This window comes from Acinetobacter sp. YH01022, from assembly GCF_013420235.1.
Taxonomy (GTDB): Bacteria; Pseudomonadota; Gammaproteobacteria; order Pseudomonadales; family Moraxellaceae; genus Acinetobacter.
The window spans coordinates 57,672-115,342 of sequence record NZ_VOYP01000002.1 but is presented as its reverse complement, the minus strand read 5'-3'; the positions used below and the strand labels follow the sequence as shown (position 1 = coordinate 115,342).

At 44.8% G+C, this 57,671-nt stretch carries 45 protein-coding genes, 4 tRNA genes and 1 pseudogene (1 of these 50 only partly in view); 27 read left to right on the top strand and 23 right to left on the bottom strand.

All coding sequences use genetic code 11. The features are described 5' to 3' along the window. Positions 1-132 precede the first annotated feature (132 nt). From recD to FTT87_RS01300, 3 genes are all read right to left on the bottom strand, one after another. Complete coding sequence (recD, locus tag FTT87_RS01310) at positions 133-1,896, bottom strand: exodeoxyribonuclease V subunit alpha (RefSeq protein WP_180174181.1); 1,764 nt, start codon at positions 1,894-1,896, stop codon at positions 133-135. 63 nt (positions 1,897-1,959) lie between these two features. Then, positions 1,960-5,658, bottom strand: a complete 3,699-nt coding sequence (locus FTT87_RS01305; protein ID WP_180174180.1) for a UvrD-helicase domain-containing protein — start codon at positions 5,656-5,658, stop codon at positions 1,960-1,962. Positions 5,659-5,666: 8 nt separating this feature from the next. Beyond that, the gene (locus tag FTT87_RS01300) at positions 5,667-9,359 is read right to left on the bottom strand and encodes an exodeoxyribonuclease V subunit gamma (RefSeq protein ID WP_180174179.1); all 3,693 of its coding nucleotides are present in this window, start codon (positions 9,357-9,359) and stop codon (positions 5,667-5,669) included. A 184-nt stretch (positions 9,360-9,543) separates the two neighbouring features. Between FTT87_RS01300 and FTT87_RS01295 the strand changes: the two genes are divergently transcribed. Continuing rightward, complete coding sequence (locus tag FTT87_RS01295) at positions 9,544-10,050, top strand: hypothetical protein (protein ID WP_086195421.1); 507 nt, start codon at positions 9,544-9,546, stop codon at positions 10,048-10,050. Between the two features lie 46 nt (positions 10,051-10,096). Here the strand turns inward: FTT87_RS01295 and FTT87_RS01290 are convergent, their stop codons facing one another. Continuing rightward, a complete protein-coding gene (locus tag FTT87_RS01290; protein ID WP_180174178.1) occupies positions 10,097-11,515 on the bottom strand; it encodes a phosphate--AMP phosphotransferase in 1,419 nt (472 codons plus the stop codon). A 206-nt stretch (positions 11,516-11,721) separates the two neighbouring features. On the opposite strand from FTT87_RS01290, the gene FTT87_RS01285 reads away from it, so the two are divergent. The 16 genes from FTT87_RS01285 to FTT87_RS01210 all read left to right on the top strand — a co-directional run bounded on the left by FTT87_RS01285 (position 11,722) and on the right by FTT87_RS01210 (position 30,676). Then, entirely contained in the window at positions 11,722-12,426 is a 705-nt protein-coding gene (locus tag FTT87_RS01285; protein WP_180043268.1) for a hypothetical protein, read from the top strand. Positions 12,427-12,594: 168 nt separating this feature from the next. Further along, positions 12,595-13,539 (top strand): bifunctional demethylmenaquinone methyltransferase/2-methoxy-6-polyprenyl-1,4-benzoquinol methylase UbiE, encoded by a 945-nt coding sequence (gene ubiE / locus FTT87_RS01280; protein ID WP_180174177.1) that lies wholly within the window; start codon positions 12,595-12,597, stop codon positions 13,537-13,539. An 11-nt stretch (positions 13,540-13,550) separates the two neighbouring features. Further along, the gene (locus tag FTT87_RS01275) at positions 13,551-14,234 is read left to right on the top strand and encodes an SCP2 domain-containing protein (RefSeq protein WP_180043269.1); all 684 of its coding nucleotides are present in this window, start codon (positions 13,551-13,553) and stop codon (positions 14,232-14,234) included. Between the two features lie 12 nt (positions 14,235-14,246). Continuing rightward, entirely contained in the window at positions 14,247-15,866 is a 1,620-nt protein-coding gene (locus tag FTT87_RS01270; RefSeq protein WP_180043270.1) for an AarF/ABC1/UbiB kinase family protein, read from the top strand. Positions 15,867-16,069: 203 nt separating this feature from the next. Continuing rightward, positions 16,070-17,749 carry a hypothetical protein gene (locus tag FTT87_RS01265; protein ID WP_180174176.1) on the top strand — a complete coding sequence of 560 codons (1,680 nt, stop codon included), beginning with the start codon at positions 16,070-16,072 and terminating at the stop codon, positions 17,747-17,749. A gap of 53 nt (positions 17,750-17,802) precedes the next feature. Next, a complete protein-coding gene (locus tag FTT87_RS01260) occupies positions 17,803-18,891 on the top strand; it encodes an autotransporter outer membrane beta-barrel domain-containing protein (protein WP_180174175.1) in 1,089 nt (362 codons plus the stop codon). Positions 18,892-19,055: 164 nt separating this feature from the next. Beyond that, a complete protein-coding gene (locus FTT87_RS01255; protein WP_180174174.1) occupies positions 19,056-20,135 on the top strand; it encodes a patatin-like phospholipase family protein in 1,080 nt (359 codons plus the stop codon). Positions 20,136-20,365: 230 nt separating this feature from the next. Continuing rightward, the gene (hisIE, locus tag FTT87_RS01250; RefSeq protein WP_180043274.1) at positions 20,366-21,148 is read left to right on the top strand and encodes a bifunctional phosphoribosyl-AMP cyclohydrolase/phosphoribosyl-ATP diphosphatase HisIE; all 783 of its coding nucleotides are present in this window, start codon (positions 20,366-20,368) and stop codon (positions 21,146-21,148) included. Positions 21,149-21,163: 15 nt separating this feature from the next. Beyond that, on the top strand, positions 21,164-22,669 hold the full coding sequence (locus FTT87_RS01245; protein ID WP_180043275.1) for a UvrD-helicase domain-containing protein: 1,506 nt from the start codon (positions 21,164-21,166) through the stop codon (positions 22,667-22,669). 30 nt (positions 22,670-22,699) lie between these two features. Continuing rightward, the gene (locus FTT87_RS01240; protein ID WP_180174173.1) at positions 22,700-24,067 is read left to right on the top strand and encodes an AAA family ATPase; all 1,368 of its coding nucleotides are present in this window, start codon (positions 22,700-22,702) and stop codon (positions 24,065-24,067) included. 390 nt (positions 24,068-24,457) lie between these two features. Continuing rightward, the gene (locus FTT87_RS01235; protein ID WP_180174172.1) at positions 24,458-27,295 is read left to right on the top strand and encodes a monovalent cation/H+ antiporter subunit A; all 2,838 of its coding nucleotides are present in this window, start codon (positions 24,458-24,460) and stop codon (positions 27,293-27,295) included. 1 nt (position 27,296) lies between these two features. Further along, a complete protein-coding gene (locus FTT87_RS01230) occupies positions 27,297-27,662 on the top strand; it encodes a Na+/H+ antiporter subunit C (RefSeq protein WP_166169527.1) in 366 nt (121 codons plus the stop codon). Beyond that, a complete protein-coding gene (locus tag FTT87_RS01225) occupies positions 27,662-29,470 on the top strand; it encodes a monovalent cation/H+ antiporter subunit D (RefSeq protein ID WP_180174171.1) in 1,809 nt (602 codons plus the stop codon). Before FTT87_RS01230 ends, FTT87_RS01225 begins: the two co-directional genes overlap by 1 nt. Before the next feature lie 2 nt (positions 29,471-29,472). Further along, complete coding sequence (locus FTT87_RS01220) at positions 29,473-29,994, top strand: Na+/H+ antiporter subunit E (protein ID WP_086195216.1); 522 nt, start codon at positions 29,473-29,475, stop codon at positions 29,992-29,994. After that, positions 29,991-30,266, top strand: coding sequence for a monovalent cation/H+ antiporter subunit F (locus FTT87_RS01215; protein ID WP_086195215.1), 276 nt, complete (start codon positions 29,991-29,993; stop codon positions 30,264-30,266). Before FTT87_RS01220 ends, FTT87_RS01215 begins: the two co-directional genes overlap by 4 nt. An 11-nt stretch (positions 30,267-30,277) precedes the next feature. Further along, on the top strand, positions 30,278-30,676 hold the full coding sequence (locus FTT87_RS01210) for a Na+/H+ antiporter subunit G (RefSeq protein WP_180044584.1): 399 nt from the start codon (positions 30,278-30,280) through the stop codon (positions 30,674-30,676). Positions 30,677-30,797: 121 nt separating this feature from the next. Here FTT87_RS01210 and FTT87_RS01205 read toward each other — a convergent pair whose 3' ends face one another. The 10 genes from FTT87_RS01205 to tpiA all read right to left on the bottom strand — a co-directional run bounded on the left by FTT87_RS01205 (position 30,798) and on the right by tpiA (position 37,896). After that, positions 30,798-31,205 (bottom strand): ribosome-binding factor A, encoded by a 408-nt coding sequence (locus tag FTT87_RS01205; protein ID WP_086195213.1) that lies wholly within the window; start codon positions 31,203-31,205, stop codon positions 30,798-30,800. Next, positions 31,205-33,910, bottom strand: coding sequence for a translation initiation factor IF-2 (infB, locus tag FTT87_RS01200; protein WP_180174170.1), 2,706 nt, complete (start codon positions 33,908-33,910; stop codon positions 31,205-31,207). Before infB ends, FTT87_RS01205 begins: the two co-directional genes overlap by 1 nt. A 10-nt stretch (positions 33,911-33,920) precedes the next feature. Beyond that, positions 33,921-35,405, bottom strand: coding sequence for a transcription termination factor NusA (gene nusA, locus FTT87_RS01195; protein WP_086195211.1), 1,485 nt, complete (start codon positions 35,403-35,405; stop codon positions 33,921-33,923). A gap of 40 nt (positions 35,406-35,445) precedes the next feature. Beyond that, a complete protein-coding gene (rimP, locus tag FTT87_RS01190) occupies positions 35,446-35,970 on the bottom strand; it encodes a ribosome maturation factor RimP (RefSeq protein WP_086195210.1) in 525 nt (174 codons plus the stop codon). Between the two features lie 211 nt (positions 35,971-36,181). After that, positions 36,182-36,258 (bottom strand) — tRNA-Met (locus tag FTT87_RS01185). A 92-nt stretch (positions 36,259-36,350) separates the two neighbouring features. Then, a tRNA-Met gene (locus FTT87_RS01180) sits at positions 36,351-36,427 on the bottom strand. A gap of 73 nt (positions 36,428-36,500) precedes the next feature. Continuing rightward, a tRNA-Met gene (locus tag FTT87_RS01175) sits at positions 36,501-36,577 on the bottom strand. Positions 36,578-36,623: 46 nt separating this feature from the next. Next, positions 36,624-36,708: transfer RNA gene (locus FTT87_RS01170), tRNA-Leu, on the bottom strand. A 53-nt stretch (positions 36,709-36,761) separates the two neighbouring features. Further along, positions 36,762-37,091 carry a preprotein translocase subunit SecG gene (gene secG / locus FTT87_RS01165; RefSeq protein ID WP_166169539.1) on the bottom strand — a complete coding sequence of 110 codons (330 nt, stop codon included), beginning with the start codon at positions 37,089-37,091 and terminating at the stop codon, positions 36,762-36,764. Between the two features lie 13 nt (positions 37,092-37,104). Then, complete coding sequence (tpiA, locus tag FTT87_RS01160) at positions 37,105-37,896, bottom strand: triose-phosphate isomerase (protein WP_180174169.1); 792 nt, start codon at positions 37,894-37,896, stop codon at positions 37,105-37,107. A 280-nt stretch (positions 37,897-38,176) separates the two neighbouring features. Here tpiA and pilB point away from each other — a divergent pair, with 280 nt between their 5' ends. From pilB to coaE, 4 genes are read left to right on the top strand one after another with little or no spacing between them, the layout of a single operon-like run. Continuing rightward, the gene (pilB, locus tag FTT87_RS01155) at positions 38,177-39,889 is read left to right on the top strand and encodes a type IV-A pilus assembly ATPase PilB (RefSeq protein WP_180042609.1); all 1,713 of its coding nucleotides are present in this window, start codon (positions 38,177-38,179) and stop codon (positions 39,887-39,889) included. Between the two features lie 27 nt (positions 39,890-39,916). Next, on the top strand, positions 39,917-41,143 hold the full coding sequence (locus FTT87_RS01150) for a type II secretion system F family protein (protein WP_180042610.1): 1,227 nt from the start codon (positions 39,917-39,919) through the stop codon (positions 41,141-41,143). Next, positions 41,143-42,003: an A24 family peptidase gene (locus tag FTT87_RS01145; protein ID WP_180174168.1), complete on the top strand. Its 861-nt coding sequence runs from the start codon at positions 41,143-41,145 to the stop codon at positions 42,001-42,003. The genes FTT87_RS01150 and FTT87_RS01145 overlap by 1 nt, the downstream gene beginning before the upstream one ends. Positions 42,004-42,018: 15 nt before the next feature. Then, a complete protein-coding gene (coaE, locus tag FTT87_RS01140) occupies positions 42,019-42,609 on the top strand; it encodes a dephospho-CoA kinase (protein WP_180042612.1) in 591 nt (196 codons plus the stop codon). A gap of 19 nt (positions 42,610-42,628) precedes the next feature. Here the strand turns inward: coaE and FTT87_RS01135 are convergent, their stop codons facing one another. The 3 genes from FTT87_RS01135 to FTT87_RS01125 all read right to left on the bottom strand — a co-directional run bounded on the left by FTT87_RS01135 (position 42,629) and on the right by FTT87_RS01125 (position 44,791). Beyond that, on the bottom strand, positions 42,629-43,546 hold the full coding sequence (locus FTT87_RS01135; protein ID WP_180080207.1) for a DMT family transporter: 918 nt from the start codon (positions 43,544-43,546) through the stop codon (positions 42,629-42,631). Positions 43,547-43,576: 30 nt separating this feature from the next. After that, entirely contained in the window at positions 43,577-44,326 is a 750-nt protein-coding gene (gene rlmB / locus FTT87_RS01130; RefSeq protein ID WP_086195202.1) for a 23S rRNA (guanosine(2251)-2'-O)-methyltransferase RlmB, read from the bottom strand. Positions 44,327-44,467: 141 nt separating this feature from the next. Beyond that, positions 44,468-44,791, bottom strand: coding sequence for a pyrimidine/purine nucleoside phosphorylase (locus FTT87_RS01125; protein ID WP_086195201.1), 324 nt, complete (start codon positions 44,789-44,791; stop codon positions 44,468-44,470). 514 nt (positions 44,792-45,305) lie between these two features. On the opposite strand from FTT87_RS01125, the gene recN reads away from it, so the two are divergent. The 3 genes from recN to ruvX all read left to right on the top strand — a co-directional run bounded on the left by recN (position 45,306) and on the right by ruvX (position 48,071). Continuing rightward, complete coding sequence (gene recN / locus FTT87_RS01120; RefSeq protein ID WP_180042615.1) at positions 45,306-46,967, top strand: DNA repair protein RecN; 1,662 nt, start codon at positions 45,306-45,308, stop codon at positions 46,965-46,967. A gap of 113 nt (positions 46,968-47,080) precedes the next feature. Continuing rightward, entirely contained in the window at positions 47,081-47,635 is a 555-nt protein-coding gene (locus tag FTT87_RS01115; protein WP_086195199.1) for a YqgE/AlgH family protein, read from the top strand. Beyond that, positions 47,628-48,071, top strand: a complete 444-nt coding sequence (gene ruvX, locus FTT87_RS01110; protein ID WP_180042616.1) for a Holliday junction resolvase RuvX — start codon at positions 47,628-47,630, stop codon at positions 48,069-48,071. Before FTT87_RS01115 ends, ruvX begins: the two co-directional genes overlap by 8 nt. 79 nt (positions 48,072-48,150) lie before the next feature. On the opposite strand, the gene FTT87_RS01105 is transcribed toward ruvX, so the two are convergent. Genes FTT87_RS01105 through FTT87_RS01095 form a run of 3 tightly spaced genes read right to left on the bottom strand, consistent with a single transcriptional unit; the run spans position 48,151 to position 51,486 of the window. After that, the gene (locus FTT87_RS01105; protein WP_180174167.1) at positions 48,151-49,158 is read right to left on the bottom strand and encodes an HlyD family secretion protein; all 1,008 of its coding nucleotides are present in this window, start codon (positions 49,156-49,158) and stop codon (positions 48,151-48,153) included. Positions 49,159-49,190: 32 nt separating this feature from the next. Continuing rightward, positions 49,191-49,397 carry a DUF1656 domain-containing protein gene (locus FTT87_RS01100; protein WP_180174166.1) on the bottom strand — a complete coding sequence of 69 codons (207 nt, stop codon included), beginning with the start codon at positions 49,395-49,397 and terminating at the stop codon, positions 49,191-49,193. Next, positions 49,390-51,486, bottom strand: coding sequence for an FUSC family protein (locus FTT87_RS01095; RefSeq protein ID WP_180042619.1), 2,097 nt, complete (start codon positions 51,484-51,486; stop codon positions 49,390-49,392). Before FTT87_RS01095 ends, FTT87_RS01100 begins: the two co-directional genes overlap by 8 nt. A gap of 475 nt (positions 51,487-51,961) precedes the next feature. On the opposite strand from FTT87_RS01095, the gene FTT87_RS01090 reads away from it, so the two are divergent. Continuing rightward, on the top strand, positions 51,962-52,738 hold the full coding sequence (locus FTT87_RS01090; RefSeq protein ID WP_086195194.1) for an IclR family transcriptional regulator: 777 nt from the start codon (positions 51,962-51,964) through the stop codon (positions 52,736-52,738). Positions 52,739-52,921: 183 nt separating this feature from the next. Here the strand turns inward: FTT87_RS01090 and FTT87_RS01085 are convergent, their stop codons facing one another. Further along, positions 52,922-53,554, bottom strand: coding sequence for an alpha-ketoglutarate-dependent dioxygenase AlkB (locus FTT87_RS01085; protein WP_180042620.1), 633 nt, complete (start codon positions 53,552-53,554; stop codon positions 52,922-52,924). Between the two features lie 143 nt (positions 53,555-53,697). Here FTT87_RS01085 and FTT87_RS01080 point away from each other — a divergent pair. Continuing rightward, positions 53,698-53,949, top strand: a pseudogene (locus tag FTT87_RS01080) (ABC transporter); the annotation flags it as partial. 262 nt (positions 53,950-54,211) lie between these two features. Here FTT87_RS01080 and phoU read toward each other — a convergent pair. Continuing rightward, the gene (gene phoU / locus FTT87_RS01075) at positions 54,212-54,928 is read right to left on the bottom strand and encodes a phosphate signaling complex protein PhoU (protein ID WP_086195193.1); all 717 of its coding nucleotides are present in this window, start codon (positions 54,926-54,928) and stop codon (positions 54,212-54,214) included. A 94-nt stretch (positions 54,929-55,022) separates the two neighbouring features. Then, positions 55,023-56,375, bottom strand: coding sequence for a TolC family outer membrane protein (locus FTT87_RS01070; protein ID WP_180080871.1), 1,353 nt, complete (start codon positions 56,373-56,375; stop codon positions 55,023-55,025). 270 nt (positions 56,376-56,645) lie between these two features. Here FTT87_RS01070 and FTT87_RS01065 point away from each other — a divergent pair, with 270 nt between their 5' ends. Next, positions 56,646-57,671: the 5' portion of a hypothetical protein gene (locus FTT87_RS01065; RefSeq protein ID WP_180174209.1), read on the top strand. Its footprint extends 33 nt past the window's final position; 1,026 of the gene's 1,059 nt are visible here — the first part of the coding sequence; the start codon lies at positions 56,646-56,648; the stop codon falls past the right edge of the window.

The following is a 57,671-nucleotide window of genomic DNA, read 5'->3' as shown; positions in this document are numbered from 1 at the left end:
TTTTACCCAACTTTCCGTGTTGAGCTTTTTATGTGCAGCCATCATCTCAAAAACATTCCTAAAGCTCTATGCGCCAATTTCTCGAATTGATGTAAGCAATTTCGTACAAATCTTTAAATTATTTATTTACAATTAACAATTTAGTAAATTATTAATTTTATCTAATACCCCGCTTTTTCTTATGGTTTTAATGGTTAAGGCTTGTACAAAAGCCTCTTGATCAGCCAGCACACTCACTACTTTTTTGGCACGGGTAATTGCGGTATACAGCAATTCTTTACTGAGTAAATTTTTCGCAGCCTCATCCAATACCACTGCGGTATGGGTAAATTCCGAACCTTGTGATTTATGAATGGTCAGTACAAATGCCGTTTCAATACTTTTCGGTAAGCGGGTAGCGGGTACCCATTTTTCCAAACTCGGGAAATAGACTTCAAACTGTGACTGTCCATCACGGCTACGTTTAAAACAGATCCCAATATCCCCGTTCGACAAACCCAGTTGATAATCGTTATAGGTCATCATCACTGGTCGACCAACATACCAATCGCCTTGCCTGCTCATCTGTAACGATAAAACCTCCAGTAAGCGCTGTTCAATCTGCTGATTCAGCTGGTCTAAACCGAAGGCACCATGACGAATTGCCGCCAAAATCCGGTAATCATCAAAAGTCTTGATCACCGGTGCTACCCAAAGCTCAGGTTCATCGGCGGTTAAATAGCTTTTCAGCACTTCAATATAGGGGTGATAGCCCAACATCAGCTTGTCGTAATAAGTTGTCCGGTCAAATTGCCCGGTCAAATGAGCAGGAAAATACTCAAGTTGGATCTGATCCGCCATTTTTGCCTGCAATGACACTGCCTGGATTTCACCCGGATTAACCACTTGCTGTGCAAACTGGTCGAGTAAGGCTGCACTGGTTTGCACAGCTTGCTGGGTCTGAATGAATTGTGCCATTTGCCCAATCAATGCTCCTGCTTTAAAACGGCGACTGTTGACCAAATTGACCCGATTTTCAGCCAGAGCCGGGACTTGCTGTAAGTCGGCCAGTACGGCGCCCACGTCCACCGCAGCCAGCTGGTCAGCATCGCCCAATAAAATTAACCGTGCCTGATCAGGCACCGCAGACAACAACATATTGGCCAAACTGAGATCCAACATCGAGGCTTCATCAACCACAATCACGTCATAGGGCAAAGGCTGCTGGACATGAAAGCGTGGCTGATAACTACTTCCTAGCCCCAATAAACGGTGAATGGTGATGGGGTTGAGCTGCTTTAACTCATCCGTTACTAAGTCTTGCAGTTTTTCATCATTCAGCGAGTTTTGCAGCGCTTCTTTCATGCGCTGTGCAGCCTTACCGGTCGGCGCAGCCATGGCAATGCGGATATTCGGCATCGCCTGATTCAGCACGGCAATAATTCGCGCCAAGGTATAGGTTTTTCCGGTTCCCGGTCCGCCAGTAATGATATTCAGTGCCTGCTTCGCCACCATCTGCAAAGCCTGAATTTGATAGGGGTCAGTGAGTAAATCGGGATAAGCTGCAAGATCAACAGGGGGAATAGTTTGTTGTTTAAGACGTACCACTTGCTGGGCCAGAGACTGCTCCATCGCCCAGTAACGGTACAGATACAGATGCTGCTGATCAAAAACAAAAGGCGCGATATTTTGCTCGACATTTTCAGCCAAAACCACTAAATCATGCAGCATATCCGCTTGCTGCCGAGTTGCAGAAATACAACTGTCACCGTGTTGAACCGCTTGCAGAACCTGTTCAATAATATCACTGCTATCTTCGTCCTGCGGTACATAGCTAAACGGCTGCTGGCGAATAAACTGACTCCAAGTGCTGATCCATGCAGCGCTTTGATCATCTTTATATTGTTTATTTTCCACACAGTTATCCTCAAAGTTATCCACAGCTTAATCTATTGTTTAAAAGCCATTAATTTTCATAAATCAGGCTATTTTGCTGTTTTTATCTTCAGTAAAACTGCCTAAAATAGCATCAAGCCGTAGTATAAATTCGGCCTCCGGCTTCCAATGATAAAAGCCCTGTTGCGCCTGCCCATTCATGCCGCGCAAATACAGATAACTTGCGCCACCCAAATGTTTTTCAATGTCATAATCCTGCAGCTGTACCGTTAAATAGCGATGCAATGCAACCAGATACAAACCAGCCTGTAGCCAATAGCTGGCATGCGACATGCTCTGCTTAATTTCCATCTCAACATAATGCGATTGATCGGTGCCTAAAAAGTTACTTTTATAATCGGCGATGTGATAATGCTGGCCATCAAAATACACCAAATCGATGGAACCGGTGAGATAGCGTGCAGAATTGGCCGGGTTAAAATCTAGCATCTCAATACCATGTTCTGCATAGAGCTGATGAATACGCTGGATGGCCAAAACATGATCTGACAAGGACAGATAAAACGGAAATTCAGCCAGATATTCATGTTCATTCAGTTGATTGAGCTGAAAATCCTGATGTAAGGGTGTCGTTAACACCTCGGCTAGCCATTCACTCATCCAGCCAATCAGCTGTTCTTCATCGACCTGCTGAAACTCCTGCTCATATTTTAACGAAAGTTCTTGCCACAAAGCAGGATAATCATTTTTAAAACGGCGTCGGATTTCCAAAGACCAGTCTTGCTGATCTTTAAAATCAATATGTTCGAAAATTTCATGCAGGAATGTTCCTGCCACTGTGCCCATCGGAAAATTGCGTTTGATCCATGCCAACGGTTGGTTGGCAACAATCTCAATTACTTCAATCACATGGATTTCATCTGCGGCACTTGGCATTTGCTCGGTATTCACCGCCAGCGCATCCATAGCCTGTTTACGGCTTAAATGCTGGGCCAAGGCACTGAAACTGGTTTTGGAACGTGGATAAAAGCGCTGGCTAGGGAATTGCAAAGCCTGTAAAGGCAAAAGTTCCTGCTGCTTGGCTTGCAGCTTGACCGGTCTTTCAATCAGTAATGCTTCTTCAGCACTGGCGGGATGCTCAAAGTCTTGCCCGCGCCAGAAAGCCAAACCATGATTGGACTTGCCTTCCGGATCCTGTAACAAGGCATAAACCCGATGGCTGGCCCGGGTCAGGGCCACATACCAAAGCCGATGCTGCTCTGCGACAGCACGGGCATTGTGCTGATCAATTGCGTTTTGATCGAGCAAATGCTTGTCATTCACCGCAACCACACGCTGAATATCCACTTTCCCGGTCACCGGATGAACATGTTCTACCGTGGAAAAGTTTAGGGTTTTGTTCATTTCCCTAAAATCTTTATCTGCCCCAAGCAGGAACACAATTTTAAATTCCAGTCCTTTAGACTGGTGAATGGTCATCAGTTGCACCCCTGCCTCATTGGACAGTTTGCGTTCCAGTTCCCACTCACGTTCCGCTGGAGATTGCAGCTGTTTCAGATACCAGTGATAAAGCTTTTGCGCGCCCTGATACTGTTCACTGTGCTGACATAATAATTCGGTCAGATGACGCAGATTAACCACGCTACGTTCATTATCGCGGCTCTGGGTGGCCACCAGGTTTTTCCAGACCTGAAATAAATTCAGACAATATTGCCACGCGGTTAAAAAGCCTTTTTGCAGCCACATTTCCCGAATGCAATCAAAGTTGTAAATGAACTGGCTCAAACCATCGGCCTGGGCTGCAAGCTGTATCAATTGCTGCAAATTAAAGCCTAATAGACGGCTGAGTAAAGCCCGCTTGATTTTGCCTTCGTCATAAGGATGCATAATGGCTGCCAGTACCGCCCCAACATCTTTGGCAATAGCATGATCAAACACACTGCGTTTCGATGGACGATTGACCCGAATGCCCAGACGCTCCAATTCATACTGGGCTTTATCCAGACCATCATGGTTTTTCGATAAAATTGCGATGTCATTTTCAATCAGATATCTGGGACCAGTTTTTTCCGCCAGATAGAGTTTTTCTTCAATGCCCTGATTGAGTAAATCACGAATTTTCCAGGCGACCTGAATCGGCTCGTCCTTTTTATCATTCAGCAACAGCCAGCGCAGCGGTTGATGATTTTCACCCTCTGCATCGATGAGTGCCGGATGAGGACGCGAGCCGGCTTCAACTGGGCTATAAATCACCTCTTCACCAAAGTCCATCTGCCGCTGAAACAGGGCATCCACCGCCTGCACCAGCACTTTAACCGAACGGTGATTATGGCGCAGGCTGTATTGCCGTCCCTGTTTGGACAGCACATCGGCACGGGCTTTGTTATAGGTCAGCATGTCGCCGCCACGGAAACCATAAATCGCCTGTTTCGGGTCACCGACCATGATCATGCAACCTTGCATATAGCGCTTCTGGTCGCGCCAGATCCGCGCCAACATATTGTCCTGATCCTGATTGGTGTCCTGAAATTCATCTACTAAAATCAGGGGATAACGTGCCTGCACAAACTTGGCAAAGCGTAGTCCCTGCTCACCTTGCAAGGCTTCTGAAAGCGTGCGAATCTGCTGGGCAAAAGTGGTTTCGCTTTTTTGCTGCAGCACTTGCGGCAAGCGTTTTTTGACTTCTTTACTTAAATAAAACTTCAGATAGGCATCCAGCAAATCCAGATCCAGATTGAGCTTGGACAAAGCTTCGCAAAAACTTTTTAGCGCTTGCATCACTGAGTGCTGTTCAAACTGATGCAATACCTCTTCTGCACATTTATTCAGGACTTTTTTCGTTGCCAGATCGGTCAGATTTTTCAGGGTCGTTTCAAAATGCGGGGCAAATAAGGCATAGCTGCGCTGTTCAGCCAAAGCCTGAATAAAAGCCGGTAAATCCTCACACAGCGTACGCTGCATCATGCTATCAGTGCGCCATTTTTTGCCAATGACCGAATGATACTGACCATCTGCGGAATAATATTCACTCAATCCGGCAATCAGGCTTAAATCCAGCTGGATAAACTCATCCACCAACTGCTCAAACTGCTTTAAATCCAGCTCGGGCGCCTGCACTTCCTGAAACTGTGCCGAAGCAAAGTTCAGGCTATTTTCCACTACTGGCACATAAGCTTCCTGTGACTTCAGCTTTTGATTCAGTAGCAAATAGTCCACCACATTTTGTGGCTGCAACTGAATCCATTCACGCAGCACATCATGAATCAGTTGATAGGTATAACTTTTGGCATCATCGGTAATATCGGCCCGTTCAATTTTGCCACTTTCAAAGGAAAACTCGCGCAACAGCTTTTGGCTAAAGCTATCCAATGTACCGACAAACAGTTCATCCAGCTGGTCAATCACCAGTTTTAAACGCTCACGGGCAAAATCCACTCGCGTAGCATAGTCACTCAGCACCTTTTGAAATAAGGGGTCTGTTTCAGCGGCAATTTTGGCATGAATTTCAGTCTCGGTCAGGGTCTGACAGCGTTCAAAATAACGCAAGGTTTCCACCAGACGTGCCCGGATCCGGTTTTTCAGTTCTGCTGCAGCGGCACGGGTAAAGGTGGTGGCAATCACCTGATTGGGCAGATATGGCCCAAGAAAAATCCGCACCATCAGACTGGACAGGGTAAAGGTCTTGCCAGTACCGGCCGAAGCTTCAATCCAGTGCAGGCCCTGGAATTGCATATCCACAATCGGATTAAAAGACATTTGAGTTAATATTTGGGGAGAATTCATATTCTTTTTTATTCTTCAATAGCCTGTTGATGCATAAACACCGGTTGATAGAGCTGATAGGAAAATTGTGCGCAGGCATCTTCCAGCAATGCGGTTGCATCCTGTTCCTGTAAAATAAACTGCCAGTCACGGTGCATTTTGGTGGCTTCATTATCCGCCACAGAAAAGCCGCTGAACTTACCATCTTCATGCCAGTCTTTATAGATCACATCCATATCGTCAATGCACATCTGGTTCTGCTCATTGGCTTGCCAGTTATGCTGTTTATCTTTCTCAGCAATTTTAAGCAGCAAGGCCGCAGGCAACACCAGCGGCTGGCTTTGTCCATATTTCCATGCAGCCATCCAGTGATCCAGCCATTCACGGGCTTTATTGGATGTCACGCCATGACACAAGATGGTCCGGTCACTAAACACCACAATCCGCGCCAGTTTTTCGCCACCATCCCCCAGATTCAGATAACCTAGCCAGAGCAGATATTCCAGCCAGACTTTGGCACGGCGCTTGGCACGCGCGCTTGAGGCATCCAGACTGACCCATTTTTCTGCGCTATTTTTCGGCAAATGAATGTTCATATACACATGATCATTGACCTTCCACACCTGCTGCGTGGTCGGGGTCACTTCAGGGGCATATTTCAGCAAGCGGTCTTTTAAATGCTGCTGTTCAACCAGACTCATTTGCCAGCTGCTGTGTTGCAGTTTGCCTATTGGCAGCTGATCCATCAGCAATTCAGGCTGTGCCGTACCCTCCTGTTTTTGCAGGAACTGGCGCACGGCATAACGCCCCAAACCATCCAGCAACAAAGGTTCCTGTACCGCAGGCAGATCTTCAGGGCGCAGGTTTTCCACCCCCAAGGTTTTTAAATATAAACGTGCCGGAAACGTCACATCCTGAATCCATTGATGACTGTCCAGCACCAAGACATCCTGCTGCAGATCCTGATAAGGCGTATTCACCCAAGATGAACGCTGTCCGGTGGCATGCCGAATCTGTCCCGCTACACAGAACCACTGATCCTGATAACGTACCGGGCGGGCCGCTTCAAAGCCCAGTGGATCAAAAGGTAATAAGGGATGCACATGATACAGCGAGCGTAGTTGTTCAGGCACCTCTACACCGCTGATGATTACCGTTTCATCGGCTTCCGCATCAGGCCTTTTGTTCTGCACAATATAGGCCAGATGCTGTACCAGTTCCTGCACCACGGTGGATGGATCACGCACTTCACCATCATTAATGTCGAAGCCGTTATAAAACAGCCACAGATTGTCCTGCGCCAATAGCAAGTGATCTAAAAATGCCCCCTGATCATCTTCCAGACGGGAACGGTCGCCGAGCTGCGGTTTGAGCAAATCCATCAAATCAAAAGGTAAATGCTGGCTACGATTGGGAAACTTACCACTGTCCAGTCCCAACATCACAATCAGCTTATACGGCACAGGACGAATCTGCCCGATCTGGCTAAAAGTAATCTGCCCGGTCGGTTCAGCATGGTCCAGCTGCATTTCCAAGGTGTTATTAATTTCTGCCAACAGATAAGGCAGAGGCAGGCTTAAACTGCGCAAGGCATGATGATCGTGCTCATCGTAGAAACTGGCCAGTGTCAGCATTCGTTCCTGTTTTTTAATGATTTTATACACGGTCGATAATGACTCGACGCCAGTTTCTTCAAACTCGGCAAGATCCTGCATCAGGCGTTTTAGCCACTGCTCTACAGGGACATTTTGTCCTTGCTCATGCGCAATCATCCAGTCCCGGCGCGCGTCAAAATCCTGATAAATCTGGATCAGCTTGCCAATCAGCTCAAAATCGCTGGGCAGGACCTGGGCAAAACTGAGCGTGCCCTGAAACAGGCGATGCTCAGGAATGGCAATCCCCAAGGCCAAACGGTCGAGCGCAAATTTAAAACTAAAACGATAGTCTTCATCGCCTTCGCACAGGCTACGCTTTAAATGCTCGGCATCCAGTCCGCGTTTAAAACCGGCAGCAATCAGCAATTCCGTAATGCGTTCAATGGCATTGACGTCCAGACTGTAACGCTGCTGGGTCGCGCTTAAACTCAGCCAGTCGGCAAAATCTTCAATACTGAAACGCCCCTGAATCAGTTCAATCCGGCCCAGTACCGCTCGCCAAGCATTCAACGCATCCAGTTGTGCCACACCGGCAATTTGAATGGGCAGATATACACTGTCTTTGGACAGTTGATGACTGCTGCCGGCTTTATGCTGAATCAGGTCACGTTCGCTGGGTGGCGGTGCAAATACGCTGCGGATCAGCGGTTCAAGCTCGCTTAAGCTTGGGCTGAGCACCAAAATATCACTGGGTCTACGCGGTGCTTCTTTGGTGCCCTGTGCCAGCCAGTGAATCAGCTGTTCTTTTAACACTTCCAGCTGGCGCAAACTGGAATGGCAAACATGAATTTGTATCGAATCATCCTGTTCATCCAGTACATATTGATGCTGCTCTGGCTCCACCAGATACAAAATATCAGACTGGATTTTACCGAGTAAATTCGCTTTATATTCATCAATAAAGGCATCTGCCCAGACCCCATCTTCCCCCGAAGATAAATTCGATAACAGGGAGAAATGGTCACGCGCCTGCTTGCCAAAACGGGTCAACAAAGGATGACGCGACTCGCGCTGTTCTGCATTGAAATTTAAAGTAAATTCCTGGAAAAACTGTTCAATGTCGGCATCACTGGCTTTGGGGTTTTTCGCAATAAAGCGTTCTTTGACCCTGAGGTCGTAACGTGCTTTCCAGTTCGGATCGACACTGTCGGCCCAATATTCCTGTGAAGGGTTGTAATGCAGAATATAAATATCAAGGTACTGCCCCAGACGGCGTAAAAACTCCAGCTGCATGGGAGGCAAATCCAGCAGGGTAAAAATTACCAGTTGTTGTGGCAATTTTTTTAATGCTGCCTTGCGGGTCTCAGGATGATCCAGCGTTTCCCAGAACATAGCATCAATACTCTGCATCTGTTCAAAGTCCTGATGAAACACTTCCTGCCACAGCCAACGCTGCCAGGCTTCCAGTTCACGCGCCTGATTCAGGGTAAATTCAGAAATGTCGCTATTGGTTTTAAAGAACATGTCCTCAATCGGAAGTTCTTTATTTTGTCCCCAAGCCTGCAGCCAGTTAGTTGGACAGCTGCACATATTGGGAGGGCAATTTTTCTGGCAATGGCCGCGATATTCCATGTAATGGCTAAACAGGCGTGATACCTGCTCTGCCACCCAATACAGCATGCCCTGCTTTTTCAGCTGCTTTTCAATGCCCTGTTCCAAACGGTCGGCGCTGTCATAAATCCGCTGTACGATGGAATATAAAGGATGATCAAGCTGTAAAGAATTTTTTTCGCCCTGAATAAAGGCTTTTAATGCCTGAAACACGCGCCACTTGATAATAATTCGTGGAATATTGGCTTTACGCACCTGCTCTTTTTGATCGACCAGCACCCATTGATAGGCTGACCATTGGAAACCACGAATCCGGTGATGAAACTGGGTATTGGCACTGATGCCTTTTTGCTCTGCCAGCTTTTGGGTCAGCCAGGCTTCAACCGCATGCGACGGCACAATAAAGTGTTGAGTTTGCAGCACCTGAAAAGGTGTTGTGGCAGGCTTATTCACGGTCGTCAGCATGGCGTGCACCAGCACGTCTATACGCTGACTTTGAATCACATGAATGGCCATGACTGCATTACCCCAATATTTTTTAAAAAATGAAACGCCTACAAAAGCATAAAGATTATTTACTATACAACGGCGTCTGTCTATGTCAGTTTTAACTGCACATTAGCTTTAAAAAGGCTTTGAAATTCACACCTTAATGATGGTTGAATAGAACAAATAACACAAAATTTAAGGTATTTACATGATGAAAATAGATAAAATTCCAGACGCAATCGATCCTCAGTTAGACTTGGAAAGCATTCGGGCAGAATGCCTGGAACTTGTCAAAAAACGTGCTTACTGTTCTGCAGGTGCAGCCGTCATTCCGGTTCCATTTCTGGATGTGGTCATCGATGTCGGAATTTTGTCACAACTCATTCCGGAAGTGAATGCACGTTTTGGTTTGGCTCCGGAACAAATCAGTGTCTATGACCCTGAAACCAAAAAAGTACACTGGCATGAACTGCGTAAACGGGGGGTAGAATTTTCCGGCCTGGTGGTGGCACGTACCGCAGTGAAAAAATCCCTCAACAATGTGGTAGCAAAGGTCATCACCAAACAGGTGACTAAATTTATTCCGCTAGGTGGTCAACTTGTTGCTGCAAGTTTAGGCTACATTGTGATGAAGAAAGTCGCCGAAGCTCACGTAGAAGACTGTTACAAAATTGCCAAAGGGATTCAACAAAAACAGCAAGCCCAAGCGGCGAGTTAATCATCCCTCGCTCTATTAATAAAAAATTCCGCTTGCAGCTGAGAACCTAATTGGTTCTCAGCTGCTTTAAAATGGTTCTTAATATTTCTAAACGTGCGGTATTTTTGTCATCGTTGGCAATAATATGCCACGGTGCATAAGTGGTGCTGGTATGTTCGAACATATCCGCAGCTGCATCCAAATAAGCATCCCATTTTTCCCGATTGCGCCAATCCTCTGGAGTGATTTTAAAGCGTTTGTTTGGCGTCTCTTCACGGGCTTTAAAACGGGCGGCCTGCTCATCCTTGCTAATCGCCAGCCAGAATTTGATCACTACAGTTTGACTATTGGCCAGATCCCTTTCAAAGCGGTTAATTTCATCATACGCCCGCTGCCACGCATGCTCACTGACCAGTCCCTCCACGCGTTCCACCAGCACCCGTCCATACCAGGAACGGTCAAAAATCCGGATGTCTTCATCAGTCTGCAACTTGGTCCAGAAACGCCACAAATACGGATGACGCATCTCATATCGTTCAGGAGCCGAAATACTATGAATGTCATATTCCCGCGGATCAAGATTTTTCACCAGCCGTTTGATGGTACCGCCCTTGCCTGCCGCATCCATACCTTCAAATACAATAATGGCTTTACGGTCATCAAAACGTAGCGCCTCGGCCACTTTTACCGATAGTTCTTTCAGCTCTTTTTTATAGTCTTCTTTGGTCGTGGACTGATTTTCTGGATGCAGCAACAACTCTGGAACAGGCGCCTGTTCCCATTCGGTTTCTACTTCGCTCAAATGCTCCGGACAGTTTTTCATAGCCGCCAAAATGATCTGTGCAAATTGTTGATTACGTAATTTTTCATCCTCGCAATCAATGATGTTCCAATCCTTGGTAAAACGCTGGCTGAGCTTTTGCAAACTGTCGTACTGCTTTTTATTACGCCAGTCCAGACCATGTAATTTATGCCAGTGCACTTCATGGGGATCCAGATTATCCATTCGCTTCTGCAAAGATTTCCAGGACAGATCAAACCAGACCTTCACCACATCGACATGATTATTTTTTAAGTCCTGCTCAAAAGCCTGCATATTGGCAATATAGGTATCAAACTGCGATTCATCCAGAGGCTTGGATACATGCAGGGCGGTGGCCAGCAAATCACTATACCAGTTGCCAAATAACACCATGAGCTGGCCTTCGGCAGGAATAAAGCTTGCATACGGCTGCCAGTAAGTCTGTGTGTTATTGAACATGTTGGCGGCATCAGCCTTAACCAGTAAATAACGCGGATCGACCCATTCACGCAGCTGCTTCACCGCCTCGCCCTTTCCAGCCAGTTCAATGCCATTGACCAGCACCAGTACGCTTTTGGCATTACTCTGACCACGGGTATTTCTTAACTGATATTGTGCTTCAATCAAATTCAGGGAAAGTTCATCTTCATCCAGCAGCAGATTTTTTGTTTTTTTCAGTGTCATCTTTTCCCCTATCCTTTTTTCTAAATTTCAGTCTATTCAAGCATAATCCTAGACTAAATTTGACCACATAGTGTTTATGTTGCTCAGAATTGCTGCGATTCCCGGCAAACTGACTTAATTTAAACCATTTTTCTTGCTGTTTGTCATAGCGACTTTGCCCGTCTCGCTCTAATATTTAGCCATCTAAAAAATAATAGAGACACAGCATGTCTAAACTGGCTGCATTGGATGATCTTTTAGAATTGTATTATCAATTGAATTATCATCAAAATCCTGACATTTTTCGGCGCCTGCAAGATGTACAGGCCTGGCAAAAACAGCGCATGCAGGCCACCCATAGTAAACAGTTTGCTGAAAAGCAGAATGTATTGATGTCAGAGTATTTTCTCAATCGTCTCTATGGCGGTCCAGATTTTGACGCACTGGCTGAGCAGATTGCCCGCTTGATGAAATATGCACACAAGGCTGAAAAGCTGATTCCTGAAAATGCGGTGAAAACAGGCACATCAGGGGTATCTTTAGCCATTTTGGCGGTACAGCTGGATGAACAGGTGGCCATGCAGCTCCTTGAAGATTATCATCCGCACGAAGCTCTAAACGATGAGATGATGCGTTTGACTTATCTAAAACTCGATCAGGGGCAGCCTCGTTTAAAACAGCTGGATTTACTCGACCAGCTGGGTTTTAGCCTGGATAAATACATGCGCTCGTTTATGGTTCAGACTGCATTTAAAATGTGTAAGGGGGCAGCCAGCAAATATAATTTCAACATCATGTATGAATTTATGCAGGATGGCTTTTTGGCCATGAAACCGTTAAAGTCAGCTGAGAAATTCGTGAAGGATTTTACCGCGGTTGAACGTCAGATTATCCATAAGGTTCACGCAGGCGATCCTCACCCGTTTCAGTAAATTATGTTGTGATGGAAATAACAAATTGCGCAGTGAATAAAAACACAGAGCAGATTTTATGTATATTATTCATAACAATTGCATGCAGATTGCTGTACAACGTCCTAGAATCTGTCATCATGCAAGCACTGCAACATTAACCCTATTTTTATGTTAGGAGTGACTCTAATGTCTAACGAAAAGCAAACGCCTCCCTCTACCCCTGAGCCGGCACAAAATACAGACAAAGTGAGTCCTTTCTTAACTGAGCCTCTTCCACAAGGCACTGCACAAGGTCAGCAACAATCTTTACAACAACAGTTAACCGATACGCCAGTGAGCGGTTCAGTTCCTAAATACAATCTGCCTCGTGGTGCCAATACCGGTAATGTCGGTCCGACTACGCACTTCGGTTATCAGACCGTCAGCAGTGAAGATAAAGCCCAGAAAGTGGCTGAAGTTTTCCATTCGGTTGCCAGCAAATACGACATCATGAATGACTTGATGTCTTTCGGTATTCACCGTCTCTGGAAACGTTTTGCCATTAATATGTCGGGCGTACGTCGTGGTCAGCATGTGCTGGATATTGCCGGCGGTACAGGGGACCTGGCCAAAGTCTTTAGCCGTGAAGTCGGTCCTACCGGTCATGTAGTCTTGTCTGACATTAACGAATCGATGCTGAACGTCGGTCGTGACCGCCTGACTGATGCTGGCTGTACCAATGTAGACTTCGTTTTGGCCAATGCTGAAACACTGGAACCATTTGCAGACAACAGTTTTGACTTGCTCACCATCAGCTTCGGTTTACGTAACGTGACCGATAAAGATGCTGCGCTGGCTGCCATGTACCGCGTGCTTAAGCCAGGTGGCCGTTTGCTGGTACTTGAATTCTCTAAACCGGTGTTTGAGCCATTCTCTAAACTGTATGACCTGTATTCATTCACGGCTTTACCGATCATGGGTAAAATTATTGCCAACGATTCTGAAAGTTATAAATATTTAGCCGAATCCATCCGTATGCATCCGGACCAACGTACCTTAAAAGGGATGATGGAAAATGCCGGCTTCCAGAACTGTGATTACCACAACCTGACGGGTGGTATTGTGGCGGTTCACCGCGGCTTTAAACTTTAAGGTTTTATACTATGTGGTCGATTCTGGCACTGGGTGCAGTTGAACGGTTAATTCATCATGTGATTGATCTGGATGCCATTACCCGCATCCAGCTGAATCAGTTGCAAGGCAAGATGCTGCGGGTGGTGATTGATTCACCGCAACTGTCTGTCGATGTATTCTTTGACGAAAATAAAGTGCGCCTAGAACCGACCGTCACCGGTCAGGCAGAACGTCCGTCCATTTTTGAGCAACGCCCGTTTGACCCGCAACAAACATCTATGCCAGCCACCGCAACCTTACAGGTTAAAAATGTGGTTGAGCTAATCAAACTGCTGCTGGCAGATGATGTAGGCAATATTCCGCTGCAGGGTGACTATCACCTGTTGCAGGATATTCAACGCATTCTACAACAGGCTGAACCGGATTTGGCTGCACATTTAAGTCCGTGGATTGGCCCTGCCCTTGCTCATGAACTGGGTAAAATCCAGCTGGCACCAAAACATTTAAAACGTTCCTTAGAAAGTTATTTATTCTTTGCTGAAGATGCGTTAAAAGAAGATACAGGTTTATTTGCTGCACGTTGGCAAATGGACGATCTGCAACAAGATACCCGAATTTTCAATCAAAATTTAGACCGTGCTGAAGCCAAGATTCAACAGCTTCAGGCACAGATTGATGCCGATTCAGATACACCCGCTTCATCTCAAGACTAGGTAATTACATTTATGATTCCGCACGTTTCACGTTTACTCGGACTTTGGCGCATCGCCGCGCACTATAGACTCGACACGTTGTTTCCTGCGGAAGAATTACCGGAAAAAGCCCGTCATGCTTTAAGTTTCATTCGCATGCACCCTGCGGCATGGTCCAGTCGTGAGCGTAAAAATCCGCTTAAGCTGAAAGAAGCGCTAGAGGAAATGGGACCGCTGGCAATTAAATTGGGACAGCTGCTTTCTACCCGTCGCGACCTGATGCCACCTGAAGTTTTACAGCAACTGGTCTTATTGCAAGACCGGGTCAAACCCTTTGATAGCAATGTGGCTAAAACACGAATTCAGCAATCACTAAAAGCCGATGTAAATACCTTGTTTGCACGTTTTGATGAACAACCGCTTGCCGCAGCGTCCATTGCACAAGTCCATACGGCTGCCCTGCATGATGGCCGCGAAGTGGTGGTGAAAGTCACCCGTCCCGACATTCGCACTCAAATTCTGCAAGATTTTGAAATTCTGGACTGGCTGGGAGCAGCGCTGGAAAAACGTCTGGAAGCCGCACGTGCCCTGCATTTATCGGAAATTATTCAGGACTATCGTCAGATCATTTTAAATGAGCTGGATTTGACTCTAGAAGCTGACAACACCCGCCGTATGCGCCATTATTTTACTGGCTCAAGCATGATGTATGTGCCTGAAGTGTATATGGACAGCAAAGATGTGATGGTGGCTGAACGCATCACCGGTGTTCCGATTTCCGATACTGCGACCTTTGACCGCATGGGGATGAATCGTGCGGACCTGGCAGAAAAAGGTCTGACCATTTTCTTCACTCAGGTGTTCCGTGACAACTTTTTCCATGCCGACATGCATCCCGGTAATGTATTTGTCGAAACCATTAATCCCGCCAATCCACGCTTTATTGCGCTGGACTGCGCGATTATGGGTGAGCTCTCCAAGCATGACCAGATGACCGTAGCACGCATGTTACTTGCGGTCATGAACAGCAATTTTATGCAGCTGATTCAGATTGTGCACCAAGCTGGCTGGATTCCACCGGGTACCGATCAGGATGCTCTGGCCCGTGAAATGCGTCGCACCGTAGGTCCAATGGTATCAAAACCGATGAGCGAGTTGGACTTTGCCGGCATCCTGATTCAAGTGATGGATATCGCCCGTCGTTTCCATCTGGAAATTCCACCACAATTAATGTTGTTGCTCAAAACACTGGTGCATGTGGAAGGTTTGGGCACTGACCTCTATCCAGATCTTGATATCTGGAAACTGGCTAAACCTATCCTGACCGACTGGATTAAAGCCAATATGAATCCAGTGAAAAACATGAAGGAAATTGGTCAGCAAATTCCAGACCTTCTGCTGGGTGCACAAGATTTACCAAGCCTGATGATTGACAGCCTGAATGGTTTAAAAAACCAGTCTGCCTGGCATTCCAAACAATTGCATGAACTGCAAAGCATGCGTCTGCAAATGGAACATCAGCAAAAACGTAGCTGGATGTTTGGCAGTATCATGGCGATATTGCTGTCGATTGCGATTATTGCGCCGTGGTATGTATCTATTATTCTGATCATACTTGCGAGCTTGCTGGCTGTCTGGCGAATTGCGAAATAAGATTCCAATTCAAAAATAATATCAGCCCACTTATATGAGGGCTGAGTTTTTATTAATTTATCAATAAATTATTCAAGTATTATTTCATAATGATTTGTTGCATTTAGTTCAATTTAGGTGTTTTTTTCACTTATTTTTTAACCATTTTTTTGTTATAAAGTAAAGCATGACTCATAACTAAAACTTAGGCTTTAGGGAATACTATGTTTAATCGAACTTTTAAACTAACAACATTAGCAATTGCAACTTCATTATTGGCGGCTTGTGGCGGTGGGGGAAGTAGTTCGTCTACACCTGCTGCACCCACTATTAACGGTCTGGCTGTAGATGGGCCACTAGCAGGTGCTACAGTCACTTTCACTGAATGTAATAATGCTACCACAACAACAAAAAGTGACGGTACATTCACCTTCCCTCAGGGCTGTACATCAAGTCCTGTAACTGTCACTGGTGGTATCGATACAGCAACAGATTTACCGTTTACTGGAGAAATTAAAGCGCCAAAACGTACATCAAATGAGCAAAATACCATTGTAGTTTCACCAATTACTACACTCATTCAAGCCAGTATCGCAGCGGGTGCTACTACACCTGAAGAAGCAACGCAACAAATTGCAACGGCTTTGGGCTTAGCAGATAAAGATTTACTGTCAATTGATCCAATGAAAGATCAGGAAGTCTATGCCAAAACTGTTGCAGTGCAACAAATGGTTGAACAAATTCAAGCCGTTGTAACATCTCTAGGCGGTAGCACCACTCAAGCGGACTTAAATACTGTAGCATTTTCTGCATTACAAGCTGCATTGTCTACAGCTCCGGCTTCAGAAAATACATTGACTAGTACCGCGACCATCACAGCTGCAATTTCTGCAACCGTAGAAGCAGTAAAAGAAGATTTACCAGCCGAGACCGCGGCAAACTTGGCAAATGTAAAAACCAACCTTTCAGCGTTAAGTGCTGAAGTCATTTCAAGCAATGTTCAATCTGTAGAAACTGCGATTCAAAATGTACCTGCTGCAACATTCAGTGCAGGTACTGACAGTATTAAAACAGCGACACAAACTGCTGTGGTTGAAGCAAAATCATCTGTTGCTGCTGAAAAAACGGTTACAGCTTTAGTGGATGTGCTAATTCAAACACCTGCGCAAGTTGCAAGTTCACTTCAGGCAATCAGTGCAGCTGTTGCTGAAGATAATAGCTCTGGAGTGACTACAGCACTTACACAGCTTGAACAAGCTGCTAATATAACGCTCCCTGCTGAAATTAAAGAAACTGTTGAAAAAGCCAATCAGTTCTATGCAGACTATTTAGAATTGAATGGTTTTAGTGTACAGAGTCAGGACAAAACGATTACAGAACTAAATGCTTCACTCACTACCCCTATTCAAGTAACAAGTTTAAATAACCTTTTGGTGGGTATCACTTCTCAAGGTACATATGCAACAACAGCTAGCCCAGTTATTGCTACAGCAGCTTTACGCATCAGTACTAATACACAAGCTGTGACCATTTCTGCGAATCAATTAAATCTTAAATTTAACGCCGGTACATTAACTGAAGCTATCATTCCAGCAGGGTCTCAAATTAGTGTTGATTCAACAATCAGTTCTTTAAAGGGTACTTTTCCAATTGGTACTTCACAAAGTGTTCTGAGCAACAATAAAGTTGCATTAAATACAACAACTTTAGGCTCACTCGTTCCAGTTTTAGCATCTCAACTCAATAGCTTTAGCTTAAAAGGTGACACGGTTACCGTGACTGCAGTCATTAAAGTAGCGCCGGTTATTGCCATTAACAATGGCAGTCTTGCTGTTGCATCTAAATATACTTTAGGTACAACTGATGGATCAGGCGTATCGGCTAAATTTAAGGTAACGCAATAATTGAAACTAAAGAGCTGCTGCAAAGCAGCTCTTTTTTATCATCTGGAAAAAACATGAAAAAAACATCCACCATTCTGGGATTATTTTTAGGTGGTACCGCTGTTGCCTACGCTGCCCCGAATGATCCGTACCTACATGCAAAAAACTTTAATGCTCCTGCTTCTACACTGCAAATAGATCTTGCCGTGGACGCAGTCAATGACAGCATTGATATCTTTAATATGCGTGAAAGCGAAGGGGTCAACGATAGCTCAGCTGGAGATTACCAAGGTTTTCATTTGTCTGGTCAGTATGAACTGAATCCCCAGTGGTCCATTGAAGCGAGCTACTGGCAGCGTGAAATTGAATACCGCCAGGATAGCAACGAAATTGACAGTGCCTTGCTGGCTGTGCGCTACACGCCGGCACTACAGCTCAAAAAGCGTGATGCATTAAGTTTCCGTGCCAGTGTATGGGGTAATACTGCAGACACCCTATCCAAATCCAGTCCAACCTTGGTGAATCAGCAAACCTTCAATCAGGTTCAGGTACACAGCCCAGAAGACCTTCAGCTACAGCTCGATGCCATTTTCTCGCGCAAACTGGATCCGATGAACCAGCTCAATGCTTTTGCCAGTGTAGGTTATAGCAAAGTCAAAGTCAGCAGTGTTGACCTTCAGGCAGAGCTAGCAGGCTGCTTAATGGACATCTCAGTCAATAACAGTAATCAATATGCCGCAAAATTGGCAGCACCCTGCCCTATAGCTACCGAACTTAGCCTACAAGGCAATGCCAACGAGTTTGGTTTTGATATCGAGAAAGACCTGAATTACGATAGCTATTATACGGGCCTAGGCGGCTCATGGAACTGGCGCTATAAACAGTTTGAAAGCCAAATTGCCTATCAATATCAGCGTTTATGGCGCGATAAAATTGATGACCGCGTGAGCAATTTTGGCAACGCAGCGATTAAAGACAATCATACCCTTGGCATAAAATTCAGCTACGATTTTACGCCACAGATCACTGCTTTCTTACAGGGTGAAATCTATCAGAACAACTTTGTTGGCAATATTCCTTTTCTCTATAATGGAGTCACGGCATCACGTTTAGACAAACGTTATGGACTGGCTTCTTTAGGGCTCAATATCCGTATGTTCTAGGCTTAAAGCCCTTAAAAAAAACCGTTTATCAATCCGCAGCTTTACAGGAGATGCGGATTTTTTTATTTTACTGACTGATCAGTCATTCACTGAATAATCTCGCCATTGTTGCTTCTGTATGGAAGATTAAAATAATTGCACACCTGTAGATTGAATAATAGATCATGACGCAAATCTTGCAAAAACGCCCTGTTTCATTAAATATCCGTGCTGGCAAATTGGCACGTCAACTGATTGAAAAAGAAGGCTTACAGGCAAATTTTGTCGATATTGTTCCCGGTGCTGCAGGTGGTCCCAAAGGCTTAGGCATTCAAGGCCTCGATCAAGCCATTTTTGGCGATTTCCTTGCGCAGGCACCACAGCGCAGAACCCTGATTGGCTCATCCATTGGCAGCTGGCGTTTTGCCAGTATTGCGGCCTGGGGCGCAAAAGAAGGGACTGAGCGCCTTGCAGAGCTTTATACCCACCTGTATTTCCATAAAAAAATGACCCGTCAGGAAGTCGGTAATATTTGCCGCGACATGCTGCTCAATCTGGTGCAAGGCAAAGAACAGCAACTGGTTGAGCATCCCGACTATCACCTGACCGTCATCTCGGTCAAAGCCCAGCACATTTTCCAGAGTGACAGATCCCTGCCGTTAATGGCATCGGTGGTCGGCATTATTGGCAGCAATGCCTTGGCACGCAAGCACAACCGTCTGTTTATGCAGCGGGTGATCAGCCAACCGGAAATGGGGAAACAATTTAAAATCGATGATGATTTTACCACGCATTATCAGCCTTTAAATCTCAGTAATGTCACCTCTTGGTTAATGGCTTCAGCTTCTATTCCCGGAGTGATGGCTGCAATCCGTGATATTCCCGATGCCCCGAAAGGCAGTTACCGTGATGGCGGTTTAATTGATTATCACCTTGATCTGCCGTTTCAGAGTCAGGGCATTGTGCTGTATCCGCATTTTAGCGACAGCATTACTCCGGGCTGGTTTGACAAAATGTTGAAAAATCGCAAGGCTAATCCGGAAAATCAGGCACGCACTTTATTGCTTTCCCCCTCAATCGAATATTTACAGTCCTTACCGCTCGGCCGCTTGCCAGATCGTAAAGATTTCACTCTAAAAGGGCTGGACCAGAAACAGCGGATTCAAATGTGGAATCAGTCGATAGCTGAAAGCCAGCGCATGGGGGATGAGTTTTTGGAAATGGTGGAAAAACAGAACTTTCCGCAGCTGATGCAGGATTTATAAAAGCAAGTAGAGGAAAAACTATAGGTGCTTGATTAAGTGAACCGGTTTATTTTCCTATGCTTGGAATATTATAAAATCTTGGGTGAATAAAGCACCTGAACCTCTTGAATCAGAAATCAAAAGGTTCATGCGTATATTTTTTTCTCAAACAGTCGCTAATCACGTACACTATACAGCTGCGATTTTGATTCGCTGTTTTCCATTTTGAACATATTTTTGGTGAAATTCTCATGAACAACGCGCAATGGCTCGATGAAGTAAAATTTAACGAACAAGGTCTGATCCCTGCCATTGCCCAGCATCATCAAAGCGGACGTGTCCTGATGGTGGCCTGGATGAACCGTGAGGCTTTGGCTTTAACTGCAGAAAAAAATCAGGCGGTATATTTCTCCCGTTCACGCAACAAGTTATGGCACAAGGGTGAAGAATCCGGTCATTTTCAGACTGTGCATGAAATCCGTCTGGACTGTGATGCCGACGTGATTGTGTTGCAGATTGAACAGCACGGCGGTATTGCCTGTCATACTGGTCGTGAATCATGTTTCTACCGCAAATTGACCGCAAATGGCTGGGAAATTGTCGATGCACAGTTGAAAGATCCGAGTCAGATTTATGCTGAAAAATCAACCAATCCACATACTCTGGCCATGAATGCCTCGACTGCCCAGTCTGAACAAGTCGAAGTTCTGGACTATTTGGGCCAGATGATGGCAGAGCGCAAAAAAGCCGACCCGGATTCATCTTATGTCGCCAAGCTGTATCACAAAGGCTTGAATAAAATTCTGGAAAAAGTCGGTGAAGAAAGCGTTGAAACCATCATCGCAGCCAAAGATTTTAAATCTGAAGCCAATACAGACAATAAAAACGACCTGATTTACGAAGTTGCCGATTTATGGTTCCACACCATTGTGATGCTGGGTTATTTCGACCTCGACCCACAACTGGTATTAAACGAGCTGGCTCGTCGCCAAGGCCTGTCTGGCCTGGTGGAAAAAGCCAATCGTCAGCATTAATTCAGTCTTTTTACCGTGTCAGTATCTAAAAAGCCCAATCCCACCTACGAGCAAGCGCTTGCTATAGATAATGCGCGTCTGGGCAATTCCTTCAAAGTGATTGCCTATGCTGGCACAGGTAAAACCACCACCCTGCAAATGATCAGCGATGCCATGCCAGAACGGCGTGGCATGTATCTGGCATTTAACAAAGCCATTGCAGCAGAAGCACAAAGTAAATTTCATCGCAATGTCGACTGTCGAACCTTTCACTCGCTGGCTTTTCGCAGTGTGCCACGCGGTGTCACCGACAAACTTCGCTTGCCGCGTTTAAGTCCGAGCTTTATTGCCAAGGAATACCGGCTACAACCGATTACCCTGCGCCGAATGATGGGCGGACGTTATGAAAAATATGTCATGATGCCGTCGCGTCTCGCCAGTCTGGTGGCCAATGCCGTCAGCTATTTCTGCTCGACCAGTTCGCAATATCCGGCACCGCGACATCTGCAGGCACCGAGCTGGTTGCATCCGGACGATATTGAAGAGTTGCAGAAGCATCTTTATCCGGCCATTGAACGGCGCTGGCTAGAGTCGATTGATCCCGATCATCAAGCCGGTATAGGGCATGATATTTATCTGAAACTTTGGGCCTTGTCTGAACCGAATATTCCTGCAGACTATGTATTGTTTGATGAAGCACAAGATGCCGACCCACTGATGTTGGGTATTTTGCTGCGTCAAAGAAATACCCAGGTGATTTATGTCGGCGATGCCCATCAACAAATTTATGCTTGGCGCGGTGCTGTTAATGCCATGCAACAATTGCCACTGCCTGAATCACGCCTGACCACCTCGTTCCGTTTTGGTGAAGAGATTGCCTTAAATGCCAACGCCATTTTAGGTGCATTAAATGAAACCGTACCCTTGCTCGGCAATCCGTTACTGAATTCTAAAGTGGTGAATAAACCGCACACCAAACAGCGTGATGCTATTTTGTGCCGCACCAATGCCCGCGCGATGGAATTGCTACTTTCCGGACTGGTGCATGGCGACAAAGTCAGCTTGCAGGCCGATCATGTCAGACTAAACCGTTTTGTCGATGCTGCCAGCATGCTAAAACAGGGCCGTCGGGTCACCGATGTACCGGAACTGGCTTGGTTTAATTCCTGGCACGACGTGCATGAATACTGTGAAACCAATGATGGCAGTGACATTAAACCGCTGGTCAAACTGGTGGATGATCACGGAACCGATCCACTAAAAAGAGCCTTGGCCAAAATCACCCCGATTGAACAGGCTGACTACATTATTTCGACCGCACACAAAGCCAAAGGCCTGGAATGGGACCGTGTGCATATCGAAGATGACTATCAGTTTAAGGTTAATGAAAAAGACCATAAAATTAGTGACGAAGAGTTACGATTACTTTACGTGGCCTGTACACGTGCTAAAGTAAGTTTAAATATTCACCACATTTACGATCTGGTACAACAGCTGAAAAAGCAAATGCCGGTCTCGCTGCGTAAAGCTGTGGGAGAATAAGTTTCGCTTTAGCTGCAAGGCAGGTGTTTTATGAAAATTGACTCCATTCAACTCAAACACGCACTTCATTTTGCCGATCTCAAGCTGAAATTTAGTGACAAACCCATCACTCTGATTCTGGGCGATCAAAGCTCCGGTAAAACCGGCATTTTAAAATTCACCTATCAGGCACTCACCTGGTTTGCAGCCCGTTATAAAGACTCGCGTGCTGCCGGTGTGGTCATGCAGGATCAGGACATCATGTTTACCCGCCTGCAATCCAAAATTGATATTCGGGTTCAGATTCCTCCAGATATTGGGACTTTAAATGCCTCTAGCGAAGCTGGAGACAAGACCCTGACGACGTGTGACTGGCAGATTTATAAAACTTTAAATAGTCATGGCATTGGCACCAGCAAAGCCGAAACCCAGCAATTAGACAATCTGGTGGAACTCTATCATAACGCGCTGAAGCACGATCAGCAGCAAGGCTTACCGCTCATTGCCTATTACCCAGCAGAACGCTTTGTCCATGAAATGAATATTCAGAGCAAAAATAATCCGGTGGTGTTTCAGACTTCACATGCCTATGAAATTTCCAGCATTCCCTATACCACCTTTAGCCGTTTCTTTGAATGGTTTCGTGAAATCAGCGATATTGAAAATGCCCAAATTGCGCAGCTGTTTCAGCAGCTCATTACCAATTCGTCCATCCAGAAAAATAAAGACAAAGATTTTTTACAACAATTGGTCCATGCCCAAAAGCAAATGAACTCGCCGAGTCTGGACGCTTTAAAACAGGCTTTGAGCACTGTTCTTCCCAATTTTGAAGATATTTATGTGCAGTATCAGCCTAAATTGCAACTGCTGGTGAGTTATGCGGGAAAAACCATGCTCTATCAGCAACTTTCCAACAGTGTTAAAAACTGGATCGCCTTGGTGGGAGATATTGTACGGCGTTTGTGCCTGCTCAATCCCAAAAGTTTATATCCCTGTCTGGAAGGCGACGGTATTTTGCTGATTGATGCCATTGACCACCAGCTGGATCAAAATACCTCGCAAGTGATTTTGCAGCGCCTGCATCAGGCGTTTCCGCGCCTGCAAATTGTTGCTACCGGCAACCGCATGGAATTACTGGAACATGCAGTGGAATATCAATGTTTAAAACTGGAACATAAGCAGCTGTTTGATATGCAGCTACAGCCGTTACAGGAAAAGTTTGACACGATTTATGAAAATCTGGTGTTTAATGAGGAAGTGATTGAAGCCGATGCCTTAACTGAGCCTGAATCAGAAAACATGACCCCACAAAGCCTGCTAGAGCAGATCCAGCAACATTTAACGCCAGAACAACAAGCAGAATTATTGCACTTAATGCAACAGCAGGATGATACATCGTCCTCTCATCCTATCTCCTGACACAACAATTTGAATGGTATTCGAAAATACTCAGTATCTCTTTAAAAAATCCTGTTTAGTATTGCATCTAGCTAAACACGCTACGCCCCTCAAGCATGGAGGGGCGTATAATAAGTCAGGCAAGTATTTATGAAATGTTAACAAACCCGATTGTGCGCGCAAAAATAATTGATGTTGTTTTACTCATGCAATAAGATCATGTATATTTAAAGTTTAATAGTAAAATCCGATTCTACTATGACTTTTTTACAGGTTGCGCAACACAGCTTGTTTTTCATTTTTTAACTCAAACCGGCTTTCAAGATTGAGAAGTTTGGATTGTTCTTTGCATTCCTGTAATCCTTGGAAGATAAGATTCACGCTTAGGTATTTATAGCCTAACTCACGACTTTGGATATGAGTGTGCTACCGATTATTATCTTGTTACCGTTAGTACTGGGCACAACCCTTGTCTCGTGGCTGAAATTTTCACGCGGGCTAACGGCTTTAGCCGCCTTAGGGGTCAGCCTGAGTAGTCTGACCCTGTTACTGCTGCAAGCCAAAGATGTGTTTAATGGCGGAACAATGACACAAAGCTGGGCCTGGTTACCCCAGTTAGGCATTGACTTAAGCTTTCGTCTGGATGCCTTAGGCCTGTTGTTTTGCTTGCTGATTAGCGGGATCGGAACGCTGATTTATATTTATGCCTATTATTATTTAAATCCTAGAAATTCTCTAAGCAAACTCTATCTTCTGCTGATGCTGTTCATGGCCTCCATGCTCGGGATCTCTCTTTCTAACAATTTAATTTTACTGCTTATTTTTTGGGAACTGACCAGTATTTCCTCCTTCCTGCTGGTGGGTTACTGGAGCAATTACGAAGCTGCACAACGTGGTTCACGTATGGCTCTGACCATTACCGGTATGGGTGGTCTGGCCATGCTGGGTGGTTTCATTCTGCTCGGTCAAATCACCGGAACCTATCAGATTGACCAGATTTTGACGATGAAGAATCAAATTCAAAGTCACTCGCTATTTGTTCCAAGCTTGCTGCTGATTTTACTGGGTGCCTTTACTAAAAGTGCCCAGTTCCCGTTTCACTTCTGGCTGCCGAATGCCATGGCAGCTCCGACGCCGGTTTCAGCCTATTTGCACTCTGCCACCATGGTCAAAGCCGGAATTTTCCTGCTGGCACGTTTTACGCCAATTTTTGTCGGTGCAGCGCTGTATCACAATATTGTGACTTTCGTGGGCTTGTTCACCTTATGTATGGCTGCCTTCTTTGCCATTTTCAAGGAAGACTTAAAAGGCTTATTGGCTTACTCCACCATCAGTCATTTAGGCTTGATTGTGTGCTTACTGGGATTAGGTTCACCACTGGCAATTGCTGCTGCCATTTTCCATATTATTAATCACGCCACCTTTAAAGCGGCTTTGTTCATGATTGCCGGGATCATTGACCATGAAACCGGAACCCGTGATTTGCGTAAGCTTAGTGGGATCTGGCAACTCCTGCCCTTTACTGCCACCCTGACCATGATCACCGCCGCCTCTATGGCCGGTGTGCCGCTGACCAATGGCTTCCTGTCGAAGGAAATGTTCTTTACTGAACTATTGGCCAGCCTTTCAGGTCCTGTGCTTATTGTTTCTGCCATTCTGGCAACCCTAGCCGGAATTTTTGCAGTCGCTTATTCGGTACGTTTAGTGCATGGGGTATTTTTCGATGGTCCGATTGGCGCAGGGGTCCCGAACCGGCAAGCACATGAGCCGCCCTTGGGTATGCGCGTACCCGCCATACTGCTGGCGGTTTTATGTATTCTGGTCGGCCTGATACCTGCACTGCTGGTGGAAAATATTGTCAACGTAACTGCACGTGCCAGCACTCAAGTGTCTGACTTTGCCGGTAGCCATTTGGCCATCTGGCATGGTTTTAACCTGCCTTTAGTGATGAGTATTGTTGCACTTTTGGGCGGAATCATTTTCTATTTTGCTTTGGCCAAAGGCGGTCGCATTCGGGAAATTGATCTCGATCCTGTGCTTGGAAAATTTCAGGGCAGAGTGCTATTTGATTTATTTTTAAAACATCTGTTACTGAGTTCACGCAAGTTCACACGGCAAACTGAAAATGGTTCACTGCAAAGCTATCTGATGTGGATTGTAGTGTTTAGTGGTGCTTTGCTGACTATGCCCTTTATCAATCAAGGCCTGACCACTGGTACACGTGAACTCGTCCATGCGCCAGCAATTGCCATTGTGTTGTGGCTGCTCTTATTCTCAGCCTGCTGGATGATGCTGTGGTTTCACCATGAACGAATTAAGGCCGTGCTGATTAGTGGTGCGGTCGGACTTGTCGTGACCCTAGTGTTTGTGACCTTGTCTGCACCTGATCTGGCCCTCACCCAAATCACGGTCGATGTGGTCACGACGGTATTGCTACTGATGAGCCTGTCCTTACTGCCACAGCTCACTCCTTATGAGTCCAGCGTTTCACGGCGCTGGCGCGATGCCCTGATTGCTATTGGGGGTGGTCTGGGGATTGGCTGGATTAGCTGGCTAATGCTGACCCGTGACCACAACTCGATTTCATGGTTCTTTCTGCAGCAGTCACTGCCACTCGGTGGCGGTTCCAATGTGGTCAACGTAATTCTGGTCGACTTCCGTGGTTTCGATACCTTTGGGGAGATTACCGTACTGGGTATTGCTGCAATTGGCGCACTGTGTTTAATGGATGGCATGCGTGCGCACGGCACCACCATTACCCAGGGCCTGACCTACCGCTTTAATCCCTCTCCGCTGATGTTCCGTATTACTGCATCCTGGGTATTGCCTCTGGCTCTGGTGGTGAGCCTGTATATCTTCCTGCGTGGCCATAACCTGCCCGGTGGTGGTTTTATTGCCGGTCTGATTACCGCTTTGGCCCTGGTGATCCAGTACATTGCCTTAGGACAAGACCAAGCTGAACAGATGCTCAGAGCCAAATCCGGCCGCCTATATGAAATTTGGATTGGTTCAGGTCTAAGCATTGCAGGACTGACCGGACTCGCTGCCTGGTTCTGGGGACGTCCCTTCCTGACCAGTGCCCATGTGCATATCGCTCCGCCCCTGTTAGGTGATATACATTTGGCATCCGCTGCATTATTTGATGTCGGGGTTTATGTCACCGTCGTGGGTGCCACCATGTTGATGATTTCCGTCCTGGGTGACTCACGCCACTCCAGCATGTCTGGTCCAGTATTGAAGGGGGAATAAAATGATTAGTCTAGAGTTTTTACTTGCCTCTGCCATTGGTTTACTGGTTGCCACGGGAATTTACCTGATCTTGCGTGCACGTACTTTTCCCGTGGTTTTAGGACTGGCCATGATTGGCTATGCGGTCAATCTGTTCCTGTTTGCCATGGGACGAATTCAGATCAATGCCCCGGCTATACTGACTGAAACCAGCAAAGTGACCGATCCTTTACCTCAAGCGCTAGTCTTGACAGCCATTGTGATCGGTTTTGCCACCACGGCCTTTATTGTCCAGCTGGCTTTACGCAGCCGTTATGAAAGCGGTACCGACCATGTCGACTCAAAAGAAGAAATTACCCCGATTGACCCGCGTGAGGATGAGCCTTAATGAATGCCTTCATCCAGTTCTGGACTGAACACACCCCAATATTTAGCATTTTAATTCCGGCATTTACCGGTTTCTTACTGGTTCTTTTGGGTAATCCCGGCAAAGGTTCATTAGCACACGACTGGCGACAACCTTGGCGTCGTGGCATCAGCTACGTCTCTTCAATCCTGGGCTTAGGCACTGCCATCGTGTATTTAATCTTCGCCAGCAGCGGGCAAATTAGCACCTACAGCCTCAGTGAATGGGCTGCACCCTTCGGTATTGTGCTGGTTCTGGATCAGCTTTCCGCACTGATGCTGGTGCTGACCTACGCTCTGGCTACACCCATCTTATGGTTTGCCAGTCATGCATGGGATACTCAAGGGCGTTATTTCCATGCCATGTTCCATTTTTTGCTCATGGGCTTGTGCGGTGCATTCCTGACCGGCGATTTATTTAATTTATTCGTATTCTTTGAAATCCTGTTGATGGCCTCTTATGTCCTGCTGCTACACGGACAAGGCAAGGCCCGTTTTCAACTCGGCGTTCACTACGTCACCATCAACCTGCTGGCCTCTGCGCTGTTCCTAATTGGCTTAGGCATGATCTACGGCAGCGTCGGTAGTTTAAACATGACCGATGTTGCACGTTTAATCCCGCTGTTAGAACGAGACCAGCATATCTTGGCAGCTGCAGGTGGCTTATTGTTATTTGTGGTTTTTGGCATCAAGGCTGCCATGTTGCCAGTCGGGTTTTGGCTACCAAAAACCTATGCCGTAGCCACCACTCCAGTCGCTGCCATTTTCACCATTATGACTAAAGTCGGCATTTATGCCATTCTTCGAGTCAATGGCACGATTTTTGATGATGATTTCAGTCAGGATATTCTGGCCAACTGGTTACTTCCGATCGGTTTGGTCACCTCGATTTATGGCGTGATTGGTGCCATTGGCGCGGAACGTTTACGCCGTTTTGTCGGCTTTATGATTTTATCTTCGATTGGCACGCTGCTGATTGCCATTTCATTATTTAATACATTGGCCTGGGCTGCAGGACTGTATTATCTGGTGCATAGCACCCTTATTGGCGCTGCGTTTTATCTGCTCTGTGGCTGGATTACCTCACAGCGCGGTACATTCAAAGATCATTTCAACATCGCTCCGAAAATGAAACAGCACAAAGCAGTGTCCCTTACCTTCTTTTTCATTGCCTTGATGATGGCGGGTTTACCGCCTTTTAGCGGCTTTTTAGGCAAGGTTTTTATCTTGCAGGCGACTTCACATTCCCCTTATCAGGGGGTGATTATTGCGGTGGTGCTGCTGGTGAGTTTACTCAGCATTATTGCCTTTACCCGGGTGGGATTCATTCTGTTCTGGCGTGCCAGCAAACCTGAAGATCAAGCGGAAACCGAAGCATTTAAAGCATATCAAGCCATACCCAATCATGCCCCGATACGCAATGACAAAACCATTTATCTGCTGTTGTCAGGCTTGGTACTCTATATGGTTTGCGCAAATCCGATTCAGCAATACATGTTTAAAACGGCTGAACAGATCCAGAATAATGCTGTGTATGAAGATACAATTTTATACAAAGATGACCTAAATCAGGTGATTAGCGTACAGCCCTATAATCCTGAAAATTTACCTGAAACCAAATATGGCGGTGAAACCGTCGATCCGAATGCGCATCTGATTCCGTATATCATCTCGAAAAAGACTTTAGAAGGTGAGCACATTTCAGAATATAAACAACGCCAGATCAGGCAGCAGCAAGACCAGCAAACTGCTGATCCGGATGATGCCAAACTCAAGCCTATGGAGCCTTAAACATGCAAAAAACATCGTTTTTGGACCGCTGGCTGCCGCATCCCTTCGTCTCCGTGATTGTGGCCTTAAGCTGGATCATGCTGGCGCATAGTCTGGATCTGGCAACCTTGCTGATGGCCTTATTGCTGGGCATTGCTATTCCATATCTAGTCAAACCGTTTATTGGCAACACCCCAAATATTCACTGGATTCTGGCTATCAAATTATTCTTTGTGGTGTTATGGGACATTATTGTTTGTAATATTAAAGTAGCCAAACAGGTGCTTGGTCCCACCCATAAACTGCATCCGAAATGGTTTCGTGTGCCTCTGGAAACCCAGCATGAACAGGTCAATGTATTGCTGGCCCTGATTATTACCACTACGCCGGGTACCGTAACTGCAGGGATCGATCACGATCGTGGTGATATTCTGGTTCACGCCCTGAGTACCGATAATGCCGAGATCGATATTATCGAAATTAAAAATCGTTATGAAAAAGCACTGATCGAAATTTTTGATGTGGAATTAGGAGAAGATTCATGAGTATTTTGCCTTATGCACTTGGTCTGTGTATGGTCGCAATCACCATTTCCATGTTTCTTTGTCTAATCCGTATGGTGATTGGCCCTTCCATCGTGGACCGGCTTTTAGCACTGGATACCCTGTTTCTGAATGCGACCTGTCTGGTGGTCATTCTGGGTATCTACTGGGCAAGCACCTCCTTATTTGAAGGAGCTTTATTGGTTGCCATGCTTGGATTTGTGTCCACCGCAGCCTTGGCACGCTACTTTACCACTGGCCATGTGGTCGATTAGGAGCAACAGCAATGCAACTTCTCATGGAAATCCTGGTCTCAATTTTTTTGTTGATTGGTTCATTCTTCATGCTGGTGGGCGGCATTGGGATGGTTCGTCTGCCCGATTTATTTATGCGCCTGCATGCGCCGACCAAATCCAGTACCCTGGGTCTGGGCAGTTTCCTCATTGCTGCCATGATCTTTTCAGCCTTTCAGGGACGCTTTGGTTTTGCCGAACTGTTATTGACTTTGCTGGCATTCATTACTGCGCCTGTGTCTGCAAATCTTATGGCACAGGCAGCACTACATTTACGTTTACGCTCAACCAGTGGTGAAGTACCTGAAGCACTTGAACGCCCCTTGCCCTGGCAACGTACCCGGCGTCGCAATCCCAAAACAGAAAATGATTCACATAATGATGTCAGCTGAAACCGTTCTTGTTATTCTAAACTTAACTTAAAATTTTATACCGTTTTACACAGATTTATTCTTCTGAGCAGAATTTTCCGCCACAAAAAAGCCACCCGAAGGTGGCTTTTCTTTTTAGCGATTATTCATCATCTTTTTTTGCATCATCAGCTGGAGGTAAATCCTTCACTGCTTCTGCAATCAGACCAAACATATAGTTGCCATATGCGTTGGTTTTGTCGTAATGGAAACGCAAGCGAGGCGTTATACGTGTCTTGATACGACGACTGAGTTCGTGGCGCAGGAAACCAGATGCCTTATTCAAGACATCTAACGTTTCCTTGTTTGCCGCTTCACTTTGCTCATCGCCCAGCTCACGCCCCATCACGGTCACATAAACTTCGGCATATCCTAAATCTGGGCTAACTTTCACCGCAGAGATGGTCACCAGACCACCCAGGCGTGGATCTTTCAGCTCTTGACGAATCAGTTCAGACAACTCGCGCTGAACTGAATCTGCCATACGCTTCAGACGTTGACTACCCGCCATTAAAGACTCCGTTTAATCAATTGAACATCATACACTTCGATCTTGTCTTGTGCTTTGATGTCTTTATAGCCTTTCACTGCAAGACCACATTCCATACCGGCACGAACTTCTTCCACCACTTCTTTATAGCGACGAAGAGATTCAAGCTCACCCTGGAACACCACCACGTCATCACGAAGAATACGGATTGGTTTATTACGGTGCAATACACCTTCAAGTACCATACAACCTGCAGCCGCACCGAATTTGCTTGAGTGGAACACTTCACGCACTTCAGCCACACCCAGAATTGTTTCACGGTGTTCAGGAGCAAGTTTACCGCTCATTGCTGCTTTCACGTCATCAATCAATTGATAGATGATGCTGTAGTAACGAATGTCGATACCGTCTTCATCGGCTTTTTGACGCGCAGTATTGTCGGCACGAACGTTAAAGCCAAGCAATACCGCTTCAGAAGATTCAGCCAGCGTTACGTCAGACTCAGTGATTGCACCGACACCTGAACCAATAATACGTACTTTCACTTCATCAGTTGCCAGTTCGGCAAGTGCCACGTGTAATGCTTCCAAAGTACCGCGCACATCAGTTTTGAGTACCACATTCACAATAGGCACATCTTTCTTGCCCATCGATGCCATGATGTTCTCAAGACGCATTGCAGATTGACGTTCAAGACGTTTTTGACGTTCACGATCCATACGCGCATCGGCAACTTCACGTGCTTTTTTCTCGTCATTCACAACAAGAACTTCATCACCTGCCATTGGTGCTTCCGGAAGACCCAAGATCTCTACAGGAATTGACGGACCTGCAGATTTGATACGTTGACCATTTTCATCCACCATCGCACGAACGCGACCGTAAGATGAACCTGCAAGGACAAGATCACCTACATTCAATGTACCGTTTTGAACCAAGATAGACGTTACCGCACCACGGCTGTTGTCTACACGTGCTTCAATGACCACACCTTGAGCAGCACCTTCTTCAGATGCTTTTAATTCAAGCAATTCTGCTTGAATTAAAATCAGGTCTAGAAGTTCATCAATACCTTGACCTGAGTGTGCTGAAACCATGGCAACCGGTACATCACCGCCCCATTGTTCAGGTACGATCTGTTTCGTGGTCAATTCGTTCAATACACGGTCAGGATCGGCCGACTCTTTATCCATCTTGTTAATTGCAACAATGATTGGCGTACCAGCAGCACGTGCATGGTCAATCGCTTCCGCAGTTTGTGGCATTACACCATCATCCGCTGCAACAACCAGCACCACGATATCAGTCGCTTTCGCACCACGTGAACGCATTGCGGTAAACGCTGCGTGTCCCGGGGTATCCAAGAAAGTGATAATGCCTTTATCCGTTTTCACGTGATAAGCACCAATATGCTGGGTAATACCACCCGCTTCGCCTGCAGCCACTTTGGTACGACGGATACGGTCAAGCAGCGATGTTTTACCATGGTCAACGTGACCCATGATGGTTACGACAGGAGCACGAGTGGTTTGAGCACCACGCGCTTCTTCAGCCGCTTCAAGCAAGTTGTCTTCAGCCTGAGTATCAGAAACTAGAACTGGGTTATGACCCATTTCTTCAACAACCAGCGCTGCAATCTCTTGATCAATCGCCTGATTCTGAGTCACTAACTCACCCATTTTCATGAGTGCCTTGATAACTTCACGCACCTTCACTGCCATTTTCGCAGCTAAGTCAGCTACGATGATGGTTGAGCCGATTTCAACATCATAAATTTGTTTTTTAACTGGTTTTTCAAAGCCATGCTTGTTCGCCTGACTTGATTTTAAACCGCGTTTATGCGAGTTATCACGGAAAGATTGCTCTTCGCCACGACGACCACCTTTTTTCGGTGCACGCGCATTGGTGGTATTGCCACCACGTTTAATTTCACGGTCTTCTTTCGCAAAAGAATCTTCATAGGCCTGACCAACCAGACCGGCAGCCAGTGGAGAATCATCAATCACACGAACTGTTGCCGTGGCATCTTCAGAAGAATACTTGGAAGCCATTTGGCGCATTTGTTCAAGCGTGCGTTGTTGTGCTTCTTCAGCCGATTTACGACGTGCCGCTTCTTCAACTGCTTTTAACTGTGCAGCTTGTGCTTCACGTGCTTTCTTCTGTTCTGGTGTTTCAGTCACTTTAACCGGCTGTTTTACAATCGGCTTGTTGTTTGACTTGCGTTTTACTACAACCGCTGCTTTTGGTACTTCTTGCTTCGCAGTTTCTTGCTTCGCTGCTGCACGCATTGCTTCTAAAGCCTGTTTTGCTTTAGATTCAGGTTGTTGCTTAGGTTCTTCAGCTTTCGCTGCTGGCTTTTGCTCAGCTTCACGCGAATTCTGTTCGGCTTGTGCTTTCGCTAAAGCTTCAGCTTTAATCTGTTCCGGATCTGGCTTAACAAATGTATGCTTCTTACGAACTTCTACATTAATTGTTTTCGCCTTACCTGATGTACTGGCCACTTTAGCAGTACTGGTTGTTTTACGTTTCAACGTGATTTTTCCTGCATTCCCATCGTCCTGACCATGAACTTTCTTCAAATGGTTAACGAGGGTATTTTGTTGTTCAGTGGAAATAATATCTTCAGCTTTACGTTGGGGTAAACCTGCGTCACGAACCTGCTCTAGGAGCTTCTCAACGGGGCGATCCACGCTGAGAGCCAACTCTTTAATCGACTTGTCCGTCATATATTTCCTCCTAGTTAAACCATGATTCGCGCGCTTTCATAATAAGTTGACCCGCTTTTTCCGTACCTAAACCTTCAATATCTTCAATATCGTCAGTGGCTTGGTCAGCTAAATCATCTACAGTCACCACACCGCGAGCCGCAAGGGCATATGCGATTTCCTGTGTCATCCCTTGCATTGCCACAAGTTCAGCACTTGGTTCTTGAATGTTTTCTTGTTGTTTTAATGCATCAGCCAAGGTAATTTCCTTCGCACGGCTTTGCAATAATTCAACTGTTTCAGCATCCAGTTCGATTTCATCAAATGTTTCAGCTGGAACATAAGCAATTTCTTCCAAAGAAGTAAAGCCCATTTCAACCAAAGCCATTGCCAAGTCTTCTTCAATATCCAGACGGGTGACAAACATGTCGAGATATTGTTGAGCTTCATTTTGTTGACGTGCGTAGAATTCCTCTTCGAGCATCATATCCAATTTGTAGCCAGTCAATTCAGAGGCTAAACGGACATTTTGACCTTGTGAACCAATAGCACGTGCCAACTGATCGCTCGCCGCAAAAATGATATCAGCACTGTGAACATCTTCATCAATCACAATACTGGATACATCTGCAGGTTCTAGCGCACTAGCAATGTACTGTGCCGGATCATCAGACCACACCACCACATCAATACGTTCACCATTGAGTTCTGACTGTACAGCCTGGATACGTGTACCACGCATACCAATACATGCACCTACAGGATCAATACGGTGATCGTTGGTTTTCACAGCAATTTTAGCACGAACACCCGGCTGGCGTGCAGCTGCTTTAATTTCGATGATTTCTTCAGAAATTTCAGGAATTTCTTTTTTCATCAATGCAATCAGCATTTCAGGACGTGCACGTGACAATAACAGTTGTGCACCGCGACCTTCACGGTTCACGCTATATAAAATCGCGTTTACACGTTGCTTCGGACGAAGAATTTCTTTAGGAATCATCTCTTCACGGGCAAGATAAGCTTCCGCATTGTCACCCAAGTCAATAATAAAGCCATCTTTGGTTTGCTTTTTCACTTCACCGTAGATGAGTTCACCGACTTTAGATTCATAGGCATCAGCAACCAGAGCACGTTCAGCTTCACGAATTTTTTGCACAATCACCTGTTTGGCAATTTGCGCAGCAATTCGGCCGAAGTCGATCGATTCCACTTCGAGTTCACGAATGTCACCAATAGACCATTTGGCAGGATCCACATCCGAAATCGCATCCTGACATGCCGGCATTTCGTGATCTTCATCAGCCACCACTTCCCATTGACGGAAAGTACGGTAATCGCCTGTTTTACGATCGATTTCCACACGTAAACGTGCTTCTTCCGAGTTTGTGCCTTCATAAAATTTCTTTTTAGTCGCAGCAACAAGCGCTTGTTCTAGCGCTTCAAAGATCGCTTCACGAGGTACACCTTTTTCGTTACTAACCGTTTCTACTACGGTAAGAATTTCACGTGCCATAAGTCACCTATTCGTTCAGATTCTTATTTATTTGGATAAATTAATCTTGGTAAATCAAATTTGCTTTGTCGATATTATGACTATCAATTTCAAGGATTTGTTGCTTTTCAACTTCCACTTGAATAAGTTCATTTTCAAGATCAACAGCAATCAGTTTGGCTTGAAATTTACGACGGTTATCTACAGCACTGATCAGACGCAGCGCAACGGTTTGTCCGATATAACCAGCCATCTGTTCAAGCTGGAAAAATGGACGGTCCCAACCCGGAGAAGAAACTTCAAGTGAATACTCACCAGAAATTGGATCATGTACATCAAGCATAGCACCCACTTGCTGTGTTACGCGAACACAGTCTTGTACGCCTATACCTCGACCCTGTTCAAGCTCGCCATCTTCATTCATGACAGGTTGTTCGTTATTTTCATCTGCTTTATCGATATAGATACGCAATAAAGAACGTTTACCCTGAGGAAGAAATTCAATTCCCCAAAGATCGACATTGCATGCTTGCACTGCAGGAGCGATTAGGTCTTGGAGTGCTTGAGTTTTATTTGATAGCTTCATTTACTCTCGTCATTATGGTGCGATTCAATGGTCGCGGTGACCGGTTCAGACTAACTCAACTATATTAGTAGTGAAACATGACGATTTGACCAATAAATGTCGGACACTACACGATAGCCAATAAAAAAGGGCGTAATCGCCCCTATTTACACAGAAAAACCAAAGTCCACTGTGCAAAAAGGCCCACCTTTTTGTGAGCCTTTTAGAAACTTGGTAGCGGGAGCTGGATTTGAACCAACGACCTTCGGGTTATGAGCCCGACGAGCTACCAGACTGCTCCATCCCGCATCAACGTGCAAAAATTATATACAATCTGCTGATCATTTTCAATTAAAAACTGTTCAGTGATTGCTTGATTAAGTTGCACCCTAATCAAATAGTGGTAGCGGGAGCTGGATTTGAACCAACGACCTTCGGGTTATGAGCCCGACGAGCTACCAGACTGCTCCATCCCGCAACAACATTGCAAAAAATTAATCTCACCTTAAATTATCAAAGTGCTTATTTTAGTTTACATCTAAAATAAAGATTGGTAGCGGGAGCTGGATTTGAACCAACGACCTTCGGGTTATGAGCCCGACGAGCTACCAGACTGCTCCATCCCGCATCAACAGATTTGCTGCTTACACCAACTTATGTTCTGGATTATAAGTTGGTGCGGAAGGGGGGACTTGAACCCCCACGCCCGAAGGCACTACCACCTCAAGGTAGCGTGTCTACCAATTCCACCACCACCGCAGCTGTGACGCATTCTAGTCGGATCAGACCCAAAAAGAAAGAACTAAATATATTTATTCGCTAGTTTTTGGTGCAACTGGTGAAGTTTCAGGCGATTGGCTTTGTGCAGGAGCAGTCGTTTGTACCGATTTTAAGCTATAGGCATCAGTGGTTTGCTTTTTAGCAAACACCGCTAAACTTAGGCTGGTGACAAAAAACAAGGCTGTTAAAATTGCCGTTAAACGTGTTAAAAAATTAGCCGAACCTGAAGCACCAAAGACGGTTGCTGCTCCACCACCACCAAATGATGCACCCGCATCGGCACCCTTACCATGTTGTACCAGAATCAATACAATCATTAAAATGGCTAAGATAATATGTACTACCAGCACAAATGCATGCATGCTGAACTCCTAATTATTTTGTATTTGCAAAAGCCTGGGCAATTTTATAAAAAGACTCTGCATTTAAAGATGCACCACCAACCAGCGCACCATTAATGTCTGGACAGGCTGCCAACTCTACTGCATTTTCCGGCTTAACACTACCACCATATAAAATTGCCATGCCTGTACCCAAAGGTGTAATTTGGGTTAAACCTGCACGGATTTTGGCATGCATTGCCTGTGCGTCTTCAGGTGAAGCTGTTTTACCCGTACCAATTGCCCAAATGGGTTCATAAGCCACCACTATATTTTTCCACTGTTCAGCCTGAACAACTGTGGCAATATCACAGATTTGTTGCAACACCACCTGCTCGGCCTGACCATTTTCACGCTGATTTAGGCTTTCACCTACGCAATAAATAATGGTTAATCCTGCATTTAAAGCATTTTTAACTTTTTCATTCAAAATCTGGGCAGTTTCACCAAAAATCTCACGACGTTCTGAATGACCAATCAGTACAAAACCGATTTGCTGATCTTTCAGCAGTTCGGCACTTACTTCACCGGTATATGCCCCTGTACCTGCAATACGGGAAACATCCTGTGCAACGGAATAAACAGGGCGCGCTGAACTTGCCAATTCTGCCTGAACACCACTCAAAGCCAGCATGGTCGGTGCAATACCCAAATGACAATCTTGTTCTTTAATGTCATTGTTTTGCAATAATTTTTTTAAATCTTGCAGCAACGCTTTTGCATCTGCCTGCATTGGGTTCATTTTCCAATTGCCGACAACCCAAGGAGTAATAGCCGAACCCGACATACAGTAACCTATTAAAAACAATTCATTAAACCGCGCACATTCTACACGGAATTCAAGATTTTTCAGAAAATTTTCACATGGCTTTTTTATGCGATTCTTATTTTTTTGCAATCCCCTTTTTTACGCTCAAGAAAAACTTCACCCTGTAATACGACTGGTTCAAAGTTTTATCTGATATTAAGTAGATGACAACATTTTAAGATATGGTATTTTTATATAACAAAAGTATAATTCAATGATACCAATTATAAACAAATTGATTAAGCAGGCATATTAGAGCATGGCAGCATTACAAGGTTCACCAAGATTTACGGGTTTTATTCGATGTTTAGTCGAAGATGGCTTAGTTTCTGCTGAAAATATGCAGAGTGCAATATTGAATGCAAAAAAAGCCAATCAAGATATTGTGCCTTTTTTAATTGATCAATTGAAAATTTCCTCCTTGGCTATTGCAGAAAAAATTTCTCAAGAATTTGGAGAACCTCTTTTTGATTTGAGTGCCTATGACTCTGCTCAAATTATCCGAGAAGGGCTGGATGAAAAAATCATTAGCAAACATTGTATTCTGCCCATTTTTAAACGCGGGAATTTACTCTACGTCGCAACCAGTAATCCCACCAATATAGAAGCCATGGATGCGATCCGCTTCAGCAGTAAGATGAATATCGAAGCGATTATTGTAGAGCACCAGAAATTACACCAGCTGATTGAACAAAACTTTACCCAGGCGGACAGTTTTGAGTTTTCTGATGAAGATATCGATCTAAATCTAGAGCAAGATGATTTAAGTCAAAAAGAAGATGAAGATGATGGTCCTCAAGGGGATGAAGCTCCCATCGTTAAGTACATCAATAAACTGTTAATTGATGCCATTCGTATGGGTGCTTCGGATTTACATTTCGAACCGTATGAAAAGTCATATCGGGTGCGTTATCGTATTGATGGCGTGCTCCGTCAAATTGCCAATCCGCCGTTACAGCTGTCCACACGTTTAGCCTCGCGCTTAAAAGTCATGTCACAAATGGATATTTCTGAAAAGCGTTTACCTCAAGATGGACGGATCAAGCTCAAACTTTCAAAAAGCAAAGCTATTGACTTTCGTGTCAACTCTTTACCGACACTGTTTGGGGAAAAACTGGTCCTGCGTATTCTGGATCCATCCAGTGCCATGCTGGGTATTGATGCATTGGGCTATGAACCAGAGCAAAAAGAACTGTTTATGCAAGCACTGGAAAAACCTCAAGGCATGCTACTGATTACAGGTCCAACCGGTTCCGGTAAAACCGTATCGCTCTATACGGGTTTGAATATTCTGAATCGTGAAGATACCAATATTTCCACAGCTGAAGACCCGGTAGAAATTAACCTGGAAGGGATTAATCAGGTCAATGTTAACGCTAAAGTCGGTTTAACCTTCTCTGCTGCACTTAAATCATTTTTACGTCAAGATCCAGATATTGTCATGGTTGGTGAGATCCGGGATCTGGAAACAGCTGAAATTGCCGTAAAAGCGGCCCAGACTGGTCATATGGTGATGTCGACCCTGCACACCAACAGTGCACCAGAAACCTTAACCCGTTTACGCAATATGGGTGTTCCTTCCTTTAACATTGCAACTTCTGTCAACCTAGTGATTGCACAACGTTTAGCACGTCGTCTATGTCCTCAGTGTAAAATTCCGGCAGAGATTCCTGGACCCAGCCTGCTGGAAATGGGTTTTACTGAGGAAGATTTGAAACATCCAGACTTTCAGGTATATCAACCGGTAGGCTGTTCCGAGTGCCGTGAAGGTTATAAAGGTCGTGTCGGTATTTATGAGGTCATGAAAGTGACCCCTGAAATTTCGAAAATTATTATGGAAGATGGTAATGCACTTGAAATTGCAGCAGCATCTGAAAAATCGGGGTTTAATAATTTACGCCGTTCAGGATTAATTAAGGTTATGCAGGGGGTGACTTCGCTTCAGGAAGTCAATCGTGTAACCAGTGAATAAATGAAAATTTAAAATAAGGATAAACGCATGGCTGTCAAAAAAGCACAGATGATGCCCATCTTCAGTTATGAAGGTGTTGATCGTAAAGGGGAAAAACTTAAAGGGGAACTTCCTGCGCGGAATATGGCACTTGCTAAAGTGACTTTACGCAAGCAGGGCATCACGATTAAACATATTCGGGAAAAACGTAAAAACATTCTCGAAGGTTTAATGAAAAAGAAAGTGTCCACCCTGGATATCACTATTTTTACCCGCCAGCTGGCCACCATGATGAAAGCTGGGGTTCCTTTGGTTCAAAGCTTTGAGATTGTAGCAGAGGGTCTGGAAAATCCATCCATGCGTGAAGTAGTACTTGGTATTAAAGGTGAGGTTGAAGGCGGCAATACTTTTGCTGGTGCCTTGCGTAAGTACCCACAATATTTTGACAACCTGTTCTGTTCTTTAGTGGAATCTGGTGAACAGTCTGGTGCCCTGGAAACCATGCTGGATCGTGTCGCGATCTATAAAGAGAAGAGCGAACTGTTAAAGCAAAAAATTAAAAAAGCCATGAAATATCCGGCAGCTGTCATTGTAGTTGCCGTGATCGTGACCATTATTTTGATGGTTAAAGTGGTACCTGTGTTCCAGGACCTCTTTAGTTCATTTGGTGCCGATTTACCTGCCTTTACCAAAATGGTGGTAAATATGTCGGAATGGATGCAAAAGTACTGGTTTATTCTGATTATTGCCATTGGTGCGATGATTGCCGGATTTCTTGAAGCAAAAAAACGCAGTAAAAAATTCCGTGATTTTCTTGATAAAGCAGCCCTCAAAGCCCCTATTTTTGGCGACCTGGTCTATAAAGCCATTATTGCCCGTTATAGTCGTACTCTAGCCACCACCTTTGCGGCCGGTGTTCCCTTGATTGATGCATTGGAATCCACTGCAGGCGCAACTAACAATTGTGTTTATGAAGCAGCGGTGATGAAAATCCGTGATGATGTAGCCACAGGCCAACAGCTACAATTTGCTATGCGTGTCACCAACAAATTTCCGTCTATGGCTGTACAGATGGTGGCGATTGGTGAAGAGTCTGGGGCACTGGATGCCATGCTGGATAAAGTCGCAACGCATTTCGAAAATGAAGTCGACAATGCGGTCGATGGTTTAACCTCGATGATGGAACCCCTCATTATGGCCGTGCTGGGTGTGCTGGTTGGTGGTCTGGTGATTGCCATGTATCTTCCAATTTTCCAAATGGGTTCTGTGGTTTAATGCAAGATTTCATTTCTTATTTTATGATTAACCCAACTGCTTTATATATTGCCGTTGGGCTTTTTAGTCTCTGTATCGGCAGTTTTCTCAATGTCGTGATTTATCGAACGCCGAAAATGATGGAGCAAGAGTGGCGGCAGGATTGTCAAATATTGCTGCATCCCGAACAGGCCATTATTGACGAAACAAAAATCACCCTCAGCAAGCCAGATTCAACCTGTCCGAAATGCCAAACACCCATTCGCTGGTATCAGAATATTCCTATCATCAGCTGGCTGGTTTTACGGGGCAAATGCGGTTCTTGCAAAAATCCGATCAGTATTCGCTATCCATTCATTGAATTGTTAACTGCAACATGTTCCCTGATTATTGTGGCAGTCTTCGGCCCTACCCTGCAGATGCTGTTTGGCCTGATCCTCACCTGGGTACTGATTGCACTGACCTTTATTGATTTTGATACCCAGCTTCTCCCAGACCGCTATACCTTAACTCTGGCCGCCTTAGGTTTGGGAATCAATAGCTATAGTATCTATACCAGTCCAACCTCTGCCATCTGGGGCTATATTATTGGTTTCCTGTGTTTGTGGATTGTCTATTATCTGTTTAAGATGATTACCGGTAAAGAAGGTATGGGCTATGGCGACTTTAAACTTCTGGCTGCCTTAGGTGCCTGGATGGGGCCATTGATGCTCCCATTGATCGTATTGCTCTCTTCTTTCGTCGGTGCCGTGATTGGCATTATTCTGCTGAAAGTACGCAAAGAGAACCAGCCTTTTGCATTTGGCCCTTATATTGCCATTGCCGGATGGATTGCTTTTATTTGGGGTGAGCAGATTATGAAAATCTATTTGGGTCAGTAATTTTTAGGGACATCTATGACTTTTATCTTGGGTTTAACGGGAGGGATTGGTAGTGGAAAATCGGCCGCCAGCAACTGGTTTGAAACCCAGGGCATTACTGTGGTCGATGCTGATATTGTCGCGCGCGAGATAGTAACCAAAGGACAGCCAGCCTTACAACAGATTCATGCGGCTTTTGGCGATTGGGTTTTATCAGACAATGGCGAGCTGAATCGTCGGGCTTTACGCGAACATATTTTTAAATATCCTGAAGCACGTAAAACGCTGGAAAGTATTACCCATCCTGCAATTCGAGAGTCTATTATTCAACAGCTGCAGGCTGCGACCAGCCCTTATGTAATCTTGGTCTCTCCCCTGCTGTTTGAAACCAACCAGCATGAACTGACTGATCATACCCTGCTGATTGATGCATCAATTGATTTGCAGATTCAGCGGGCTGCTATGCGTGATCACCAGTCCATTGAACAAATTGAAAAAATTATTCAGTCCCAGATGCCACGTGAACAAAAGCGTCGTTTGGCTGATGATATTGTGCTGAATGACGGTCATCTTGACCATTTATACAGCCATTTAAGACCGTTGCATGAAGCTTATTTGAAACGCTGAAATTAAAAAAAGCAGTCGATTAGGACTGCTTTTTTTGTTGATCAAGTTGCTGCTGCAAACTGTCTTGATGACCTATCCAGCGCCATGGCTGTAATGCACCGATCGCCATTCCGATCAAGCCACAAATAATGGCCAGACTTAAAGGCTCTCCCAATAGCGGTACCGCTAAAATTGCTGCCATAAACGGGGCCAAAGTCACGATACTTCCCGTTTTGAATGCACCCAGACGCTTAATCGCTTCTACATAAGTCAGTGTGGCCACAATGACCACAAAGATACCATGAAAAATCACCTGTAGCATTAAATGCACAGGTTCGGGTGCCGTTAAATTTTTCGGCAAAAACAATAGATAAATCGGCACATAGATAATCGCCGACCAGATGGCAACACCTGCCATAGAATGCCAGGCAGAAAGTTTCCATTGGCGTAACAATACGGTGAATACACCCCACCAGATCGCACTCAGGAAAAATAGCATGTCACCAAAACCAAAGGCCACCCCGGTTTCCTGATACATCAAGAAGCTCATTGCAGTGATCGCACTCAGCATAATCACCAAACTAATCCGGATGTGTTTATCTAAAGGCTGTTTAAATAATATCAATCCAGCTAAAGCTGTACACAGCGGAATACAGCCATTCAGGAAAATGGCTGCATGCGCTGCTGGTACATAATGAAAGGCACTATAAGAGGTCAGGCAATACGCTACCCCACCGATCATTGCCAGGATAAAGGGTTGTTTTTTCCATAAAAAAGCGGTGTCTTTTTTATAGAGTAAAATGGGCATGAGAATACAAAATGCCAAGGCAAAACGTAAGGCGGTAATATCCCAGGCACTAATTCCCCACTGGGCATTCAGGCGAGAAGTAATGGTAAATCCGCCCCAAATACACATGGTAATGGCGACATAAAGATAACCTTGAGACCGGGGCGACATAGCAAACAACTTTTAAATAGCAAAGAAAAATTACAGGTTACGTTGACGACAGGCTTCATACAGTGCCATACCGGTGGCAACACTGACATTTAAGCTTTGCAAGTTTCCGGCCATTGGAATATAGACCTTCTGATCACATTGTGACTGGGTAATTGGACGCAGACCTGTATCTTCAGCCCCCATTACGACACACACTGCCGTACCGGTAAAATCAAATTGATCAATCGGTAAGGCTTTTTCATCCAGCATGGTTCCAACTACACGTACATTAAATTCATCTTTGATATGGCCCAAAGTACGCGCCAGATTGGTCACCTGAATAAACTTCACTTTTTCTGCGCCACCGGCAGCAACCTTACGCGCGGTCGGCGTCAAGCTTGCAGAACGGTCGCGTGAGACCACTACGGCTTCAACACCCATGGCAGCCGCTGTACGAATACAGGCACCCAAATTGTGTGGATCGGTGACCTGGTCCAGTGCCAGCAAAAGCGCTTGAGGATTTTGCTTCAGTACGGCATCCAGATCCTGTTCATTCAATACCGGATGCGGACGCACTGCAGCGACTACGCCCTGATGGAAAGGCTGACCTGCCAGTTTTTCCAGTTTGTCACGGCTGGCTTGTTGCACGCTAATACCAAAAGGTTCAGCCAGAGCCAAGACGTTTTTCAAACGCTGGTCATCACGGCCTTTCAAGGTAAATAAAGTCAGTACGCGCTCAGGCTCGAGTTCCAATAATGACTCCACCGAGTGAACGCCATAATAATATTCTGGTTTTGCCATCAACGGCCTCTAAAATCTGTGGTGACTATGGGTAATTATACAAAAAGAAAAATCCTGCAAAGCAGGCTTTACAGGATTGATGCTTGAATCTAGTTTAACCGATTCAGGTTAAAATTTCTTTGTCTTATCCAGGACGAATACTTAGCCTTCGAAGTGACAGACATAATCGAGCACTTCATCTGTCTCGATTTTAAAACGGCTATTGCCTGGTACATAGAAAGACTGACCGGCACGGAACAGTTCACTTTCTGTTTTGTCGCCAATTTGGACACGACATTCACCTGAAATAATTTCCATACGTTCAGGTACATGTGTTTGAAAGGTCAAAGCCTGTTCTGTTGGCAAAATTACCCCTAAGGTTTTTTTGGTGCCATCTTCAAACTGCACGGTATGACTGATACACAACCCATCGAAATAAACATTCGACTTTTTGACAACCGAAACGTGATCAAACTGATTTGACATGCGTATTCTCCAGATAATGCGCATTTATAATTTTTGCCCGAGCTAGTTTAAAGCCGAGTATTAAACTAATCAATCATTGTTTCTTCCCGTCAAATCAATATTTTTCAAATTTTTACAAATATTTTTTCTATAAACTTCAAAGAAAAACTGGAGAGTGATGCACGAACTTCTGCATAAATGAAATGCTAAGCTCAAATTATTGCCAATTTCTTCCCAACCAAAGGTGAATAATATTCCCCATCATTAATCCTACCTTCAAATCATCCGCATTATATGGTTCAGGTTTTGCGGGACTGGATCGAGCTGCGAATCAGTTTTTTATCTTTTTCTAAAAATAAGAGGCTATTGATCGATGGCAAATTTTATCGGCTATTTTCAACTGCGCGTTTTATTTTCTGCACTCAGATAAGGTAAGATATTGATGTTTTAAATCCTTTTAAAATAAAAGCTGTCTTGTGACCAAAACAAAATTTCACTATCTTAGATTAAAACTTTTCGCAGCTTGGATGCGTTTATGCTGACACATTTAACTCTCATCAATTTTGCTTTAGCTGATCACTTAGCCATTGATATTGAAAAAGGTTTCAATGTCCTGACGGGTGAAACCGGGGCGGGTAAATCGTTATTACTGGATGCCCTGTCTGCCTGCCTGGGTGAACGTACCGATACCAATTATGTACGTTTCGGTTCGGATAAAGCCGATGTGACGGCCATTTTTAGTTATCAGGAACACAGCCCTGAAGCCCAATGGTTAAAAGCACACGAGTTGGATGATGAGTCAGGCGAAATTCATTTACGTCGGGTGATTTTTGCTACAGGTCGTAGCAAAGCCTGGATTAATGGCCGTCCAAGCAGCTTGTCAGAGCTGAAAGAAATTGGGCGTTTGCTGGTACAACTCTATAGTCAGCACAGTCAGCAGCAACTGTTAGAACCGCCCTATCCCAAGCACTGGCTCGACCGTTACAGCAACTTTTATCAGCCTGCGCAAGATGTTCGTAATGCCTATAGCACCTGGCAAAAAGACATTCGCGAGCATCAAGCCGCTTTGGATGCTCAAGCAACCCGCAAACAGCGGATCGAAACTTTAGAGTTGCAACTGGAAGAACTCGAAGACATCACCCAGATTGACTATAAAGAGATTGAACAGGAATTTGACCGTTTAAGCCATCATGAACATATCATGCTTGACTGCAGTTATAGCTTAAATGTGCTGGATGAAGCCGAACAAAACCTGACCCAGGAACTTTCATCAATTATTCGTCGTCTGGAATCACATGCTGGTCGTAGTGAACAGCTTGCTGAAATCTATAATTCACTGATCAATGCACAAAGTGAAATTGATGATGCAACGGCAAACTTGCGTCAGTTTATCGATCGCCAAAGCTTCGATCCTGAACGGATGGAAGAATTGAACTCGCAACTGGAAATTTTCCACCGTTTAGCGCGTAAATACCGCACTCAGCCAGAGACATTGAAAGAAGAATATCAGGCCTGGCAGACAGAACTGGAACAATTGCATCAGCTTGAAGACCCGGAAACCTTGGCTGAACAGGTCGAGTTATCGCATCAGGAATTTTTATCCAAAGCACAATATCTGGATGAAATTCGCCGTGAAGCCGCTATCCCCTTGGCGAAACAACTGACTGAACAGGTCAAGCAGCTGGCTTTGCCGGAGGCCTATTTTGAATTCAAGTTTGAGCCTTTAGAGCAGGTTAGTGCCGAAGGTTTGAGCTTTATTCAACTGCTGTTTACTGCGAACAAGGGTATTCCGCCACAGCCTTTGGCACGTGTTGCTTCCGGAGGTGAACTGTCACGTATTGCCCTGGTCATGCAAGTCATGAATGCTGAAAAAACCGAAGCGGAAGTGCTGGTCTTCGATGAAATCGATGTCGGGATTAGTGGCGGTACTGCAGAAATGGTCGGCCGTTTGCTGGCGGATTTGGCCCAGCATGTACAGATCTTATGTATTACCCATCAGGCTCAGGTGGCGGCACAATCCGATCAGCATCTACTGGTGAAAAAGCGTCAGACCGATCCGGCCAGCAGTACCATCATTAATCTTGCAGAAGAACAGCGCATTGATGAACTGGCCCGTATGACCGGCGGCGTCGAAATTAATGATACGACCCTGCAACACGCCAAGCAGTTACGTCAACTTAAGTTTCAACAGGTATAGGTTTGAGGTTTAAATCACAAAAAATGATTGGCGAAACCCAATTAGTTTAGTAACTTGGTCATAAGCGCTTAGTTAATTTAATCAGTTTTTGATTTTAAGGGGGAATGGCTTAGATGACTAAACAATATCTGACACATCGCTGTCTCATTGCACCTCCTGATTTAGCCGATGACTTTTTTGCCAATACGGTAATTTATTTGGCACGCCATGATGAAGATGGTGCTCAAGGCATTATCATCAACCGCCCATCCGGTCTTTCAATCAAGGAATTGTTGAATGATCTGGAAATTGAAGCGGACAATGTCAATCCTCATGCAGTCTTGCAAGGTGGACCTTTGCGTCCTGAAGCCGGATTTGTGCTGCATACCGGTCAACCGACTTGGCATTCATCCATTGCTGTGGGTGAAAATGTCTGTATTACCACGTCTAAAGATATCCTCGATGCCATCGCCCACAATGAAGGCGTTGGACGCTACCAAATTGCTTTGGGTTATGCCAGCTGGGGCAAAAACCAGCTGGAACAGGAAATCGCACGTGGTGACTGGCTGATCTGTGATTCCGATATGGATTTGATTTTTAATTTGCCTTATGACGACCGCTGGGATGCGGCCTATAAAAAAATGGGCCTAGACCGCACCTGGCTATCATCAGAGATTGGACATGCCTGATTTATCACAACCACACATGATTATGGCATTTGATTTCGGTACCCAGAAAATGGGCATGGCCGTCGGTCAATCACTGATTGAAAGTGCCAATCCGCTTGCCCTGTTTCCGATGAAAGATGGCATCCCGAACTGGGATGCTTTACTGAAAATCGTCAAACAGTATCAACCGAGCTTATTTCTGGTCGGTTTACCGTTGAATATGGATGATAGCGAATCGGAACTTTCCGCACGTTCACGCAAATTTGCCCGACGCTTGCGTCATCAGACCAATATTGAAACATTGATGGTCGATGAGCGCCTGACCACCCGTGAAGCACGTGATGAACTGGATCATTATCAGTCTCAAGGTCGTGGCAAAAAACTGGCGGCTGACAGTATTGCCGCAGCCTTATTTATCGAGAGCTGGTATCGCAATCCGGTAGGTTTAACCCCGTAAAGTTGAATTAACAAATAATAAAAAAGCATCCTCTCGGATGCTTTTTTATTGCAATGAATCAGGTCGAATCTATTCGAATTTATTGGGCTTTTTTCTCAATATGTACAGTCACAGTACGTCCTGCCACAAAGGCCAGCTGGTTCTTCGGCAATTCATCAATCATAATTTTCACTGGTACACGTTGTGCCAGACGCACCCAGCTAAAGGTTGGATTCACATTGGCAAGCAATCCCGTAGTGGATGTACGTTCACGATCCTCAATCCCGGAAGCAATACCCTGAACATGACCTTTGAGTTTTTGTGAATCGCCCATCAGCTGGACCGTTGCAGGAGCACCAACATAAATCTTGTCGAGCTTGGTTTCTTCAAAATACCCCACCACATACAGCTGCTGACGGTTTAACAGTGCAGCCACTGCCTGCCCGACTTTGACATAGTTGCCTTGCTGTAATTCAAAATTGGATAAGGTGCCATCGGCCGGTGCCACCACTTCAGAACGGTTTAAATTCAGTTCGGACAGGTGCAGATTGCTGTTGGCCACTTCAATCAGGGCTTTTTGCTGCACAATATTGGCTTTGGCCTGATCAATCGCAGCCAGCATTTGCTCATGTTCGGCATGTGACTGATCTCGCGTTGCAAACATCTGGTCCTGTTCCTGTTTTGAAATCGCACCCTCCATAAGGTTGGCATAGCGGTTGGCATTTTTATCCGCCAGATTGATATTGGCTTGAGATTTCACCAGATTGGCTTTGGCCTGAGCCAGTTCTGCTTCGGCAGCAGCCAGGCCTGCCTTGGCTTTAGACAGGTCCGATCTGGCCTGTTCCACATCCAGGGCTTGACGGGCCACATCAATTTTAAACAGTACCTGCCCTTTTTTCACAGTCTGGTTATCCTGCACCAAGACCTCGGTGATCAAACCCGCAACATCTGAAGAGACTTGAATCACATCGCCGCGTATCCGGCCATCACGGGTCCACGGCTCAGAATTGTAATAATCCCAGATATGTTTTACCGCCAAAATTGCAATGACAGCGACTATAGTAAATAGCACCGGTCGGACGACTTTACGCAAGTCTAAAGATGTCATGGAAAACCTCATTCATTTCAAAAAATGTCTGCTTAGCCCCAGCAGACAATAAAGCCCCAATGCATTAACCACAGCAGCACAAGATAAATGCAGAGATAAAAAATATTCGGCAGCGGAATCCAGCCCTGTTCCACAACACGGTCAAGCACACGCATCAATACACGCAGTACAACGTAGGTCAGAACCGCCTGAATCAGCAGAATCGGGACATATACCCCATAGACATTTAACTCACCCATGGACAACTTCTCCAAGTTGTATCTCTTCTTTAAGCTGCGCTGGTTCATGACACAAACTGCTGCGAATATTGTTTAAAGACATCTGTATTCGCCAGGAAGTTTCAGCATGCTCCAGTTGTTGTGCCTCTTTTTTCAATTGGCTGATTTTTAAAATGACCTGCTGATGAAGCTCTGCAATCAGCTGTTGTTGTGCATTTTCTTTGGCACGAAAATAGTCATCCAGACCTTGTTGCAGATCTTCCAGACTCACCAAAATGGCTTGCTCTGAATCAAGTCGATGCATCAACTCTTGCAGACGGGTCAGATCAATCACGGCACTGGTTTCTACCAGGGCCAAATTAATCTGGGTCTTTAATTTTTCCGACTGCACCATCTTGGTATTCAATATTCCAATCCGGTCCAGCATACTGCGTAAATGGATACGAAACGGCACGCCATAAGGAAGATATAAAGCCTGACGAATGGCCTTGTAATGCAACGACAAAATCCGCTGTACCGTAATTTCAGGAGACATCGCCCGAACCAGATGAATGATGTAAATCGAAATAATCGGCCCCAGCACCGAACCGATGGTGGCATCAAAGAAAAAAACCTGATCCAGCGTGTAATGGTTTTGCAAGTTCAAGCCCATGATGGTTCCCATCAATAAGGGCAAGGCAATCCCGGTGAGTGGCGGATGAGGAAACATCATCAGGCAATAGATCACAAAAGGGGCCAGTACCAGTGCCAATTCCCAGAACGAGGTCACGTGCGGAAAAATGCCATAGGCATAAATAAATACCATCATCCCTGCATAAATATTGCCACGCACAAACATCTTCAATGCCGGTACCGGGTTATCCATGGCAGTTAAAATACAGGCGCTGATCGCTGCCATTTCAGCCATCATAAAACCGGCTTTCCAACCACTGAGTATCCAGAATCCTGTCGCGATGATCACCACAATAAAAGCGGAAATTCCGCCCCGCACCGCAACCCCATGGTCACGGTGTAAATTGGGATAGGTGGTGCTCAGGGGTGTGACGCTTTCTGGCAATGAAGCATCGCCCTGTTGGATGCGTTGCCAAATTAGTCTGATGGCACGAATATTTTGAATGAAATGGCGGATATCCATTTTCAGGCTGGCCAAAATCACCTGCTGTTCAGCAGGTACGGTGGTCATTAAACGGGCAAAATCCTGCTCAAAATTTTCAGGCAACAGATTTAAGGTCTGTTCCTGAATATCCTGATCATCTTTTAAAAATGTGGCGCTATGATCATGAATCACCTGAAGCTGGACACGGTATTGCCGATCCATTTGATCCAGCTGTTTGATCCGTTCGGCCATCGCCACCAGGTTGGCTACCAGCATGCTCAGTTGATGTAGCATCTCCTGTAGGGGTTTGGTCATGCCCTGCAAGGTCGATTTCTCATAGGACAAGTGCACTGCCATGACATGAATTTCAGCAATATCACGGGCAATCTGACTGAGTGCGGTACTGTAATTTCCCAGTTCGGAGGGATTGAGTAAAATCTGGTCAAATAAAGTTTTGGTGTCTTTAAAGGTTTTAGATACCCGTGCCGCCACGGCTGGCCCAATATGCAGCGGAAAAATTGTCGTAGTCACAATAGCACTACAGACCACCCCAACCAGAATCTCTAAGAAGCGGCCCACGGCCATATCAAACATCGATGCCGTATCGATGCTATAGATAATGTTATAGCTGATAATAACCGTGGTATATCCCGCCAGCATAAATACATAGCTACGTGGAGTCCGGTCGAGCAACGAGATATATAAACAACCTCCTACCCATGCAGCTAAAAATAAAGTGAACAGCCACGGCGTGTTGATTAGTAGCGGAGTCACTGCCACAGAAACTACCGCACCCAACAAGGTGCCCAGTGCACGATACATACTTTTGGAAGAAGTCATCCCGGAAAAGGGATTGGCAATCACAAAGACGGTCCCGATTGCCCAGATGGGATAGGCCAAATTCAGTGCAAAAGCCACATACAGCGCAAGCATGCCTGCCAGAAACGTTTTAGTCGCAAAAATCCAGTCCATCTTGTTGGGACGAAATGCGAGTACTTGTTTAGTAAGCAGCATGGGTTGATCTCAAATTAGGGGGTTACTTCCTCTGCCTGATTTTTGAATGACGACTACAATGCACGATCTACCTGGAAGATGGATCGTGTAAAAATAGGGAGGTTTAAACATGCCTCAGATGAGCGTCATTCAAAACGAATGGAGAAGATTTCACATCATCCTGTTGATGTGAAATAGCACAGGAAAACAGCCAGCCTGAAAAGGTTGAAAATTCACCATTAGACATTTATTTTTATTATTTTTTCAAACAAAGCCCATAAAGTCAATAATAATATCTTATTGTGATAATTAAACATAAATTAATAAGACCTATTAAATGAATATTGCCTGATTTTCTCATGCTCACCGTAAAATATTTTTAGATGAGGTACAAATACAACATTAGCTTCACAAAAGCCCTGCTCTACCTAATTTTTTGTTATAAAGTAATACTTATTCGTTTTTCTTTTTATATGCTTTGACCAAGCAGGTACTTATGGCACTTTCTAGTTTTGGTAAAATTCTTACCGTTTTGGATCTCTTTTCAGTGTCTCGCCCGATCATTAATGTCGATATCATTAGTGAGGAATTAGGACTCTCTAAACCCACAAGTTACCGTTATTTAAAAGAATTGGTTTCGGCAGAATTATTACAACGCCTCAGTGGAACTTCAGGTGACTACACACTAGGTTCTAAAATTGCCGTACTGGATTACATTTCCCGTACCACAGACCCTTTAGTACAGATCAGCATTCCCTTTATGCAGCAAATTGTAGAACGTACCGAATTCGGCTGTCTGCTCACGCATTTAAATTACGATTCATGTATCGATATTCATCACGAACTATATAAAGACCTGACCACGCTGATTTATGGTCGTGGTTGTCCTCGCCCAATCTATAAAGGTTCTTCTGCCAAGGTGATTTTGGCACATTTACCCAAACAGCGCGTTTTGGATTATTATCGGCGCTTTGTGACTGAACTGTCTGAAGTTGGCTTTGCACATAGCGAAGAAGAATTCCTGTTGCAAATGAAACAGATTAAAAAACAGGGCTATTATTTCTCGAGTGGAGAAGTCGATCCCAATCTGGCCAGTCTTTCTATTCCAGTGAAATTTTCCACTAAGGAACCGCCTTTGGCCTTGACCCTGTTAGGCTCGAAAAACCGCTTTGAATTTACCAATTTCCAGAAGTTGATCGAAATATTACGCGACAATGCCAGTTTAATCGAAAAGAAATTTATGACCTTGACCCATCAGGAAGACATATTTTAACTTGAGGAACAACAATACATTTTAATCTAAAAAATGTTGAATTCATTATTATATTCTCATAATATGATTATCGTTCTTCAGCATCCAGTGTTCCATGATAACGTGATGCCAGGTTAAAAACTCTCCCCAAATTAAAAAAGCTCATCACAGGATGGGCTTTTTTATGCGCTTATTTCCAATATTCTATTGCTTCTCATGCGGATAAAAATAACGGAACGTCAGATTCACCCGTGGCTCAATAATTTTCACCGATTTCCTTAAAGTATGCTTCCAGTACTGCTGAGTCTTGCCACGCATCACAATCAGCTGACCGCTCTGTAACAGCACATCAACTTTGTCTGGCTTTTGCTTGTGCTTAAAACTGAATTTCCGGGTTGCCCCAAAACTTAAGGAGGCAATCACGGTTTCCTGACCTGTATTGGGTTGCAATGTAGACTCATCATCACTATGCCAGCCCATAGCTTGAGTGCCATCTTCATACAAATTAGCAAGACATGAATTAAACGCATAGCCGACCAAATTTTCGATATGCTGCTTTAAACGGAATAATCCGGGTGTCCAGACATGGGCTTGCTTGAATGTGCCGGAATAATGATATGGGTAATTTTCATCGCCATACCAGGCCACTTTACGTGCAGTTTTATAGTGTTTTCCATACAACAGCACTTCATCATGTTGCCAGGCCAGATGAGTCAAAAAATACTGCAAATATTGCTCGCTCTGCTGAGGCGTTAAAATCAGGCCATAGTCTTGTACAATGCCGTCATAGGGCAACAGATTGGCTCGGACTTCAGGCTCAAACAATTCAAAGTTCATCGGCAAAAATAAATCTAAAATTCATTTTATTCTAACGAATGATTTCTGTTCACAATTGAGAATATTGTATGCGCTTGTGACATAGGCTATCAGGCTTAGTCTCAAAAAAATTGCATATGAATTTATGACACTTATTTCAAAAAATTCAGCCTTTTGTCCAAACCTACAGCTTACTGGTCATCGAATTTGACCCTGATTGCTTCCTTCACCGCTCAGGTCAAGGCGCTAATTGCAATATGCGGTTAATAGTATTAATCGACTGATTGAATCGGGGGTTGGGGCTGCCTGAAGGCTGCCATATTCTGATCACCATCTCTGCCATTTTACTGGCTAAAGAAGTCATCAATGCCTTAGTGCAATTAGGGCAACAATTTTATGGGGAAAAGCTGCGTATTAGCGGATGCTGAAGAAGAAACGCATAGTTGATTATATTATGAATATTTTTATAACAGCGTGCTCACATGATCCCTTTTATGAGCGAAACTCGTTTACTTCTTCTTAGGGCAAAATTAAATTTTAAAATAAATCATTCATAGAAACATGGTCTTTCCGCTTGGCTCCATTCCCAAACCATAGCTGATAACCACCTAGTCATGAAGTCATGAGCAATAAAAAAAGCCTGCAAATTGCAGGCTTTTTATTTAATTATGAGAGTAATTAACGCTGAACTTTCTGTTCAATCTCTTCGACGCTGGTATGGCGAACATCTAGCCCTTTGACCATATAAATCACCTGTTCGGAAATATTACGGGCATGGTCGCCAATCCGCTCCAAAGAACGCAGTACCCACATTACATTGATGACCCGTGAAATATGACGTGGATCTTCAATCATATAAGTCATTAAGGTACGGGTCGCAGACTGGTATTCACGGTCAATATCGGCATCGGCAAGCAATACTCGTAAAGCCTGATCAACATCCAGACGTGCAAAGGCATCCAGCGCATCATGAATCATTACACGAACCTGATTACCAATGTGACGGGTTTCCATATAGCCACGTGGCGAACTGCCCTCTTCACATAAATTTTGTGCAATGCGGGCAATTTTTGCCGCTTCATCGCCAATACGTTCCAGGTCGGTATTGGCCTTTGACATGGCAATCACCATACGTAAATCAATCGCAGCAGGATGACGGCGTGCCAGAATCAGGGTCAAGGCTTCATCAATCTCGGTTTCCATACGATTGACTACATTATCCTGAAATTGCACTTCAATCGCTAAAGCGGCATCAGTGTCTAACAGGGCATGAATACTGTTGGCCACTTGCTGCTCGACCAAGCCCCCCATGGTCATAAACTTGGTATTTACATCTTGCAAATCTTCATTAAATTGCGAAGAAATATGGTGATTTAACACCGGATTGTTTGGCAAGGGACGTACTCCACAACAGCGATTTTAAAATGAATGATCTTGTTTAATATTAAAGCATACCTACTATGAAGTTTTTATGACAAAAACTGCAAGATTAGCTGACTGGCTTGAACGACTTGTCAACCAGCCAGGCATTCATTTCTTCAAGGTCTTTTTCGGTCAATTTACCGACCGATGCTTTTAAACGCAGCACATTAATCAAATAATCATATTTTGCATTTAAATAATCCTGTTTGGCAGAAAAAGCGTTGCGTTGTGCCAGCAGCACATCGACCATGGTTTTTAGACCTTCCTGATATTGTGCTTTAGAGGCTTGGGAAACCACTTCCGAAGAGTCCATTGCGGCTTTTCGTGCCTGTAATTTGGCTTGATCAGTTTCTACCTGCATATAAGATTTTTTCACATCGGTGCTGGCTTTGCGAATTGCAGCCTCCAGCTGGGATTCGCTTTTCTTCACATTCACCGCGGCTTTTTGAATGGATTTTTGCGTTCTGCCCCCAGTATAAACATTCCAGTTCATCTCTACGCCAATCTGGTCAAACTGGCCATCACTGGATACTACATTTTGCGGGGACTGCTTGATATATCCATACGTCCCTACCGCCTCAATTTGTGGATATAAGGCAGCTTTTTCTACCCGTTTCTGGTCTTCTGCATAACGCTGCTGGATACGTGCCTGCTGAACAGAGAGATTCTGACTCAGTGCCAGCACTGTCCAGGCATCCAGATCAGCAGGATAAGGCTTTTGAAATTGAAAATCGTCTCGGAGTACGGCCAAATTCTCTTGATAAGGTCCGATTAACTGGGTCAGCTGTTCCTGCGCCAAAACCAATTGTACATGCGTGGCAATCCGGTTGGCCCGGGCACTTTGATATTGCGCATTGGCCTCACTGACATCGCTTTTTGCTACCAGTCCTTCTTTTAATTTGGCATTCATCACATTCAGCTGTTCAAACAGGGCTTTTTCTTCCTGCAGATTGGCTAGGGTTAAACTCTGCTGACGCAATATATTAAAATAACTTTCCGAGACGTTTAAAATGTGTTCCTGGCGCTGTAATTGTAAAGTGATTTCACTCAGATTAACGGAAGTTTTAATCTGCTTTAAACCTTCCCAGGCATCCCAGCGAAATAGTGGCTGACGAGCAGTAATGGCAATTTGTCGAGTAGTGGACGAGGAAGCCGTAAATGCATCTACAGGAAAACCAGGAATAGTGCTGTCACTGCTCTGCTGACTTTTACGCACCACATTTCCAGAAACAGTCACCGTTGGCAATAAATTCCCTTTGGCAATGCCCAGATTGAGTTGATCTGCTTCATACTGTAAAAGATTCGCTTGCCAATTGGGATCGCTGTTTTTCGCCCGTTGATAGGCTTGCACCAAATCCAGAGCATGACTCCATGGACTGAACAGCAACACACATACACCAATGACTATTTTAATATCCATTTTTTATCGTAAATCCCGACCTGCGACCATCCATAGACATGCATATTTATAATAAAAGCTATGCAATATTAAAATGATCTGCTCAATTTTCCGTATGATTTTTATTAATTTTTGCCATCTGCTCAGCTGTTATTCATCAACCTCCACATGACTGCTCCATCATCACAGCACGTAACCAAAATCCTTCACAACACTACACAGACAAAGACTTTTTCAGTTATACAATACCCGCATACCCTGCAAATCATTGCCGCATGTACCCGATATAGAATGACTGTGCCGTTAAAAACAAAATTTTCTGTTAAGCAATATTTCCCTTTCTTTATTTTTATCCTTCTTATCGGGTGTCAAAAACCCGAACCTCAACCTATTCAAGAACCGGTACAAAAACAATCACAACAAGATGAAACGGTAGATTTAAACCTATTATGCAAAAATCTTGAGAAAAACATGCTGGCCATTAATGCAGAACGCACCACTTTTGCCCTGGAACAGATTAATCAGGATCTCAAGTTATGCTTGCCGCTGTCCACATTAGCAGAACAACAACATTTATTAAAACTATCCAATCAAATGTACAACAACTTCCTTAGTGTGGATAGAACAGCGCCACAGCAAGCTGCTTTCGAAGAGTATGCTTTTGATTTATCGCAGCATCCGACCATTCAACAAAACCGTTTTGAACAACTGACGTTACGTGATCAATATTTATTAAAACATAAAGGGCAAGCTTATATAGAGCTGTATGATCGCGGTAAAGGCCAGATCAATTATCGCCGCAGCCCCGAATATTTAGCCAGAATTTTTGCGCCTTATATGCCACAAGCCGAACAGGTCTTTATCGAAAATCTGGCGGCACAAAATACGCTGCCGGTATTTTCAGAGCATATCTTGATGATTGAACCGCATGAAATTGTGACCCGGGCTTTATTCTGGGAAGAATATTTAAATCAATACCCCAAAAGCAGCTATCGTAAAGATGCGGAATATCTTTTACAGATGTATACCCTGTTTTTATTTAAAGGCATGCATGATTCGCCTGTCTCGGATACTTACCTGGATAAATATGCAGTGCAAAGCAGTTCAATGGATGAAATTGAAAAATTAGCCCAGGTCAAAAACTCACATTTAGCGGTTCAAGCGAGCAAGTTTCTACAGTTATCCGAACAGCAGCGCTTACAAGAAATTCCTGTTCAGCTTAGCCTCAAAGAACAACAGTCGATGTCTGAAAAACAGCTCACACTCAGACAGTTAGATGAATATTTGGGTTTACAAAATCTGAGCCTTTCCAACCCG

Coding starts and splice junctions, on each gene's coding strand:
- FTT87_RS01305 (WP_180174180.1), bottom strand. CDS start 5,658: ATGAATTCTCCCCAAATATTAACTCAAATGTCTTTTAATCCGATTGTG.
- FTT87_RS01300 (WP_180174179.1), bottom strand. CDS start 9,359: ATGGCCATTCATGTGATTCAAAGTCAGCGTATAGACGTGCTGGTGCAC.
- FTT87_RS01295 (WP_086195421.1), top strand. CDS start 9,544: ATGAAAATAGATAAAATTCCAGACGCAATCGATCCTCAGTTAGACTTG.
- FTT87_RS01290 (WP_180174178.1), bottom strand. CDS start 11,515: ATGACACTGAAAAAAACAAAAAATCTGCTGCTGGATGAAGATGAACTT.
- FTT87_RS01285 (WP_180043268.1), top strand. CDS start 11,722: ATGTCTAAACTGGCTGCATTGGATGATCTTTTAGAATTGTATTATCAA.
- ubiE (WP_180174177.1), top strand. CDS start 12,595: ATGTCTAACGAAAAGCAAACGCCTCCCTCTACCCCTGAGCCGGCACAA.
- FTT87_RS01275 (WP_180043269.1), top strand. CDS start 13,551: ATGTGGTCGATTCTGGCACTGGGTGCAGTTGAACGGTTAATTCATCAT.
- FTT87_RS01270 (WP_180043270.1), top strand. CDS start 14,247: ATGATTCCGCACGTTTCACGTTTACTCGGACTTTGGCGCATCGCCGCG.
- FTT87_RS01265 (WP_180174176.1), top strand. CDS start 16,070: ATGTTTAATCGAACTTTTAAACTAACAACATTAGCAATTGCAACTTCA.
- FTT87_RS01260 (WP_180174175.1), top strand. CDS start 17,803: ATGAAAAAAACATCCACCATTCTGGGATTATTTTTAGGTGGTACCGCT.
- FTT87_RS01255 (WP_180174174.1), top strand. CDS start 19,056: ATGACGCAAATCTTGCAAAAACGCCCTGTTTCATTAAATATCCGTGCT.
- hisIE (WP_180043274.1), top strand. CDS start 20,366: ATGAACAACGCGCAATGGCTCGATGAAGTAAAATTTAACGAACAAGGT.
- FTT87_RS01240 (WP_180174173.1), top strand. CDS start 22,700: ATGAAAATTGACTCCATTCAACTCAAACACGCACTTCATTTTGCCGAT.
- FTT87_RS01230 (WP_166169527.1), top strand. CDS start 27,297: ATGATTAGTCTAGAGTTTTTACTTGCCTCTGCCATTGGTTTACTGGTT.
- FTT87_RS01225 (WP_180174171.1), top strand. CDS start 27,662: ATGAATGCCTTCATCCAGTTCTGGACTGAACACACCCCAATATTTAGC.
- FTT87_RS01220 (WP_086195216.1), top strand. CDS start 29,473: ATGCAAAAAACATCGTTTTTGGACCGCTGGCTGCCGCATCCCTTCGTC.
- FTT87_RS01215 (WP_086195215.1), top strand. CDS start 29,991: ATGAGTATTTTGCCTTATGCACTTGGTCTGTGTATGGTCGCAATCACC.
- FTT87_RS01210 (WP_180044584.1), top strand. CDS start 30,278: ATGCAACTTCTCATGGAAATCCTGGTCTCAATTTTTTTGTTGATTGGT.
- FTT87_RS01205 (WP_086195213.1), bottom strand. CDS start 31,205: ATGGCGGGTAGTCAACGTCTGAAGCGTATGGCAGATTCAGTTCAGCGC.
- infB (WP_180174170.1), bottom strand. CDS start 33,910: ATGACGGACAAGTCGATTAAAGAGTTGGCTCTCAGCGTGGATCGCCCC.
- nusA (WP_086195211.1), bottom strand. CDS start 35,405: ATGGCACGTGAAATTCTTACCGTAGTAGAAACGGTTAGTAACGAAAAA.
- rimP (WP_086195210.1), bottom strand. CDS start 35,970: ATGAAGCTATCAAATAAAACTCAAGCACTCCAAGACCTAATCGCTCCT.
- secG (WP_166169539.1), bottom strand. CDS start 37,091: ATGCATGCATTTGTGCTGGTAGTACATATTATCTTAGCCATTTTAATG.
- tpiA (WP_180174169.1), bottom strand. CDS start 37,896: ATGTCGGGTTCGGCTATTACTCCTTGGGTTGTCGGCAATTGGAAAATG.
- pilB (WP_180042609.1), top strand. CDS start 38,177: ATGGCAGCATTACAAGGTTCACCAAGATTTACGGGTTTTATTCGATGT.
- FTT87_RS01150 (WP_180042610.1), top strand. CDS start 39,917: ATGGCTGTCAAAAAAGCACAGATGATGCCCATCTTCAGTTATGAAGGT.
- FTT87_RS01145 (WP_180174168.1), top strand. CDS start 41,143: ATGCAAGATTTCATTTCTTATTTTATGATTAACCCAACTGCTTTATAT.
- coaE (WP_180042612.1), top strand. CDS start 42,019: ATGACTTTTATCTTGGGTTTAACGGGAGGGATTGGTAGTGGAAAATCG.
- FTT87_RS01135 (WP_180080207.1), bottom strand. CDS start 43,546: ATGTCGCCCCGGTCTCAAGGTTATCTTTATGTCGCCATTACCATGTGT.
- rlmB (WP_086195202.1), bottom strand. CDS start 44,326: ATGGCAAAACCAGAATATTATTATGGCGTTCACTCGGTGGAGTCATTA.
- FTT87_RS01125 (WP_086195201.1), bottom strand. CDS start 44,791: ATGTCAAATCAGTTTGATCACGTTTCGGTTGTCAAAAAGTCGAATGTT.
- recN (WP_180042615.1), top strand. CDS start 45,306: ATGCTGACACATTTAACTCTCATCAATTTTGCTTTAGCTGATCACTTA.
- FTT87_RS01115 (WP_086195199.1), top strand. CDS start 47,081: ATGACTAAACAATATCTGACACATCGCTGTCTCATTGCACCTCCTGAT.
- ruvX (WP_180042616.1), top strand. CDS start 47,628: ATGCCTGATTTATCACAACCACACATGATTATGGCATTTGATTTCGGT.
- FTT87_RS01105 (WP_180174167.1), bottom strand. CDS start 49,158: ATGACATCTTTAGACTTGCGTAAAGTCGTCCGACCGGTGCTATTTACT.
- FTT87_RS01100 (WP_180174166.1), bottom strand. CDS start 49,397: ATGGGTGAGTTAAATGTCTATGGGGTATATGTCCCGATTCTGCTGATT.
- FTT87_RS01095 (WP_180042619.1), bottom strand. CDS start 51,486: ATGCTGCTTACTAAACAAGTACTCGCATTTCGTCCCAACAAGATGGAC.
- FTT87_RS01090 (WP_086195194.1), top strand. CDS start 51,962: ATGGCACTTTCTAGTTTTGGTAAAATTCTTACCGTTTTGGATCTCTTT.
- FTT87_RS01085 (WP_180042620.1), bottom strand. CDS start 53,554: ATGAACTTTGAATTGTTTGAGCCTGAAGTCCGAGCCAATCTGTTGCCC.
- FTT87_RS01070 (WP_180080871.1), bottom strand. CDS start 56,375: ATGGATATTAAAATAGTCATTGGTGTATGTGTGTTGCTGTTCAGTCCA.